At 54.5% G+C, this 57,671-nt stretch carries 52 protein-coding genes (1 of these 52 running past the window's edge); 22 read left to right on the forward strand and 30 right to left on the reverse strand.

Annotated features, from left to right (window positions below):
- The first annotated feature begins 107 nt into the window (after positions 1–107).
- From ACLL9E_RS01955 to ACLL9E_RS01975, 5 genes are all read left to right on the forward strand, one after another.
- Entirely contained in the window at positions 108–1,316 is a 1,209-nt protein-coding gene (locus ACLL9E_RS01955) for a saccharopine dehydrogenase family protein (protein ID WP_411290062.1), read from the forward strand.
- A 149-nt stretch (positions 1,317–1,465) separates the two neighbouring features.
- Positions 1,466–2,620 (forward strand): carboxynorspermidine decarboxylase, encoded by a 1,155-nt coding sequence (locus ACLL9E_RS01960; RefSeq protein ID WP_411290063.1) that lies wholly within the window; start codon positions 1,466–1,468, stop codon positions 2,618–2,620.
- 127 nt (positions 2,621–2,747) lie between these two features.
- Positions 2,748–3,965: a type III PLP-dependent enzyme gene (locus tag ACLL9E_RS01965; protein WP_411290064.1), complete on the forward strand. Its 1,218-nt coding sequence runs from the start codon at positions 2,748–2,750 to the stop codon at positions 3,963–3,965.
- Between the two features lie 68 nt (positions 3,966–4,033).
- Entirely contained in the window at positions 4,034–4,462 is a 429-nt protein-coding gene (locus tag ACLL9E_RS01970; RefSeq protein ID WP_411290065.1) for an MAPEG family protein, read from the forward strand.
- Positions 4,463–4,475: 13 nt separating this feature from the next.
- Positions 4,476–4,919 (forward strand): MAPEG family protein, encoded by a 444-nt coding sequence (locus ACLL9E_RS01975; protein ID WP_411290066.1) that lies wholly within the window; start codon positions 4,476–4,478, stop codon positions 4,917–4,919.
- On the opposite strand, the gene ACLL9E_RS01980 is transcribed toward ACLL9E_RS01975, so the two are convergent.
- From ACLL9E_RS01980 to ACLL9E_RS02005, 6 genes are read right to left on the reverse strand one after another with little or no spacing between them, the layout of a single operon-like run.
- Complete coding sequence (locus ACLL9E_RS01980) at positions 4,916–6,115, reverse strand: class I SAM-dependent RNA methyltransferase (protein WP_411290067.1); 1,200 nt, start codon at positions 6,113–6,115, stop codon at positions 4,916–4,918. The two genes, ACLL9E_RS01975 and ACLL9E_RS01980, sit on opposite strands and share 4 nt — an antisense overlap.
- Positions 6,116–6,145: 30 nt before the next feature.
- Positions 6,146–6,538 carry a hypothetical protein gene (locus tag ACLL9E_RS01985; protein WP_411290068.1) on the reverse strand — a complete coding sequence of 131 codons (393 nt, stop codon included), beginning with the start codon at positions 6,536–6,538 and terminating at the stop codon, positions 6,146–6,148.
- A 16-nt stretch (positions 6,539–6,554) separates the two neighbouring features.
- Entirely contained in the window at positions 6,555–8,276 is a 1,722-nt protein-coding gene (gene ilvD / locus ACLL9E_RS01990) for a dihydroxy-acid dehydratase (RefSeq protein WP_411290069.1), read from the reverse strand.
- A 35-nt stretch (positions 8,277–8,311) separates the two neighbouring features.
- Positions 8,312–9,049 (reverse strand): N-formylglutamate amidohydrolase, encoded by a 738-nt coding sequence (locus ACLL9E_RS01995; protein WP_411290070.1) that lies wholly within the window; start codon positions 9,047–9,049, stop codon positions 8,312–8,314.
- Positions 9,046–9,873 (reverse strand): 4-(cytidine 5'-diphospho)-2-C-methyl-D-erythritol kinase, encoded by an 828-nt coding sequence (locus ACLL9E_RS02000; protein ID WP_411290071.1) that lies wholly within the window; start codon positions 9,871–9,873, stop codon positions 9,046–9,048. Before ACLL9E_RS02000 ends, ACLL9E_RS01995 begins: the two co-directional genes overlap by 4 nt.
- 43 nt (positions 9,874–9,916) lie before the next feature.
- A complete protein-coding gene (locus ACLL9E_RS02005; protein WP_411290072.1) occupies positions 9,917–11,557 on the reverse strand; it encodes an electron transfer flavoprotein-ubiquinone oxidoreductase in 1,641 nt (546 codons plus the stop codon).
- 114 nt (positions 11,558–11,671) lie between these two features.
- Between ACLL9E_RS02005 and ACLL9E_RS02010 the strand changes: the two genes are divergently transcribed.
- Genes ACLL9E_RS02010 through ACLL9E_RS02025 form a run of 4 tightly spaced genes read left to right on the forward strand, consistent with a single transcriptional unit; the run spans position 11,672 to position 15,826 of the window.
- Positions 11,672–12,430, forward strand: a complete 759-nt coding sequence (locus ACLL9E_RS02010; protein WP_411290073.1) for a uracil-DNA glycosylase family protein — start codon at positions 11,672–11,674, stop codon at positions 12,428–12,430.
- Entirely contained in the window at positions 12,427–14,181 is a 1,755-nt protein-coding gene (locus ACLL9E_RS02015) for a lytic transglycosylase domain-containing protein (RefSeq protein ID WP_411290074.1), read from the forward strand. The genes ACLL9E_RS02010 and ACLL9E_RS02015 overlap by 4 nt, the downstream gene beginning before the upstream one ends.
- Positions 14,168–14,695, forward strand: coding sequence for a molybdenum cofactor biosynthesis protein B (moaB, locus tag ACLL9E_RS02020; protein WP_411290075.1), 528 nt, complete (start codon positions 14,168–14,170; stop codon positions 14,693–14,695). Before ACLL9E_RS02015 ends, moaB begins: the two co-directional genes overlap by 14 nt.
- Before the next feature lie 42 nt (positions 14,696–14,737).
- Positions 14,738–15,826 (forward strand): PA0069 family radical SAM protein, encoded by a 1,089-nt coding sequence (locus tag ACLL9E_RS02025; RefSeq protein WP_411290076.1) that lies wholly within the window; start codon positions 14,738–14,740, stop codon positions 15,824–15,826.
- On the opposite strand, the gene ACLL9E_RS02030 is transcribed toward ACLL9E_RS02025, so the two are convergent.
- From ACLL9E_RS02030 to ACLL9E_RS02055, 6 genes are all read right to left on the reverse strand, one after another.
- Positions 15,823–16,260, reverse strand: coding sequence for a DUF1330 domain-containing protein (locus tag ACLL9E_RS02030; protein WP_411290077.1), 438 nt, complete (start codon positions 16,258–16,260; stop codon positions 15,823–15,825). The two genes, ACLL9E_RS02025 and ACLL9E_RS02030, sit on opposite strands and share 4 nt — an antisense overlap.
- A 3-nt stretch (positions 16,261–16,263) precedes the next feature.
- Entirely contained in the window at positions 16,264–17,862 is a 1,599-nt protein-coding gene (locus ACLL9E_RS02035) for a long-chain fatty acid--CoA ligase (RefSeq protein ID WP_411290148.1), read from the reverse strand.
- 68 nt (positions 17,863–17,930) lie between these two features.
- The gene (dnaE, locus tag ACLL9E_RS02040; protein ID WP_411290078.1) at positions 17,931–21,407 is read right to left on the reverse strand and encodes a DNA polymerase III subunit alpha; all 3,477 of its coding nucleotides are present in this window, start codon (positions 21,405–21,407) and stop codon (positions 17,931–17,933) included.
- 62 nt (positions 21,408–21,469) lie between these two features.
- Positions 21,470–21,958, reverse strand: coding sequence for a glutathione peroxidase (locus ACLL9E_RS02045; RefSeq protein WP_411290079.1), 489 nt, complete (start codon positions 21,956–21,958; stop codon positions 21,470–21,472).
- 16 nt (positions 21,959–21,974) lie between these two features.
- On the reverse strand, positions 21,975–22,646 hold the full coding sequence (locus tag ACLL9E_RS02050; protein ID WP_411290080.1) for an ABC transporter ATP-binding protein: 672 nt from the start codon (positions 22,644–22,646) through the stop codon (positions 21,975–21,977).
- Positions 22,639–23,889, reverse strand: a complete 1,251-nt coding sequence (locus tag ACLL9E_RS02055) for a lipoprotein-releasing ABC transporter permease subunit (protein ID WP_411290081.1) — start codon at positions 23,887–23,889, stop codon at positions 22,639–22,641. Before ACLL9E_RS02055 ends, ACLL9E_RS02050 begins: the two co-directional genes overlap by 8 nt.
- A gap of 450 nt (positions 23,890–24,339) precedes the next feature.
- Here ACLL9E_RS02055 and ACLL9E_RS02060 point away from each other — a divergent pair, with 450 nt between their 5' ends.
- Positions 24,340–24,825, forward strand: a complete 486-nt coding sequence (locus tag ACLL9E_RS02060) for an Hsp20 family protein (RefSeq protein ID WP_411290082.1) — start codon at positions 24,340–24,342, stop codon at positions 24,823–24,825.
- A 78-nt stretch (positions 24,826–24,903) separates the two neighbouring features.
- Here the strand turns inward: ACLL9E_RS02060 and ACLL9E_RS02065 are convergent, their stop codons facing one another.
- The 3 genes from ACLL9E_RS02065 to tpiA form a co-directional block, all read right to left on the reverse strand.
- Entirely contained in the window at positions 24,904–26,538 is a 1,635-nt protein-coding gene (locus ACLL9E_RS02065) for a CTP synthase (RefSeq protein ID WP_411290083.1), read from the reverse strand.
- A 100-nt stretch (positions 26,539–26,638) separates the two neighbouring features.
- The gene (gene secG, locus ACLL9E_RS02070) at positions 26,639–27,004 is read right to left on the reverse strand and encodes a preprotein translocase subunit SecG (RefSeq protein WP_411290084.1); all 366 of its coding nucleotides are present in this window, start codon (positions 27,002–27,004) and stop codon (positions 26,639–26,641) included.
- Between the two features lie 78 nt (positions 27,005–27,082).
- The gene (tpiA, locus tag ACLL9E_RS02075) at positions 27,083–27,829 is read right to left on the reverse strand and encodes a triose-phosphate isomerase (protein ID WP_411290085.1); all 747 of its coding nucleotides are present in this window, start codon (positions 27,827–27,829) and stop codon (positions 27,083–27,085) included.
- Positions 27,830–27,976: 147 nt separating this feature from the next.
- Here tpiA and ACLL9E_RS02080 point away from each other — a divergent pair, with 147 nt between their 5' ends.
- The 10 genes from ACLL9E_RS02080 (at position 27,977) to lexA (ending at position 37,625) form a co-directional block, all read left to right on the forward strand.
- On the forward strand, positions 27,977–29,923 hold the full coding sequence (locus ACLL9E_RS02080; RefSeq protein WP_411290086.1) for a peptidyl-prolyl cis-trans isomerase: 1,947 nt from the start codon (positions 27,977–27,979) through the stop codon (positions 29,921–29,923).
- Positions 29,910–31,385 carry an anthranilate synthase component I gene (gene trpE / locus ACLL9E_RS02085; protein WP_411290087.1) on the forward strand — a complete coding sequence of 492 codons (1,476 nt, stop codon included), beginning with the start codon at positions 29,910–29,912 and terminating at the stop codon, positions 31,383–31,385. Before ACLL9E_RS02080 ends, trpE begins: the two co-directional genes overlap by 14 nt.
- 35 nt (positions 31,386–31,420) lie before the next feature.
- Positions 31,421–32,485, forward strand: coding sequence for an alpha/beta fold hydrolase (locus ACLL9E_RS02090; protein ID WP_411290088.1), 1,065 nt, complete (start codon positions 31,421–31,423; stop codon positions 32,483–32,485).
- Between the two features lie 40 nt (positions 32,486–32,525).
- Positions 32,526–33,110: an anthranilate synthase component II gene (locus tag ACLL9E_RS02095; protein ID WP_411290089.1), complete on the forward strand. Its 585-nt coding sequence runs from the start codon at positions 32,526–32,528 to the stop codon at positions 33,108–33,110.
- A 103-nt stretch (positions 33,111–33,213) separates the two neighbouring features.
- On the forward strand, positions 33,214–33,435 hold the full coding sequence (locus ACLL9E_RS02100; protein WP_411290090.1) for a hypothetical protein: 222 nt from the start codon (positions 33,214–33,216) through the stop codon (positions 33,433–33,435).
- Positions 33,432–34,427 carry an anthranilate phosphoribosyltransferase gene (gene trpD, locus ACLL9E_RS02105; RefSeq protein ID WP_411290091.1) on the forward strand — a complete coding sequence of 332 codons (996 nt, stop codon included), beginning with the start codon at positions 33,432–33,434 and terminating at the stop codon, positions 34,425–34,427. The genes ACLL9E_RS02100 and trpD overlap by 4 nt, the downstream gene beginning before the upstream one ends.
- Positions 34,427–35,209 carry an indole-3-glycerol phosphate synthase TrpC gene (trpC, locus tag ACLL9E_RS02110; protein WP_411290092.1) on the forward strand — a complete coding sequence of 261 codons (783 nt, stop codon included), beginning with the start codon at positions 34,427–34,429 and terminating at the stop codon, positions 35,207–35,209. The genes trpD and trpC overlap by 1 nt, the downstream gene beginning before the upstream one ends.
- Positions 35,202–35,669, forward strand: coding sequence for a cyclic pyranopterin monophosphate synthase MoaC (gene moaC, locus ACLL9E_RS02115; protein WP_411290093.1), 468 nt, complete (start codon positions 35,202–35,204; stop codon positions 35,667–35,669). The genes trpC and moaC overlap by 8 nt, the downstream gene beginning before the upstream one ends.
- Positions 35,666–36,847 (forward strand): gephyrin-like molybdotransferase Glp, encoded by a 1,182-nt coding sequence (gene glp / locus ACLL9E_RS02120; protein ID WP_411290094.1) that lies wholly within the window; start codon positions 35,666–35,668, stop codon positions 36,845–36,847. Before moaC ends, glp begins: the two co-directional genes overlap by 4 nt.
- 91 nt (positions 36,848–36,938) lie before the next feature.
- Positions 36,939–37,625, forward strand: coding sequence for a transcriptional repressor LexA (gene lexA, locus ACLL9E_RS02125; RefSeq protein ID WP_411290095.1), 687 nt, complete (start codon positions 36,939–36,941; stop codon positions 37,623–37,625).
- A gap of 1 nt (position 37,626) precedes the next feature.
- On the opposite strand, the gene ACLL9E_RS02130 is transcribed toward lexA, so the two are convergent.
- Positions 37,627–39,768: a ComEC/Rec2 family competence protein gene (locus tag ACLL9E_RS02130; protein ID WP_411290096.1), complete on the reverse strand. Its 2,142-nt coding sequence runs from the start codon at positions 39,766–39,768 to the stop codon at positions 37,627–37,629.
- Positions 39,769–40,020: 252 nt separating this feature from the next.
- On the opposite strand from ACLL9E_RS02130, the gene ACLL9E_RS02135 reads away from it, so the two are divergent.
- A complete protein-coding gene (locus tag ACLL9E_RS02135; RefSeq protein WP_411290097.1) occupies positions 40,021–41,307 on the forward strand; it encodes a citrate synthase in 1,287 nt (428 codons plus the stop codon).
- On the opposite strand, the gene ACLL9E_RS02140 is transcribed toward ACLL9E_RS02135, so the two are convergent.
- From ACLL9E_RS02140 to ACLL9E_RS02155, 4 genes are all read right to left on the reverse strand, one after another.
- Positions 41,308–42,651, reverse strand: a complete 1,344-nt coding sequence (locus ACLL9E_RS02140; protein WP_411290098.1) for a sensor histidine kinase — start codon at positions 42,649–42,651, stop codon at positions 41,308–41,310.
- Complete coding sequence (locus ACLL9E_RS02145) at positions 42,648–43,598, reverse strand: hypothetical protein (RefSeq protein ID WP_411290099.1); 951 nt, start codon at positions 43,596–43,598, stop codon at positions 42,648–42,650. The genes ACLL9E_RS02140 and ACLL9E_RS02145 overlap by 4 nt, the downstream gene beginning before the upstream one ends.
- A 56-nt stretch (positions 43,599–43,654) precedes the next feature.
- Positions 43,655–44,869: a hypothetical protein gene (locus ACLL9E_RS02150; protein WP_411290100.1), complete on the reverse strand. Its 1,215-nt coding sequence runs from the start codon at positions 44,867–44,869 to the stop codon at positions 43,655–43,657.
- 74 nt (positions 44,870–44,943) lie between these two features.
- Positions 44,944–45,252, reverse strand: a complete 309-nt coding sequence (locus ACLL9E_RS02155; RefSeq protein WP_411290101.1) for an Hpt domain-containing protein — start codon at positions 45,250–45,252, stop codon at positions 44,944–44,946.
- A gap of 70 nt (positions 45,253–45,322) precedes the next feature.
- Between ACLL9E_RS02155 and ACLL9E_RS02160 the strand changes: the two genes are divergently transcribed.
- Positions 45,323–47,620, forward strand: a complete 2,298-nt coding sequence (locus tag ACLL9E_RS02160; protein WP_411290102.1) for a hypothetical protein — start codon at positions 45,323–45,325, stop codon at positions 47,618–47,620.
- 3 nt (positions 47,621–47,623) lie between these two features.
- On the opposite strand, the gene ACLL9E_RS02165 is transcribed toward ACLL9E_RS02160, so the two are convergent.
- The 10 genes from ACLL9E_RS02165 to nuoI all read right to left on the reverse strand — a co-directional run.
- A complete protein-coding gene (locus ACLL9E_RS02165; protein WP_411290103.1) occupies positions 47,624–47,896 on the reverse strand; it encodes a DUF1467 family protein in 273 nt (90 codons plus the stop codon).
- Positions 47,893–49,536 carry a ribonuclease J gene (locus ACLL9E_RS02170; RefSeq protein WP_411290104.1) on the reverse strand — a complete coding sequence of 548 codons (1,644 nt, stop codon included), beginning with the start codon at positions 49,534–49,536 and terminating at the stop codon, positions 47,893–47,895. Before ACLL9E_RS02170 ends, ACLL9E_RS02165 begins: the two co-directional genes overlap by 4 nt.
- Positions 49,536–50,318: a type III pantothenate kinase gene (locus ACLL9E_RS02175; protein ID WP_411290105.1), complete on the reverse strand. Its 783-nt coding sequence runs from the start codon at positions 50,316–50,318 to the stop codon at positions 49,536–49,538. The genes ACLL9E_RS02170 and ACLL9E_RS02175 overlap by 1 nt, the downstream gene beginning before the upstream one ends.
- 13 nt (positions 50,319–50,331) lie before the next feature.
- The gene (locus ACLL9E_RS02180) at positions 50,332–51,078 is read right to left on the reverse strand and encodes a biotin--[acetyl-CoA-carboxylase] ligase (protein ID WP_411290106.1); all 747 of its coding nucleotides are present in this window, start codon (positions 51,076–51,078) and stop codon (positions 50,332–50,334) included.
- Entirely contained in the window at positions 51,045–52,487 is a 1,443-nt protein-coding gene (gene nuoN, locus ACLL9E_RS02185) for an NADH-quinone oxidoreductase subunit NuoN (protein WP_411290107.1), read from the reverse strand. The genes ACLL9E_RS02180 and nuoN overlap by 34 nt, the downstream gene beginning before the upstream one ends.
- 2 nt (positions 52,488–52,489) lie before the next feature.
- A complete protein-coding gene (locus tag ACLL9E_RS02190) occupies positions 52,490–54,049 on the reverse strand; it encodes an NADH-quinone oxidoreductase subunit M (protein WP_411290108.1) in 1,560 nt (519 codons plus the stop codon).
- The gene (gene nuoL / locus ACLL9E_RS02195; protein WP_411290109.1) at positions 54,049–56,109 is read right to left on the reverse strand and encodes an NADH-quinone oxidoreductase subunit L; all 2,061 of its coding nucleotides are present in this window, start codon (positions 56,107–56,109) and stop codon (positions 54,049–54,051) included. Before nuoL ends, ACLL9E_RS02190 begins: the two co-directional genes overlap by 1 nt.
- Before the next feature lie 6 nt (positions 56,110–56,115).
- Positions 56,116–56,421: an NADH-quinone oxidoreductase subunit NuoK gene (nuoK, locus tag ACLL9E_RS02200; protein ID WP_125230259.1), complete on the reverse strand. Its 306-nt coding sequence runs from the start codon at positions 56,419–56,421 to the stop codon at positions 56,116–56,118.
- 103 nt (positions 56,422–56,524) lie between these two features.
- Positions 56,525–57,145 carry an NADH-quinone oxidoreductase subunit J gene (locus tag ACLL9E_RS02205; protein ID WP_411290110.1) on the reverse strand — a complete coding sequence of 207 codons (621 nt, stop codon included), beginning with the start codon at positions 57,143–57,145 and terminating at the stop codon, positions 56,525–56,527.
- A 165-nt stretch (positions 57,146–57,310) separates the two neighbouring features.
- A protein-coding gene (gene nuoI / locus ACLL9E_RS02210; RefSeq protein ID WP_411290111.1) for an NADH-quinone oxidoreductase subunit NuoI crosses the window boundary here: on the reverse strand, positions 57,311–57,671 show its 3' portion. Its footprint extends 128 nt past the window's final position; only the last 361 of its 489 coding nucleotides appear in the window; its start codon lies off the right edge, out of view — the gene reads right to left on this strand; the stop codon is at positions 57,311–57,313.

A 57,671-nucleotide genomic window follows, 5' to 3' on the forward strand; every position in this document is an offset into this window, starting at 1 on the left:
ACGCCTTCATGTGTTGGCGTTCTGCTGGCTGCAGCCAATTCTTGTCCTGTCATAAAAGGCCCCTATATGCGTGCGCTGAACGAATCTCTGATAAGAGGAAACTACAGATGAGCAAGATATTGGTAATTGGCGCAGGCGGCGTCGGATCGGTTGCTGTCCACAAGATGGCCATGAACCCAGATATCTTCAGCCATATCAGTCTCGCCAGTCGGACCAAATCCAAATGTGACGCCATTGCTGTCTCCGTCAAGGAACGCACGGGCGTTGCTATAGACACCTACAGTCTTGATGCCGATGACGTTTCTGCCACGACGGCATTGCTGAACGAGATGAAGCCAAGCTTGGTCGTGAACCTCGCGCTCCCTTATCAGGATCTCAACATCATGGACGCCTGCCTTGCTGCTGGCGTGCATTATATGGACACCGCGAACTATGAGCCGCTGGATGTCGCAAAATTCGAATATCATTGGCAGTGGGCCTATCAGGATCGCTATAAGGACGCAGGCCTTACAGCCTTGCTGGGTTCGGGTTTCGATCCCGGCGTCACAAGCGTGTTCACGACGTATCTGAAAAAGCATTATTTCGACCGTATCGACACGCTCGACATATTGGATTGCAATGGCGGTGACCATGGCCAGGCTTTTGCCACCAACTTCAACCCCGAAATCAACATCCGCGAAGTTACCGCAGTCGCAAGGCACTGGGAAAATGATGCGTGGGTCGAAACGCCAGCCATGTCCGTCAAGCAAAGCTTCGACTTTGAAGCGGTCGGCCCGAAGAACATGTACCTGATGTACCATGAGGAAATCGAAAGCCTCAAGACCCATTTGCCCGAAATCAAGCGCATCCGTTTCTGGATGACCTTCGGCGATGCCTATATTACCCACCTCAACGTGCTTCAGGCGGTGGGTATGACCCGCATTGACCCGGTCATGTATGAAGGCAAGGAAATCGTTCCTTTGCAATTCCTCAAAGCGGTTTTGCCTGAGCCGGCCTCACTTGGCCCGACCACGAAGGGTAAGACCAACATCGGCTGCATCGCAACTGGTCTTGGCAAGGACGGCAAGGAAAAGACACTCTACATCTACAACATCTGCGACCATGAAGAAGCATATGCCGAGACTGGCAATCAGGCGGTGAGCTACACCACAGGCGTGCCAGCAATGATTGGCGCTGCGATGTTGGTGACGGGCACATGGTCCGGCGCTGGAGTATGGAATATCGAGCAGTTCGATCCCGACCCGTTCATGGACATGCTCAACAAATACGGGCTGCCTTGGCAGGTGAAAGAATTGGACGGGCCGCTGGCGTTTTAGTTTCGGATGGCAGTGCAATATTTAAGATCGTCACCCTGAACTGGTTTCAGGGTCCATTTATCCTCTCTCTCCTTCGGTCTCTTTGACACGATGGATGCTGAAACAAGTTCAGCATGACGTCGGTGGGGAAACAACATGGTGATGACAATATGGAAACCAGAGCAGGCGATCCTGGGGCATTTGCCCAATTTGACCTTCAGCGCGTCCCCTCGCCTGCATTCGTGGTCGACGAGGTCGCATTGCGGCGAAATTTGGCCATATTGGCGGATGTACGTGACAGGTCTGGCGCCAAGGTCCTGTGTGCAATGAAGGCGTTTTCCATGTGGAAAGTTGCGCCCATTATCGGCGAATATCTTGATGGCGTTTGCAGTTCCGGCTTGTGGGAATCCCGTCTTGCTCGCGATTATTACCAAGGAGAGATTGCGACCTATTGCGCTGGCTATAAAGAGGCCGATATGGCCGAAATTGTCGACATATCCGATCATATTATATTCAACAGCCCGCATCAGCACCGCCGTTTTGCGTCTTTCCTGAATGATAGTGTCGATGTCGGCCTTCGCCTCAATCCTGAACATGCCGAAGGCGAGGTGCCAAAATATGACCCCTGCTCGGCAGGGTCGCGGCTCGGCTTTCCTGTAAGCCAGCTGGAACCTGCACATCTCCACGGCGTATCCGGACTGCATTTCCACACCTTGTGCGAGCAGGACTTCGAACCGCTCAAGCGGACATGGGAAGCACTCATGCCCCAGATTGCGCCCTATTTCGGGCAACTGCGCTGGCTTAACTTCGGTGGTGGCCACCACATCACCCGTGCCGATTATCAACGCGATGAACTTGTGGCGTTCATTCAAGAGGTTCGTGCTGAAACTGGTCTGGACGTATATATCGAGCCGGGCGAAGCCATCGCTCTTGATGCCGGTATTTTGATTGGCGAATTACTCGACATATTCAAAAACGGAATACTCGTCGGTATTACGGACATCAGCGCAACCTGCCATATGCCCGACGTCATCGAAGCCCCGTACCGCCCTGCCATGCTTGGTGAGCGTCAAGACGGCCCTGTGGTGCGTCTGGGAGGGCCATCATGCCTTGCAGGAGACATTATCGGCGATTACCGACTTCCTGTCGCTGCAGAGCCGGGAGCGCGCTTTGCGTTTCTTGACCAGGCGCATTACTCGATGGTGAAAACCAATACCTTTAACGGCGTTCCGCTACCTTCATTGTGGCTATGGAACAGCGACACTGACGCGCTTGAATGTGTCCGTTCGTTCGATTGGACCGAGTTTCGCGACCGCCTCAGCTAAAATACCAACGAATCGCTTTACATTCCCCCCCTGTTCTCATAATGCGCACATCCGCTGCCCCAGGGGGACTTCCAATAACCGCAAGGCAGCCTTGTTGTTTCAATTTATCTTTTGGGGGTCCCTTGAATTGTACGAGAACACTGACGCACTTGCTGTAGTCCGCGCCCTCCGCCCGGACGAACCAATCACGCTCTTACGCCCGCATGCTGCTACGCGCGCCGCTCGTTTCTTCGTTGAGAAGTTTCAGGGTAAATCGCTGTATGCTGTCAAAGCAAACCCTTCACCTGCATTGCTCGAGACTTTGTGGGAAGCTGGCATTACGCATTATGACGTCGCCTCGTTAGGCGAAGTCCGGTTGGTGCATAAATTTTTGCCTGAAGCGAAAATGTGCTTCATGCATCCGGTAAAAAGTGAGCGCGCAATCGCTCAGGCTTATCACAACCACAATGTCCGCACCTTCAGCCTCGACAGCCATGAAGAGTTGGACAAGATCATGCGCGCTACTGCCACCGATGGCGTTGCGGCAACGGATCTTGAGTTGTGCGTGCGCATCCGTGTGTCGTCCGAACATGCAAAGTTGAGCCTTGCATCGAAGTTTGGTGCCGATCCTTCGGAAGTTGCCGACCTGCTCGTCGCAACGCGCCAGGTTGCTGACAGCCTGGGCATTTGCTTCCACGTAGGGAGCCAGGCAATGACACCTACCGCTTATGCCGAAGCCATGGAGCATGTCCGTGCCGCGATCGTCGAAGCATCGGTCACCGTCGACATTGTTGACGTTGGCGGCGGCTTCCCTTCGGTATATCCGGGCATGGAGCCTCCTGCGCTTGAGGGCTATTTCGACGTCATCCATAATTGTTTCGAAGATCTGCCGATCAGCTATTCTGCTGAGCTTTGGTGCGAGCCGGGCCGCGCATTGTGTGCCGAATATGCCTCTTTGCTTGTGAAGGTTGAGAAGCGTCGCGGGCAAGAATTGTTTATTAACGATGGGGCTTATGGTTCGTTGTTCGATGCCGCGCACATCGGCTGGCGCTTCCCTGTGGCGCTTCAAAGGTCGGACACGTCAATTGGGACCCAGATGGCTGAGTTTAGCTTCTACGGCCCTACCTGCGATGATATGGACCATATGGCGGGGCCCTTTGTCTTGCCGGACGATGTCCAGGCTGGAGATTATATCGAAGTGGGCATGCTCGGCGCGTATGGCTGCGCCATGCGGACTGAATTTAATGGCTTTGGCGAAACCGACAATTTGGTTGTTGAGGATGAACCGATGGCCACCCTCTATGGCTGGGCTCCGGCCAATGACGCCGGTGTTCGCGCACGCCGGTCGCTAAGTTCCAAAATATAAGTTGGAATTGACAATTTATCTGAGGTGCACCACCCTCCCCATCTCATAAGACGGGGAGGGTTTTTTACATGAATACGCCAATTTTGGCGCCAGCGGCCGCGCTGGTTGTCTGGTCACTAATCATGCTGTTCTGGATGGCGGGCACACGGCTTCCCGCCATGTCAAAAATCGGCATGGACCTGAAAAGCGCTGCACCGGGTGGACGCGGACAAGACATTGATCCCAATGTACCACCTTCTGTCGCTTGGAAATCCCACAATTACGCGCATCTCATGGAGCAGCCAACGATATTTTACGCCACGATCATGATCCTGGCAATCACTGGCGGCGCTTCGGACCTGTCGGTCTATCTGGCATGGGGCTACACCATCTTGCGCATTATCCACAGCATTTGGCAGGCAACGGTGAATACCGTCAGCATCCGATTTGTGTTCTTCCTGTTATCGACCACTTGCTTGACCATACTGGCGGTACAGGCGTTACTTGCAACTATCTGAGGGGGTAGAAATTATGGAAAGTGCTATTTTAGGGCCAGTCGTTGCACTGGGCGCTTGGACGATGGTTATCTGGATTTGGATGTACGCCACGCGTATACCCGCCATGGGCCGCGCGGGCATTGATGCCACCAACATTGTTGGCTCGAACGGCGGCAGCCTACGCGAGGTTCTCATTGCCAAGGGTGAGGAGAGAGCGTCTTGGGTTGCTGACAATTACAACCACTTACACGAAGCACCTACGGTTTTTTATGCAATATGCCTCGTGCTGGCTATGGTTGGCCAAGGTGACAATTTGAATGCAACGATCGCTTGGGTTTATGTCGTCTTACGGATCGCACACAGCTTGGTTCAGATTTTCTCGAATCGCGTTGTCGTGCGCTTCGGATTGTTCGCCTTGTCGTCGCTTGCGCTCATCATGCTAACGGTTCACGCCGTGATGTCGGTGCTTTTATACTAACGGCTGAAGTGTCCGACGAGCTCGATATGGGTTGACCAGCGGAACTGCCCCACGGGCCAGATCCGCTTCAACCGGTATCCCGCAGCGACCAGAGTTTTGGCGTCACGCGCAAAGCTGGCTGGATTGCAGCTGACATAGGCAATGCTTGGAACGTTGGACGCGGCGAGCTGGGCAACCTGTTCTTTTGCACCAGCGCGTGGTGGGTCAAGAACGACAGTCTGGAACTTGTTCAGCTCTTCGGGTGCAAGCGGTCGCCTGAACAAGTCGCGATGTTCGGCGAATATCGTCCGCCCACTTCGGCCCGCCGCGGCCTTTAACGCTAGATTGGCTTGAAGGTCCGCTTCACCTGCATAAATTTTGCGTCCTGCGCCCATTGATAACGCAAATGTGCCCGAACCAGCGAACAGATCCGCCACGATCGTATCGCTGCCCACAATCTCATTTACAGCGCGCACTAAGGCAGCTTCACCGTCCACGGTAGCTTGAAGAAAGCCATAAGGCTGATACCCCACCGCAACCCCACCAAGCGTTACTGTGACGGGTTCAGGCTCGTAAAAAGGCACAGGCCCATAGCCTTCATCGAGAGACAATCGCGCAAGCCCGTGTTTTTTGGCAAATTCCGACAGTGTCTCATGCGTGTCGAGATCGTTAGCGATCCAGTTTTCAATCAGGACGTCAATGCCTTGGTCAACAACGGCCAATTTGATCTGAACCTGACGGGCACGATTGAGCCGGGGCTCAAGCAAAGTGCGTAATGGAGCAAGCAAAGAAAAAAGTTCCGGCGCCATGACGTCACATTGTCGCAAGTCTATGATACGGTGACTTTTTTCAGTGCTGAAACCCAGTTGAAATTGTTTGCCCGCCCAAGCTGAGCGAACCGCAATACGGCGGCGTGTCTTTGGCGGCGACAGATGAACTGGCATGACCTCACCAATTTCCACCTGCTGCGTCGCCAGCGCGTGAGTCACGCGTTCGGCTATGAACAGGCGGAGGCTATCTTCGTCCAGATGCTGCAATTGGCAGCCCCCGCATAAAGGGAAATGCTGGCACGGCGGGATTGCGTGGTGGGGTCCATGTATGAGACCACCCGACGGTTCGACAATGTCGCCGGGTGCAGCGAGCGCGACATAGCGGCCGTTTGCAGTGACTCCATCGCCACGCGCGGCAACCCTGATGATCTCTTCTGACATTTCCATACCGCCCCATGCCCTTGAAGGGGCAAGCAATCAACTGGCGTCTTTGGGCTTGTCCGGGCTGTCGGCCGCATCACTGCCTTTGATCAAAGCTGGCAGGCGATATCTGTCGTCTCCTGACTCCACTGCGATCATGTCGTTATCCAGCAAACTTATGTGCGTTTCGTCAAAGCCGTCGGCAGGCGCGAGACCGCGTCCATCGGTTAAAATATTAAAGCGCCGAAATCCGCCATCGGGATGTCGAATAACCAACATGACATCACCGTTCGCGCTGATCTGTTCGGTTGAGCAGACCCGTTCAAAGCTGTCCGAACCGGCCAGCGCACATGCAACTTTGCCATTGCTTGCAGCCTGTGTCGGTTCGTCTTCGTCTGGCGCAGGAGAGCCGGCATCGCTGCCACATCCTGACAAGCCAGCAAAAAACATCGCCGATGCAATAAGTCTAAATGTCGGCGTACACATGAGTTTCGGCAGCGCCCCCGGGATGCGTGACAGCACCTTTATAGGCAGGTCCAACATTTTGCGCATAGCGCCATATTGCGCCAGACTGATAGTCAGTTTGTCGCGGTTTCCAATTTTTACGCCTATCTTCAAGTATTTGACGGTCAACATTCAAATCGATTACACCAATTTCAGCGTCAATCATGATTTCATCGCCGTCCTCGATTAAAGCAATCGGGCCGCCGTCGGCAGCCTCCGGGCCAACATGGCCAATGCAAAAGCCGCGCGTTGCGCCTGAGAAACGTCCATCCGTGATAAGCGCGACCTTCTCGCCCATGCCCTGCCCATAAAGTGCTGCAGTGGTCGAAAGCATTTCACGCATGCCGGGACCGCCCTTTGGCCCTTCGTAGCGGATAACGATGACCGACCCCTCGCGGATTTGACGTGCCTCAACCGCTGCAAAGCAATCTTCCTCGCAATCGAAAACTTGAGCTGGACCAGTGAATGTCAATCGGTCCATGCCAGCAACTTTAACAATCGCTCCATCGGGGGCGAGAGAACCGCGCAGGCCGACAACCCCGCCGGTGGGCGTGATGGGCGCGGTTGCGGGATAAATGACCTTTTGATCAGGGTTCCATGTTATTTGATCGATGTTCTCACCGAGTGTTTTACCGGTGACGGTCATGCACTCTCCATGGAGCAACCCTTCCCCAAGCAACGACTTCATCAGCATATACACGCCACCTGCGTCATACATGTCCCGCGCGACATATTGGCCGCCGGGCTGGAGGTCAGCCATATACGGCGTTGTCTTGAACGCTTCGGCAACGTCGAACAAATCAAAGCTGATTCCTGCCTCATGCGCCATCGCTGGCAAATGCAGCGCGCCATTGGTTGATCCCCCTGTCGCGGCAACAATTCTTGCAGCGTTAACAAAGGCTTCACGCGTACAGATGTCACGTGGCCTGATGTTTCGCGCAAGCAATTCCATGACCTGAACACCCGCCGCGTGCGCGATTTGATCGCGCGTCGAATATGGCGCAGGTGCCATATTGCTGTTGGGCATTGATAACCCGATGGCTTCACCCACACAGGCCATCGTATTGGCGGTGTATTGGCCGCCACAGGCGCCATGGCCCGGACACGCCACACGCTCAAGCTCTTCAAGTTCTGACAAGGGACATGCGCCCGCTGCGTATTTACCGACGATTTCAAAAACGTCTTTTACCGTTACGTCCTTATTATTGTACCTGCCCGGCAAGATAGACCCACCATATACGAATATGGATGGCACATTGAGACGCAGCATCGCCATCATCATCCCTGGCAACGATTTGTCACATCCCGCAAAACCGACGAGCGCGTCGTAACAATGGCCGCGCACCGAAAGCTCGACTGAGTCAGCAATGACCTCGCGGCTGACGAGAGAGGACTTCATGCCTTGATGTCCCATGGCAATGCCGTCGGTCACAGTGATCGTGTTGAAACGACGCGGCATCCCGCCACCTTGTTCGACGCCCAGTCGCGCGATATCGGCCTGGGCATCCAACGTAGTGTTGCAGGGTGCGCTGTCATTGCCTGCTGATACGACGCCAACAAATGGCCGCGCGATTTCTTCAGCCGTCAGCCCCATCGCATAATAATAGCTGCGATGCGGCGCGCGTTCAGGCCCGACAGACACGTGGCGGCTTGGCAATTTGGATTTGTCGAACTTGTTTGGCATATGGAACTCCGTTTAGAGCCGCGCTTTAAGCTACTTTATGTTATTAAGCCAAGATGTTCCGAAACAAAATTGCACATGTTAATCAACACACGCGCATATCTTGCTTGGCCCTCGAGTGAAGCAGACAAATCTTGGCGCATCTCAATGCCTATATAGGGAATTTTATTGGCCTCTGCATGGCGGTTCATCGTCGCATTCAGTACTTTCCCGGAATAAGGGAGTTGGTCGCCAACAAGATATCCAGCGTCCTCCAAAAACGGAATCGCTATTTTTGAGGGCGTTTCTTGCTCGTTGTACAACACCCCGACTTCCCAAGGTCGTGCTTCATTTGGTTTGCTGTCCAAGGCCGGTGTAAAGCTGTGGAGAGACAAAATCAGCGCCGGGCGGTGTGAGGCTAGCAGTTGCTGCAAATGCTCGTGATAGGGCTTGTGGAAGCGTTCCAGCCTAATTTCTTTTTCCATTGGGCTGAGGGCGTTGTCAGGGATAGGCATGCCATCACTCTCGACCGGGATTGCTGCAGGATCATGCGCGTCACGGTTCAGGTCGACAACCAATCGTGAATAGCCGCCCAGAAACGCTGCAAACTTGTCGTCCTTGGCAATTAAGCGCGCAACGGGAGCGACGCCAATGTCCCATGCAACATGCGCCTCGAGAGATGCTCGATCGATACCGAGGTTTATATCGTTTGGAACGCGGTTCGAGGCGTGGTCGCCAATGATAAGGAAGCCGCCTTTGCTCGGTGACCCCAATATTTCAAACGGAGCGTCGCTCATCGTAACATACTGGCCATCGACCACCATTGCGGGTCTAGTGTCGCCCTTGAAACCTCAAGGGCCGCCGCGTCATCAAACAAGGCAAAGCAGGTTGCGCCAGAGCCCGACATGCGCACAAGCGCAGGACTCGCCTGCGACAGCCGATCCAATATTTCGGTGATGGCGGGACATATCGCGGCAGCCAATGGCTCAAGGTCGTTTCGGCCATTCAGAGCAGCTTCCCAGATGTTTCCGGACGCTAAGGGACCGCCATCGACGCCATCCCACGCTTTGAAAATCGCAGCAGTGGAGACCGACTGAAGCGGGTTAACCAGCAAAAGATGCCGCGCAGTTATTGGGCTGTCGTCCAGCAATTCGAGCAAAGTGCCGGTGCCGGTACCGAAGCTTGGACGGCTGAAGATACAGGCGGGTATGTCGGCCCCCAATAAAGCGAGGATGTCCGACAGTTCTTGCTCGGTTGCGTTAAGACCCCAGAGCCGGCATAAAAGGCGCGCTGTAGCGGCTGCGTCTGCCGATCCGCCACCAATGCCAGAAGCAACAGGAAGACGTTTGTCTAGGCGCAGTTTCGCCCCTTGCTTTACCCCAAAACGTGACTTCAGCCGGAGTGCGGTTTGCATGACAAGATTATTGTCATCTGCCTCAAGTAAATGCCCAAATGGACCTTCAATTGCCAAACTCAATGTTTCCGACAGGCTTGCGTGCAGAATGTCTCCATCCTGCGCAAATGAAAACAGTGTCTCAATTTCGTGATAGCCATCATCTCGCCGCCGCCGGACATGCAGGGCAAGGTTGATCTTCGCGAAGGCGACCTCAGATTGATCCACGATTAGCCTTTCGTCCCCATCAGCAACGCCAATGCCGCCTCGCTCACATGTTGGGATAATTTGGTCCGCCGCCACCTTCTGGCGTCACCCAGTTGATATTCTGGTTCGGGTCCTTGATATCGCACGTTTTGCAATGGACGCAGTTTTGGGCGTTGATCTGGTAACGCGGGTCTTTGCCTTCTTCTTCAATCCACTCATAGACGCCGGCGGGGCAATAGCGCGTCGATGGCCCTGCAAAGTCCATGAACTCGCTGGTCTTTTGCAAGTCCATGTCCTTGACCTGCAAATGGATCGGCTGATCTTCGGCATGGTTGGTGTTTGACAAAAATACTGACGACAATCGGTCGAAGCTGAACACGCCGTCGGGTTTTGGATATTCGATGCGGTGCACCGCTTCTTTGCGCTTGAGCGCCTTGTGGTCGGGATGATGCTTCATCGTGAATGGCATCCGCAGGCCAAAGTTTTCAAGCCACATGTTTACGCCCGCAAGCATCGTTCCAAAAACATTGCCATATTTTTCGACCAGCGGAAGAACGTTGCGGACAAGCCGCAGCTCCTTGTAAATCCAGCTGTTTTCATAAGCGGTTTGATAAGCGGTGAGCGCATCATGTTCCCGACCAGCAGCCAGCGCTTCCACAACCGCGTCCGCGGCCAACATGCCTGACTTCATTGCAGTGTGCGTACCTTTAATGCGGGGCACGTTTACAAAGCCAGCAGAACAACCAATGAGCGCACCGCCCGGGAACGCCAGTTTGGGAACCGATTGCCAGCCACCGTCGCTTATGGCCCGCGCGCCATACGAAACACGGCGGCCACCTTGGAGGACCTTCTTGACCTCGGGATGGGTTTTCCAACGCTGGAATTCTTCAAATGGCGACAAATAAGGATTGGAATAATTAAGCCAGACGACAAAACCCAAGGCGACTTGATTATTCGCGTGATGATATAGAAACGCGCCGCCATTGGCATCCGTCAAGGGCCAGCCTTGGCTATGAATGACTCGGCCAGCAGAGTGCTGCTCAGGTGGAATATCCCACAATTCCTTGAGACCAATGCCATAAACTTGCGGCTCGCAATCCTTATCAAGTGCAAATTGCGGCTTCAGCAGCTTCGTAAGATGGCCCCGCACACCTTCGGCAAAAAAGGTGTATTTGGCATGCAATTCCATGCCTGGCATGTAATCCGCCTTATGGCTGCCGTCGCGGGCAATACCCATGTCGCCAGTTGCGACACCCCGCACCGAACCATCTTCATTGTAGAGTATCTCTGCCGCGGAAAAGCCCGGAAAGATTTCAACGCCGAGATTTTCTGCTTGCCCCGCCAACCAGCGGCACAGATTGCCAAGCGATCCGGTGTAGGTGCCCTTATTGTGCATGAAACCCGGGGTAATAAAATGCGGCATGTTGAATTTACCGGTCTTGGTCAGGATCCAGTGCTGGTTGTCCTTCACTGGAGTATCGGCAAGCGAACAGCCCATGTTGCGCCAATCGGGCAACAGTTCATCCAGAGCCTTTGGGTCAATGACCGCACCTGACAGGATATGCGCGCCAACCTCGGAGCCTTTTTCGAGAATGCATACGCTGGTATCGGGCGATTGTTGTTTTATGCGGATCGCCGCCGAAAGTCCTGCTGGCCCGGCGCCAACAATAACAACGTCATAGGGCATCGACTCGCGTTCACTCATTGCCTTTATCCTTTACCCGGCATCAAATTCCGGCCATCCCGATATATGAACAGCCTGTGGAAATTGCCATGCCAAGCAATTGACCCCGCCGTCAACAAGTGACTGAAGGGATTTATGGAGGAACGGGGAGAAACTGGTGCATTTGCCGTTGTGGAGTCGTTCACTGGCTGGTGGGAACTGGCGGGTGTAGACTCCGCCGTCGGTGAAAGTGCAATCAACTGGCTTTCAGACGACGTCACTGCCAACGCCTCTCGCCCACCTGTTGAGTCAGCGATTGCCAGCAAACAGCCCGAACAGGTAGAAACGCCCACAATTGCGTGGCCATCGGACATCACGACCTTGTGCGAAATGGTCGTCAATGGGGCTCCCCTGCCCGGCAATAATTTTGGGCCTGTGCGCACAGCACCCATTGGCCCGCTAAACCCTGAAGTGATGGTCATTTCGGATATTCCAGACATTTGGGTTGGAAATGAAGCCAACACGCCGACATCGGCAAATACAATTCTGTTACGCCGGATGATGGTCGCGATCGGGATCGATCTAACGCAATGCTATTGTTCCTGGCTTGCGAGCAGTATGCCATCAACTGGTGAAGTCCCCGACCAATCCTTACCAGAACTCGCAGATTTTATGCGCCACCAGATTAAACTGGTGCGTCCCAAATCTATTGTCATACTCGGCTCGGCTGCTTGCCAGGCACTGTTGGGCGAACAACTGATGAATGCGCGTACCCAGTTACGCAATGTTAACCATGATGGCCGCAATATGACCGCCTTGACGACATTCCATCCGCGAACTCTGATCGCGCGGCCCGCCATGAAGGCGCAAGCGTGGAGAGATTTGCAGATGTTTGCACAAAGGGTGGCCGAATGAACATCATTGCGAACAAGTTGAAATGGTTGGCTCTCGCTTTTGCAATGTCGCCTTGTTCGGCAGCTTTTGCAAATACCAGCGAAGCTTTCAGCGCGCTTATACCTGCGCAACCGGCGCCAACGGTATTAAATGCAAAAGAGAAAAGCGAATTTGCAGCGATTTACAGCGCAATTCAAACATCAAAATGGGACGAAGCAGCGCGTCTTATTGACGCAGCACCCCAAGGACCGATGTCGGCAATGGCGCGCGCTGAGCTGTACGTTGCGCCGAGCAGCCCCAAGGTTGAAGCAAGCCAGCTTCAAGCATTGTTAGAGTCGGCACCATATCTGCCCCAAGCCGAACAACTTGCAACCATGGCGCGCAAGCGTGGCGCCGAATTACTTCCCGAGCGGCCCGGAATTCGGCGCTTTTCGTGGCTGGGCGGCGCACCCAAAAGGGATCTGCCAAAAAATATGGCCAGCGAAGACATTCGCGCCGAACTGCAAATCTTCATCAAAAACGACCAACCGTCAGCCGCCGAACAATTATTGGAAAGCAAGGCGGCGGAACTTTCTCCCGAAGCATTGACTGAATTGCGTTACCGCGTGGCATGGTCCTATTACATCGAAAATGACGATGCATCCGCAAATCGTGTTGCAGCATCGGCTAGGGTACATGGCGGCGACTGGGGTACTCAAGCAGCCTGGGTAGTTGGCCTCGCGTCGTGGCGAACACAGCAATATGCTGCCGCCTATGAAGCATTTGATTATGTCTCGCGTATGGCGGCAAATGACGATTTGAAAGCTGCCGGTTTATTTTGGGGCGCGCGCGCAGCGACGGCTTCAAAGCAACCGCAACATGTGCAAGCCAAGCTGCAAACAGCTGCGCAACTGCCCGAAACCTTCTACGGCCTTCTCGCGAGTGAAACGCTTGGTGTAGAGTCAATTGACCGTAAGGCGGCGAAAGTGTCCAAACTAGATTGGGCAAGTTTGAAAGCCGAGCAGAATGCTACGCTTGCAGTTGCGCTGTCAGAAATTGGCCAGACCAAGCTTGCAGACGAGGCATTGCGTCATCAGGCACGCATCGGCGATGCCCGGCAGCATTCAAATCTGGCACAACTGGCCGGATCGTTGAATCTCGCATCTACTCAGTTCTGGCTTGGCCATTATGGTCCGTCAGGCGACTACAGTAATGCGATGGCGCGCTATCCCATGCCAAATTGGCAGCCAACCGGTGGCTGGCGGGTCACGCCTGCGCTGGTTTATGCCCACGCCTTGCAAGAATCCAACTTCCGCACGGACGTGGTTAGCCCCGCTGGCGCACGTGGCCTCATGCAGGTGCGGCCCGGAACGGCGCAGGATATGGCACGTGCACGTGGCGCTGCCTTCACGGCATCCGAACTCGATAGGCCAGCAGTAAATTTGGAATATGGGCAATCATATCTGGAAAAATTGCGTGACCTTCCGGCTACCGGTGGCTTGCTTCCAAAGGTCATTGCCGCTTACAACGCTGGCCCGACGCCGCTCACCCGCTGGAATAGCGAAGTCCGTGACAACGGTGACCCGTTGTTATTCATTGAATCGATCCCTTATTGGGAAACCCGCGGATACGTATCGATTATCCTGCGCAATTACTGGATCTACGAGATGCGGGAAAACAAGGCGTCGGGAAGCCTGAAAGGCCTGGCTCAATATCTATGGCCGAAATTTCCCGATGCCAATGGTGTCGTAACGGCACGCCGTGCCACAGGAGGCGCAATTGCCGCTCGATGAAACCATAAAATTCAAGGCTGTAAACATCGCTTTGCTGACAGTTTCGGATACCCGTGGCTTGGAGGATGACAGCAGCGGCAATATCTTGGCAGAGCGCATTGTATCTGCAGGGCATAAAATCTGCGAGCGTGCCATTCTACGCGATGATACAGCCATGATCACTGCCCGACTGCATAACTGGATTGATGACGATAAAATCGATGTTGTTATTTCTACGGGAGGTACAGGGCTGACTGGTCGTGACGTTACGCCCGAAGCGCTTGACCGCGTAAAGACAAAGGAAATTCCGGGTTTTGGCGAACTGTTTCGTTGGCTAAGCTACGCGAGCATCGGCACATCGACAATCCAGTCACGCGCGTGCGCGGTGCTGGCGCGTGGGACATATATCTTTGCGCTTCCCGGGTCTAATGGTGCGGTGAAGGACGGTTGGGACCAGATCTTGGTCCACCAGCTCGACAACCGCCATCGGCCATGTAATTTTGTCGAACTGATGCCGCGTTTGCGCGAGCTGTAGTTTGTTCTTTATTTGTTCCTGCGATTATGGCACTGATGTTGTGTGCAGAACAGCAATCATCATGATGTAACAAAGGGCCGAGGCGCGCCAGACAACATCGTGCCGACCCGCTTCAATTTGCATGAGCGTATAACGGATGTTGACTGGCTGGATTCACGCGACGAGTTGGATGGCGGTCGTCCGTTATTGAAAACAACGGTGACGGAGGAATTTGCCAAGTCCATTTTGTCTTTCAATAACTCGCCTGACATTCCTTTCGATCGTTCCGTTAATGCCTATCGCGGATGCGAGCATGGCTGTGTATATTGCTTTGCAAGACCAACACATGCGTATCATGACTTGTCACCCGGTCTAGATTTCGAAAGCCGCCTTTTTGCAAAACCAAACGCTGCCGACATCCTTCGCAAAACGCTGGCTAAGCCCGGCTATCGCCCGGCGACCATCGCGATTGGGACAAATACCGATCCTTATCAACCCATTGAACGTACCTACCGGATTACGCGATCCATATTAGCGCTCATGGTTGAAACGCTGCACCCAATAGTTGTGACGACAAAATCAGCACGGGTGATTGATGATATAGACCTGCTTTCGCAACTTGCGGCCAAGCAGCTGACTGGCGTTGCGATATCGGTGACGTCTTTGGACGCAAAGCTTGCGCGGACGCTTGAGCCAAGGGCTTCATCGCCGATGACGAGGCTGGCGGCCGTTCGCAGATTGGCGGATGCCGGCATATATGTTCACGTCAATATCTCGCCCATTATTCCTGCGGTCACGGACCATGAGATTGAAGCGATTGCCGCTGCCGCAGCCGAACATGGCGCATCAAGCATCAGCTGGATTCCAATCCGTCTGCCCCATGAGGTGGCACCTCTATTCCGCAACTGGCTCGACGTCCATTTCCCCGACCGCGCGACCAAGGTCATGAACCTCATTCGCGAAATGCGCGGCGGGAAAGACAATGATGCTGAGTTTTTTACGCGCATGAAAGGACAAGGTCCGTGGGCCGATCTCATTCGCGCTCGAATGAAAATTGCCAAAAAACGTCACGGATTGGACAGTTCCAAGTGGAATGTCCGAAGCGACCTGTTTGTGCCACCAAATCTAGATGGCCAGCTGAGCTTATTTTAAGCGAATTCGGAACCGTTGGTTTCCAGTGGATTGAATCGTATCAGGCGACTTGTCTGCACAGCAGCTTGGCGATTTATCACTGCCGATTGATATTCGGGATCAGTCACCATTTCCAAAAACGCAGCACTGTTGGGATAATAAGCAATGAATGCAGAATCCCAGTACCTTGCTTCCGGACCAATAACCATCGCCTCCATATGGCCGCGCCAGATTATGCCGCCACCGACGCGCGCAAAAATCGGGCCACTGGTCTTGCCATATTCCTGATAGGCGCGCTCGCCGCTCCATTGTTGGGAAGCGTTGGGATGACTGGCGGGGTAATTTGCGGCCAAATTAAACTTTAACAGGTTGAGCATGTTAATGGGCACATCGCGCGGCAGCGATTTAAACAGGTCAAATGCCGCGCGACTTGGATCAATATAGCCGTCGTCCATCGCTTAATCCTCCAGAACAAAGTCCTTAAACTGCTCGCGAAGCGCCACTTTCTGAATTTTGCCTGTTCCCGTATGCGGCAATTCGTCCACAAAAAGCACGCGGTCTGGCATCCACCATTTAACGATACGTTCGGCCAAATATGCCTTCACCATCGCTTCGTCTACATCGGCCCCCGGCTTTTTCACGGCAACCAAGACAGGCCGCTCATCCCATTTTGGATGTGCTATCCCGATGGCACCTGCCTCTGCGATGCCAGGGCATCCAACAGCAATATTCTCCAATTCAACCGAGCTAATCCATTCGCCGCCGGACTTGATGACATCCTTTACGCGATCCGTAATTTGCATGGTGCCGTCCGGATGGAGAACCGAAACGTCGCCGGTATCAAACCACTGATCGGTATCAACGGCATCTACCTCGGCCTTAAAATAACGCTTGATGACCCAAGGGCCGCGAATTTGTAAAGCACCCGATGTTACGCCATCGCGGGGTGCAACATTACCGTCCTTGTCGATGACGCGCAATTCAACGCCAAATGGCGTGCGACCTTGTTTGCAAACCACGTCGATCTGCTCGTCGAGCGTCAACTCGTCCCAATTCGGCGTTGGTGCCCCCATTGTGCCAATCGGCGACGTCTCGGTCATTCCCCAAGCGTGGGAAACGCGTACACCTGACTTCATAAGTCGATCAATCATCGCGCGCGGCGCAGCCGATCCGCCTATCGTTACGAGCCGCAACTTACCAAGCGACGCGTCCCGACCTGCGGCAGCCTCGGCGTCCAGATGTGCAAACATCGCTAACCAAACCGTCGGCACCCCTGCACTGTGCGTAACACCCTCTTGCAGCATCAGGCCATGCAAGGTTGCGGCATCATTGGTGGTGGAAAACACAAATTTGACACCTGCCGCAGCGCCGGCAAAGGGCAGGCCCCAGCTTGCGGCGTGGAACATAGGAACGATCGGCAACAAAGCTGCCTGCGGACTCAGGTCAAAAATGGCAGGAGCAATCTCGGCCATTGCATGCAACATTGTCGAACGGTGCTGGTACAACACGCCTTTAGGGTTGCCGGTCGTCCCGCTGGTATAGCACAGCATGCATGCGTCGCGCTCGTCGCCTGTCGCCCATTCATAGTTGCCATCTTGAGCCGCAACCAAGGCTCCGTAGCTATCGTCGCGATCAAAAACGACATAATGTTCGACAGTTGTAAGGTGCGGCTTCAGACGGTCGATGATTGGCTGGAACATTGCATCATACATCACCACCTTATCTTCGGCGTGGTTCATGATGTAGATCAGGTCCTCGTCGAACAGCCGCACGTTGACCGTGTGGATGACTCCGCCAAAGCCAATTGCGCCATACCAAGCCGCAAGATGACGGTGATGGTTCATTGCAAAGGTTGCGACCCGATCACCTTTTTGCAGGCCAAGCCCTGCAAATGCCTGCGATAATTTGCGCGCCTCAGTAGCAACCGCCGACCAGTTGGTTCTTTCGATGCTGCCGTCAGTCCAACGCGTGACGATTTCTCGCGTACCGTGTTCGCGCGCTGCGTAATCAATCAAATGCGAAACCCGAAGGTCCCAATCTTGCATCGTGCCCTGCATCAAAATCTCTCCCACAGATTGCGCCGCCATATTATCGACGCCTATATTTATCCACGCATGATCGCGGTTTAGTGCACTAATGCCAAAACCGGACCCAATGGCGCAAGCTCAACATTCTCGATGCCTTCAATTGCCCGAACCTGGTCAAGTAGAGACGCATCAATCCGGTAGCGCCGTCCAAGGACAATATGGACCCAACGCCCATCTGCCGCCCGTGTTTTGATTACCAGTTCGCTTTTGCCACCATTGAGCGGCTCAACCATTGCTGCAAGTCTGGCCAGAGCGGCTTCATGGGTAACATTCAACTGCATTTTCAGGCGAGAAACGCTCGTCAGACTGCTGAGCGGCTTTGCACTTTTCACCGTAAAGCTTGGCGCTTCGTCGCCCGGGCGCATATCCATTTCGCAATGCAGTAAAAGACACTCCGCATCCTTCGCCCATTCGGCAAGCTGACTGACGACAGCCTCATCAAAACATCGCACCGAAAACTGGCCACTATTGTCCGAAAAATCGGCAATCATGAAACGCTTTCCCTTGCGCGATTCACGCCAACGCACCCCTTCAATTAGCGCCGACATCGTTGCCGCGCGCCGAACGCCCTCGGGTATCGGACCGCTCTCAAGCCATATAGCATACGGTTTGGCACCATGGCTCGCAGCCAACGCATCATATTGCGAACATGGGTGGGCCGAGAAATAGAACCCAAAGGCGTCCTTTTCCTGACTCATCTGTTCGCCGGGCGCCCAGTGAAGATTTTTGTCGATGCGAAGCGCGGCCATGTCTGACGCGCCTTCGCCAAACAATCCGCCCTGCCCGCTTTCGCGTGAATCGCGGGCCGACTGCGCCGCAGACAGAAGCGTTTCGGCGGCGGCATGGACTGCGGCGCGGTTCAGCTCAAGCCCATCAAAGGAGCCTGCTGCCGCGAGATTTTCCAAGCTTCGCCGATTGATTTGTCCCGGGTCAACACGATTGGCAAAATCATCCAGGCTTTTAAATGGCCCTGCTGCCACGCGCTCGGCGACAAGTATCTCCATTGCCCGCTCACCGACATTTTTGATACCACCCAGCGCATAACGCACCGCGTGTTCGCCATGTACATTGGTCTCGACGGTAAATTCGGCTTCGCTGCGATTGATGTCAGGCGGAAGGCAATTGCAATCAAGCCGGCGCATATCATCAATGAACGTCGCAAGCTTGTCGGTCTGATGCATGTCGAAACACATGGATGCTGCATAAAATTCTTCAGGATGGTGCGTTTTCAACCACGCGGTCTGATAAGCCAAAACAGCATAAGCCGCCGCATGGCTCTTGTTGAAACCATAGCCTGCAAATTTGTCGATCAGGTCGAACAATTCGTTCGCGCGGTTCGGCGAAATGGCGTGCGCGGCGCAGCCACTGACAAACCGCTCGCGTTGCGCATCCATTTCAGACTGGATTTTTTTGCCCATCGCGCGGCGAAGCAAATCGGCTTCACCCAGACTATAGCCAGCAAGAATTTGCGCTGCTTGCATGACCTGTTCCTGGTAAACAAATATCCCATATGTCTCGTTAAGCACTGGCTCAAGTAACGGGTGGGGGTACTCGATGCTCTCCTCCCCATTTTTGCGGCGGCCGAACATTGGAATATTGTCCATCGGCCCGGGCCGATAGAGCGACACGAGCGCGATAATGTCTCCAAAATTGGTTGGCTTTACGGCGGCAAGTGTGCGGCGCATGCCTTCGGACTCCAGCTGAAACACGCCCACAGTGTCGCCGCGCTGAAGCAATTCATACACTGCGGGGTCATCATGTGGCAGCAGGTCGAGATTGATCTCCACCCCGCGTTTAGCGAGCATCTGGCTGCCTTTTTGCAGCACGGATAATGTCTTCAGCCCCAAAAAGTCGAACTTCACAAGGCCAGCGCTTTCGACATATTTCATGTCGAACTGAGTCACCGGCATATCTGAACGTGGATCGCGATACAGAGGCGCAAGTTCCGACAGTTCACGGTCACCAATGACCACTCCCGCGGCGTGTGTTGAACTGTGGCGCGGCAGGCCTTCCAGCTTCATCGCGAGATCGAACAGACGTTTGACCTGCGCATCGCGGCGATATTCTTCGCGCAACTCTGCGACGCCGGACAGCGCGCGTTTCAAATCCCAAGGGTCGGCAGGCAGATTTGGCACCTGCTTACAAAGCCTGTCGACTTGGCCGTAGCTCATTTGCAAGACCCGTCCCATGTCACGCAGGACCGCGCGCGCCTTCAGTTTTCCAAAGGTTATGATTTGCGCGACCTGACGAGACCCATATTTTTTCTGCACATAGCGAATGACTTCGCCGCGCCGTGTTTCACAAAAGTCGATATCGAAGTCAGGCATGGACACACGATCCGGGTTCAAAAACCGTTCGAACAGCAAACCCAATTTGATGGGATCGAGATCGGTAATCGTCAGAGACCAAGCGACGAGCGACCCTGCGCCAGAACCACGCCCCGGACCTACGGCGATATCCTGTTCCTTCGCCCATTTGATGAAATCAGCAACGATCAGGAAATAACCCGAAAATCCCATCGTGCAGATGACATCAGCTTCAAACTTCAGGCGGTCAAAATAGACCTGCTGCTCTGCAGGGTCAGTGATTCCGGCGATATTAAGCCGCTGTTCAAGCCCAAGCAGCGAATCATCTCGCAACTGCGCGTCTTCCGCGGTCCGGTCGCCAGCAAGGCTTGGCAATATCGGGTTTCGGTATGGCGCAAGAGCTGCGCAGCGTTGGGCGATGACAAGTGTGTTCGCGAGCGCTTCAGGCAGGTCTGCAAACAGTTCAGCCATCTGGCGCCCTGTCTTGATCCATGTATCCCGGCTGCTTCTTCGGCGATCCTCGCTTTCGATATAGGCCCCGTCGGAAATGCACAGCATGGCGTCATGGGCTTCAAAGAAATCGGGTTCCGCAAAGAACGCTGGATTTGTGGCAACCAATGGAATGTCGCGGGCATAAGCAAAGTCAATGAGCGCATCTTCTGCTGCTGCCTCGATAGCGTCCCCTCTTCGGCTCAATTCGACATATAATCGGTCCGGAAAAAGCGTTTGGAGTTGCGCGAGGTAGTCGGCCGCTGCGTCATATTGTTCTTCGTTCAGCAGCCTCGTCACCGCCCCTTCCGCCCCGCCAGTAAGTGCAAGCAATCCGTCTTTATGCGCCGCCAGCTGCTGCAAAGTGACATGCGCGTCCATATCTTCAGGACGGTCGAGATGCGCCATAGATACCAAACGGCACAGATTGACGTAACCGATGTCATCCTGCGCGAACAAGGGCAGCCAGTCGCGGACAAACTTGCCGTCGCGCGTTGGCCGCTTGATGCCTAGCAATGTGCCGATAATGGGTTGCACACCCTTGGCCTTTGCACCGTCCTGAAATGGCATTACGCCATACAGACCATTGCGGTCACAGATCGCGATAGCCGGAAATCCAAGCTTTTGTGCGGTTTCGCCGATAGCCTTCGGTTCAATTGCGCCCTCTAATATCGTGTAAGCTGAATACACGCGTAAAGGAACGAAAGGTACATAAGCCATTGGCCTATGTTAGTAGGCTGAGCCGATTCGACAAACGAAGTTTTCTGCTTCGCTGTGGACAATCATGCGTTTTCAGCGAGCAGCCGTTCGATATCTTTTGCAAGCGCTTCCGGTTTAACCTGTGGTCCGTGCCTCGCGACGACATTACCCATCCTGTCCACAAGAAATTTGGTGAAATTCCATTTAATTCCGCGTGACCCCATAAGGCCAGCCTGCTGTTGCTTCAGGTAATGCCACAGCGGGTCTTCACCCGTTCCATTGACATCAATTTTAGCCGCAAGCGGAAATGATACATCATATGTCAGCGAACAGAAGTTCTGAATTTCCTGTTCATCGCCAGGCTCTTGCGCGCCAAATTGATTGCAAGGGAATGCGAGTATTTCCAGACCTTGATCCTTATATTGCCGGTATAGAGCCTCAAGCCCCTTATATTGCGGCGTGAACCCACATTTGGAAGCAGTGTTGACGACAAGCAGCACTTTGCCCTTGTGCGTTGCCATTGCTTCGGCCTGGCCGCCCGGCATTTGCACCGAAAAGTCATAGAGTGACATCGACATTCTCCTCTTCTTAGCCCAACTTACCCTCATGCAAACGCACGACGCGATCCATTTTTGCCGCTAACCGTTCGTTATGCGTGGCCACAATGGCAGAAGATCCCTCTTCGCGGACCAACGCCATAAATTCACCCAGCACAATATCGGCGGTATGCTCGTCCAGGTTACCCGTGGGCTCATCCGCAAGCACCAATTTTGGCCGGTTTGCTAAGGCTCTTGCAACAGCAACGCGTTGCTGCTCGCCGCCCGATAGCTTTGACGGGCGATGATGAAGGCGCTCAGATAGGCCAAGCTGCGTCAATAAATAGGTCGCCCGATCAAGTGCAACTTCAGGCGAAGCGTCAGCAATCAATTGCGGCAATATGACGTTCTCTAGCGCGTCAAAGTCCGGCAACAAATGGTGAAACTGATAAACAAAGCCAAGCTTTTGGCGACGAATGTCGGTCTGGCGATCAACCCCTGCTTCACTGACTTCTTCGCCATCGAGTTTGATTGACCCCGAAAACCCGCCCTCCAACAGGCCGACTGCTTGAAGCAAGGTTGATTTGCCCGATCCCGAAGGTCCAAGCAACGCGACGAGTTCACCCTTGCCAATGGCCAGATTGACGCCGCGCAGGACTTCAATAGTCACGTCGCCTTGCTCAAACTGACGGCGGACATCAACCAGTTCCAAGATATCATTCATAGCGCAGCACCTGAACTGGGTCCGTACTGGCGGCTTTCAGCGCCGGATATAGAGTGGCAAGGAAGCTGAATAGCAACGCAAGTCCGCAGATCGCCAATACCTCAATTGGATCGGTACGCGACGGCAACTCGGTCAAAAACCTTATCGAGGGATCCCACAAATTTTGACCTGTGACAAACTGAATGAAGTTCACCACCGACTGTCTGAAATATAAGAAGATCGCTCCCAAAATCATCCCGAGCACGATGCCCGAAGAACCAATCAGCAACCCGACCGTCATAAAGATTTTCAGCAATGATTTGCGCGATGCGCCCATTGTGCGCAAGATTGCAATATCGCGCGTTTTGGCGCGCACCAGCATGATTAGTGATGACAAGATATTGAAAACCGCAACCAACACGATGATCGACAAAACCACGAACATCGCCACTCGCTCCACCGCCAACGCTTCGAATAAAGATGCATTCATGCTCTTCCAGTCTACAATCTGTCCCTTGTTTTCAAGCTTGGGGAGTAAAGGCGCGAGAATTTCATTCACCTTGTCCGGATTTTCGGTCTTAATCTCGATCATGCCGATTTCGTTACCCATCAGCATCAAAAGCTGCGCACGTTCGATGGGCATGATGACAAAGGCCTTGTCATAATCATACACCCCGACCTCGAAAATCGCCGCAACTTCGTAAGAAATCTCACGCGGAACCGTTCCAAATGGTGTTGTCCGACCGGCAGGATTGATGATCGTAACGCTTTGCCCGACCCGAACGCCTAAATTTTGCGCAAGCCGGGAGCCTATGGCGACCTTGTCCTCATCCGCGCTCAGCGCCTTGAGGTCACCGGCAACGGTCTTGCCCTTCAACGTCTCGTTTTTGAGAATGTCCTCCACTGACATTCCGCGGGCCAGAATGGCTTCAACTCTGCCGTTAAACGTGGTGAGCAGTGGCTGTTCAATAAGCGCAGTCGCGTCAGTAACGCCTTCTGTGTTCTTCACATCGCGCAGTATCGTCCGCCAATCCTCCAGACGACCGCCATAGCCCTGAACCACGGCATGACCATTTAAGCCCACGATCTTGTCGAATAATTCGGCCCGGAAACCGTTCATGACGCTCATCACAATGATAAGCGCGGCCACACCCAATGCGACGGCAACCAGACTGATGCTGGCCACGAGAAAAATAAAGCCCTCCCCCTTGCCCGGAAGCAAATAACGCCGCGCCACCATACGCTCATAACGCGACAATATCATGTGCGTGCACTCATCATTAAATTTGGCATTTTGGGGTCTTAAGTCCCCCCAATCGAACTGGCAAGTATTGTTGCAGCGGCGCAACAGCTTTTAAAAAAGCGGTAGGTAGAGTCGAGTTCTATTTGCATTGCAAAGGTCAAAGGATGACAAAGATGTCGAATTCGTCGAGTGCCCATTGTGGCCGATGGTTCAGGGGGAAAAGCAATCCCGCCGGTGGGGACCGGCAGTGGATTGAACTACGCGCTAGCAAAGCCGCAGAGCTAGGCCGTCCGGAATTTCCGGGCGGCCTTGTTTTTCGTTGTACGTCCATTGCATCTGCATTTTTTGGTCTTGCAATTTTTGGGCGGCATCCCAATCTCTCCTAGCGGAGGCCGCGAGGCTCCAAAACGAAGACGCCCTCCGCTGCATTTGCGGGGCGGGCAAACCAAATTGCTTTAAGGAGAATTTGACATGAACCGTTTTGATTTTACACCATATCGCCGCAATACCGTCGGCTTTGACCGCCTGTTCGAACTTCTCGAAACAACAGGTCGCTCGGCGCAGAATGAAAATTATCCACCTTTCAATATCGAGCGTACTGGCGAAAACGACTATAAAGTCACCGTCGCCGTGGCCGGTTTTAAGATGGATGAAATCGACATCATTGCGCAACAGAATTTGTTAATTGTTACCGGCAGCAAACAGGCCGAAGGTAATGACAATCGCGATTTCCTGCACATGGGCATAGCTAGCCGAAACTTTGAACGCCGGTTTCAACTGGCCGATCATATTCATGTTACGGACGCAGAAATGGCCGATGGACTGCTGATCATCAGCTTGGTGCGTGAAGTGCCTGAGGCATTGAAACCGCGCAAGATTGAGATTGGTGCCAAAACTGCGCCAACGGTAATAGAGCACGAGGACGCGCCCAAGAAAAAAGGCCCACGCGCCGCGTAAGTGTTGAAGTTCGGGGCGGGTGACACTTCGTCCGCCCCCTCCGCTTCTGCAATACACTCGGCTCGGAACGAGCCCTAACTACACCAGACGGCTTTGCTTCACCGCTGCCTTCACGAAGCTTGCAAAAAGGGGATGCGGCGCAAACGGCCTAGATTTTAATTCCGGGTGAAACTGTACACCAATAAACCAGGGATGATCGGGCCGTTCGACGATCTCCGGCAGTTCGCCGTCCGGCGACATACCACTGAAGACAAGCCCCCCCTGCTCCAGCGCGTCTTTGTAATGAACATTGACTTCATAACGATGTCGATGGCGTTCGGAAATATTTTGGCTTCCGTAGATGGACGCGACATGGCTATTGCCGTCCAACACGGCATCATAGGCACCCAGGCGCATCGTGCCGCCCATGTCTCCACCTGTTTCGCGTTTCTGAATACCCTCTTGGCTCATCCATTCGGTAATGATGCCGACCACAGGCTCGCTCGTTGCGCCGAACTCGGTACTTGAGGCTGCGGCAATCGCAGCGGTGTTGCGAGCGCCCTCAATACAAGCCATTTGCATTCCCAGACAAATACCGAAAAAGGGCACGTGCCGCTCACGTGCAAATTTTACTGCAGCAATTTTACCTTCCGATCCACGCTCACCAAATCCGCCGGGGACCAAGATTGCGTCCATTGGTTCGAGTGCCGCAGCGATGTCATGTTCGGATTGTTCAAAAAGCTCTGCATCAAGCCATTTCACATTGACCTTTACGCGGTTGGAAAGGCCGCCATGCGTCAAAGCCTCGTTGAGCGATTTATATGCGTCCGCGAGCCCAACATATTTGCCCACTACACCAATCGTAACTTCACCCTCGGGGTTAGATTGACGGTCAATAATATCGTCCCAGCGGCCAAGATCAGGCTCGCCGTCCGACTCTAGCCCAAACGCACGCAGCACTTCATTATCAAGTCCCTCAGCATGATATTGCAATGGTACGGAATAGATACTCTTCGCATCTAGCGCAGGAATGACTGCCTCTTTGCGCACATTGCAAAACGCGGCAATTTTGGCCCGCTCGGTTTCCGGGAGCGGGTGTTCGCAGCGGCACAGCAATACGTCTGGCTGAATACCAAGAGACGTCAACTCGCGGACGCTGTGCTGGGTTGGCTTAGTCTTCAACTCACCCGCAGCAGCGATATACGGCACCAGAGTAACATGCACGGACAACGTACGTTCGCGCCCGAGCTCGTTTCGTAGCTGCCGAATGGCTTCAATGAAAGGTAAAGATTCGATATCGCCCACCGTGCCACCGATTTCGCACAGGACGAAATCCATGTCCTGAGTCTCTGCCTTGGCAAATTCCTTGATGGCATCGGTGACATGCGGGATTACTTGAACCGTTGCGCCCAGATAGTCGCCACGTCGTTCCTTCTGAATGATATTCTGGTAAATCCGTCCGGACGTAATGTTATCGGACTGCCGCGCTGATACGCCCGTAAAGCGTTCATAATGACCAAGATCAAGGTCAGTTTCGGCGCCATCGTCCGTCACATATACTTCGCCATGCTGATATGGCGACATGGTGCCAGGATCAACATTGAGATAGGGGTCGAATTTCCGGATGCGTACGCGGTACCCGCGCGCCTGCAAAAGGGCAGCAAGCGATGCTGCCATAAGACCTTTGCCAAGCGAGGAGACCACGCCACCGGTGATAAAAATGAACCGTGTCATGGGAGAAAAGGCCTAGACTATTCTTCCCATAAAACACAAGCGAACGAATCCGCCTACGCAAAAATAAACTGTGTAAAGATCGTTTTGCTGTGGACGGCGATTATTTGTCGAGCGGCACTTCAGTTCCGGGTGCGGGCACGGCTGGCGCAGGATTTCCTGGTGCTGAAGTAGCCGGAAGTGTTTGTGTCGCAGGTACTTCGGTACGCTGCAGGCTATCATCGATTGGGCCAGTATTCCCCTTCTTGGCCGCCACGAACGCAAGCGAGATAGACAATAAGATAAACAGCGTTGCCAAGATCGTCGTTGTGCGTGTTAGAAAATCGGCGGCACCGCGCGCCGACATCAGACCGGATGGGCTCCCGCCCATACCCAGACCGCCGCCCTCGGACCGTTGCATTAAAATGATGCCGACAAGTGACGCGGCTATGATGGCCTGAACAACAATGAGAAAATGAAAAAGGCCCATGAAAAATCCCGAAAAATTAAAGAAAGCGTTCCGCCGGTGATTTCGCCCACATAGCGACCGGATCGCAATTCTTCAATGCTATTTGCTGAGCGCTTCGGCCGCAGCCAATATGGGCTCGAATTTCGCTGCACTTAAGCTAGCCCCGCCAATCAGCCCGCCGTCAACATTATCTAAGGCCAGAAGCTGCGCAGCGTTTTCACCGTTCATCGATCCACCATATAAAATGCGGATAGCGTTGCCCTCCTCACCAAATCGCTGCGCTAGCGCAGATCGGATGGCCCCGTGCATTTCTTCAACGTCATCTGGTCCAGCTACTCGGCCAGTGCCAATTGCCCAAACAGGCTCATAAGCTACGCAGAGCCAGTTGCCGGCCGCGGTGTCAGGTAGTGACGCACCAAGTTGCTTTAACACGACATCCAAGGCCTTGCCGGATTCGCGCTCGTTGAGCGTTTCCCCAACGCAGACGATTGCATGCAAGCCGGCGGCATGCGCTGCTTCGGCCTTTGCGCAGATATCGATATCGCATTCATGTTGCGCTGTTCGCCGCTCACTGTGGCCCACGATCGTCAGCACGGCACCGGCATCGCCTAACATTTCGGCGGAAACACAACCTGTAAACGCTCCTTCGGTAAGCATGTGGCAGTCTTGGCCGCCAATCGAAAAACTCCCGATTTGCCGGACAGCGCGATCAATCAACGTTGCCGGGACACATAAGGCCGAATCCACCGAAACATAATCCTGCGCCGCAGAAGCGATTGCCTCTATTTCCTTCAAATCACGCGATGTGCCGTTCATTTTCCAATTACCGACGATAAACTTGCGCATTAGGTACCTCTGCTTTTCATGACGCGAATCTTGAACGGGCTATTCCATGCTTTCCATCGCTTGGGCAAGTCTATCCCTTGATTGCCATCGTCTTGCCGACTAAAGCGGCCAGCAAAAGGCAGATTGTGCCGCATATTCAGGAAATCGATGCTTATGATTAGCTCCATTCGTTCACTCATAAACTCGAAATTTGGCGCACTTTTTGCGCTGGTGTTCATTGGCTTAATTGCAATTGCTTTTGCGCTGGGTGATGTGAGCGGATCTGGGAATTTTGGTGGCTTAAGTGGCGGGAACGTCGCGCGTGTTGGCGATAGAAATATCACCTTGGGTGAACTAAATGACTCGCTGGAAAACCGCATGCGGGCGGAACGACAGGATAATCCCACACTTGATATGGTGCGCTTCGTCGAAGGTGGTGGTCTTGATTCAACATTGGAGCAGTTGATTAACCGCTATGCTATTGCGGTGTTTGGCGACGAAATTGGCGTTGCTGTCAGCAAACGGCTTGTTGACTCCGAAATTCGCAAAATACCTGGAGCAATGGGGCTCGACGGCAAATTTAGCGCGGAGGCCTTTCGCGCGTTTGCGCAGCAAATCGGCGTAAGCGAAAAAGCAATCCGTGATGACCTTACGCAAAACTTGTTTGCGCAGCAAATCCTGCCAGCAGCAGCCAGTGGACCAACTGCGCCCGATGGAATGGTACTGCCTTATGCATCGTTAATGCTTGAACAGCGTGCCGGTCAGATTGCATCGGTCCCTGCGACAGCCTTTCTTCCCAAGAGCGCCCCAAGCGACTCAGTGTTGACCAAATTTTACAGCGACAATGCCGCAAAATTTACGATTCCCGAAAAACGTGCCGTTAGCTATGCCATTTTCGGCAGCGATATCATTGCCCAACGTGCCAAGCCAACCGAAGCCGATATAGCGGCATATTATAAATCAAACGCAGCCCAATTTGCCGCATCCCAAACCCGAAACATAAGCCAGGTCATCGTCCCAACCGAGGCAGCAGCGAAGTCAGTCGCCGGGCAGGTTGCGGCCGGTAAAACACTTGCGGCAGTGGCCAACGAGTTGGGACTTGCAGTTACCTCGACAGCCAATGTGACTAAAACGAGTCTCGCAAGTTCTGCATCGCAAGCGGTTGCAGACGCGGCATTTAGCGCAGCGCAGGGCACCGTCGCCACCCCAGCGCGCGGCAAGCTTGGATGGGCCGTTGTCCGCGTAGATGCTGTTAACAATGTGGCTGCAAAAACGCTGGCCGCAGCGCGGGGCGAGATTGAACAAGAGCTTTTGAAAACGCGCAGCGAGGAAATGCTGACTGAAATGACGGCGGAGATCGAAGATGCCTTTGCCGATGGCGCGACAATATCCGACGTTGCCAAGCAAAATGGGATAACCGTGAGCACATCGCCCAAGCTGCTCGCGACAGGGCAAGACATCAGCAATCCTGCCTATAAGCCAATCCCCGAAATGCAGGCCATTTTGCCCGCTGCCTTTCAAATGGAAACCGGCGGAGAAGCGCAGTTGATTGAACTGGTCCCCGGCGAGAAATTCGCGATGATTGCGGTTGCTGATTTCGACGAAGCAGCGCCGCCGCCATTGGCCGGAGTTCGCGCGCTTGTGCAACAACAATGGGCGCAATCTGAAGGTGCCAAAGGCGCTCGTTTGGCGGCAGACACGCTGCGCAAGGCGGTCGATGGTGGCCAAACGCTCGAGGCGGCGCTTGCTGCAGCCAAAATAAATGGCGCGCAGGTTGAGCGCTTGAGCGGTACCCGCGCCGACATTTCACGCGAGGGCCAGCAGGTGCCACCGCCCTTGTCGCTCATGTTTGCAATGAAAAAGGGAACGGCGAAGATCGTTCAAGCTGGCGGTGATCGCGGTTGGTACGTCGTATATCTCACCGATGTTGTCAAAGGTGACGCGCGCGGTAATACCGACATGCTCCGTGCGCGCAAACAGGAATTGTCCGGCGTGCTGCAACAGGAATATGCAGCGCAGATGATCGTGTCGGCCGCGAAACACGCAGGCGTCGAGAAGAATGAAGACGGCATCGCGGAACTCCGCACGCGCCTGACGAATCGTGACGGCAACTAAACCGCAGCTTATCTGGCGCAAACGCATAGCTGACACCGAAACGCCGGTGTCGGCTGCGTTAAAGCTGTTCGTGGCAGAACGCGGAGATTTTATACTTGAATCGGTTGAAGGCGGGGAAACCCGCGGCCGCCATAGCCTGATCGGCCTTGCGCCGGACCTCGTATTCCGCGCTGCGGGTAACAAAGCCGAGATCAACGCCCAATGGATGACCGACCGGGACGCGTTTGTGCCCTCCCCGCTTCCGGCGTTGGACGCTTTGCGCGCTTTGGCCGCAGAATGCCGGATGGATGTTCCTGATGAACTGCCCCCAGCGCTGGCCTGCCTCGTGGGCTATTTCGGTTATGAGACCATTGGCCTCGTAGAAAAGCTGCCCCGTGCGCCGCAATCTCCGTTGGAACTGCCGGATATGCTTTTCGTTCGGCCAACCGTTATTCTCCTGTTCGACCGGCTGAAGGACGAGATGTTTCTTGTCTCGCCTGTATGGACCGGCAGTCAAGATCCACAGGCCGTTGTACACGCCCATGACCGTTTGGACGAAGCCGAACGCTTGCTGGACGCAGGACGCGTCGACTCTGCGCCGCAAAACACCCAAACCGACGGTGTCAACTTACAGCTGCAACCCGTATTACCAGAAGGACGCTACGGCCAGATGGTGGCTAAGGCGAAGGACTATATCGAGGCTGGCGACATATTCCAGGTCGTACTGGCGCAGCGCTTTACCGCACCATTTGATTTACCCCCGATCCATTTATATCGTGCGCTGCGCAGGATTAACCCGTCTCCTTTCCTCTATTTCATCGACTTGCCCGGCTTTGCGCTCATTGGGTCAAGCCCCGAAATATTGGTCCGTGCCCGTGGCGGGGAGGTCACAATCAGGCCGATTGCAGGGACGCGGCCGCGCGGCAAGAGCAGCCTTGAGGACGCGGAAAACAAGGCATCCTTGCTCGCCGATCCTAAAGAACGCGCTGAACATCTCATGCTTCTGGATTTGGGCCGAAACGATGTTGGCCGAGTCACTAAAGGCGGAAGCGTGACCGTTACAGATAGCTACATGGTCGAATTTTACAGCCATGTCATGCACATCGTCTCCAACGTCGTAGGCGAACTTGCCGATGACAAGGATGCTATTGACGCGCTGTTTGCGGGCTTTCCTGCTGGCACTGTGTCGGGCGCGCCGAAAGTCCGCGCTTGCGAAATCATTGCCGAACTTGAACCAGAAACACGCGGCGCTTATGCTGGCGGCGTCGGATATTTCTCGCCAAATGGCGACATGGACAGCTGTATCGTCCTGCGTACCGCCGTTGTGAAAGACGGCGTCATGCATGTTCAGGCTGGCGCAGGCATAGTCGCGGATAGCAACCCCGAATATGAACAGCGCGAGTGTGAAGCAAAGGCAGGCGCGCTCATTGCCGCCGCACGCGAAGCCATTCGCGTCGCCGGTGAAGCAAAATTTGGTCAGTAGCTTGACGCACACGTAAAGACGGTTAGCATGCGACCATGCGTAATCTGTTTCTAGCTTCACTGGCCCTATTATCGGCCGTTCACGCCCCTGCTCTTGCCCAGACTGCCACTCCCAAAGAAGCGGATGCAGTGATCAAGGATTATGCCTTCGCGTCAGGTGAACGCCTGCCGGAGGTGAAGATCCACTACACCACCTTGGGCACGCCGAAGCGTGACGCGCGCGGGAATATCTCCAATGCGGTGATGATACTCCATGGCACTGGCGGGACCGGCCATCAATTTTTCCAACCGCAATTTGCCGATGCGCTTTTTGGCGCAGGCCAAGTTTTGGATACATCGAAATATTTTATCATTTTGCCGGACAATATTGGTCACGGAAAGTCATCAAAGCCAAGTGACGGGCTGCGGATGGCATTCCCAAAATATGACTATGCCGACATGATTGCCACGCAACATCAATTGGTGACGAAAACGCTTGGGATCAAAAAGCTGAAGCTCATTCTCGGCACATCGATGGGATGTATGCACGCGTTCATGTGGGGTGCGCGCTACCCTGAAGCTGTCGAAAAGCTGGCGCCGTTTGCGTGCTTGCCTGTCGAAATTGCAGGGCAGAACCGCATGTGGCGCAAGCTTTCGATGGATGCGATCAAGGCCGACCCGGCGTGGAATGAGGGCAACTATACTTCGCCGCCCTTGTCCGGTTTACGGACCGCCGCAACGCTTAGCCTTGTTGCTGGCGCAAATCCCTTGGCGCTGCAGGCGCAATATCCTACCCGCGCGGCAGCCGAAGCCTACACTGATCAGGCGTTCGCACGCATCGTGACGCGCAACGACGCCAATGACATTATTTATCAATTGGATTCTTCGCGGAATTATAATCCGTGGCCAACGCTTGAGGCGATAAAAGCACCGACCTTATGGATCAACTCTGCCGATGATTTCATTAATCCGTCCGGTTACGGCATCACCGAGCTGGCAATGAAAAGGATGCCAAGTGCCAAATTTATCCTCATTCCTGCGACACCTGAAACAAAGGGACATGGCACGCACACATGGGCGAAATTCTGGAAGGATGACCTCGCTGCCTTATTGGCGCAATAGTCCTCTTCCACCCGCGCGGCAAAGTCGCTAGGGACCGCGCATGATCCTAGTCATCGACAATTATGACAGCTTTACATGGAACCTCGTCCATTATCTGATGGAGCTTGGGGCGCAGGTCGACGTTGTCCGCAATGACGATATTTCGGCAGGTCAGGCACTATCATCCGGCGCACAGGCGTTTCTCATTTCGCCTGGTCCAAAAACGCCGAATGAAGCCGGGGTTAGCCTTGATCTCGTGGCTGCTTGTGCGGAAGCTGGCAAGCCGTTGCTCGGAGTTTGCCTCGGGCATCAAACGATCGGGCAGCATTTCGGCGGCACGGTCGCACGCGGTGGATTAATGCACGGCAAAACCTCGCCAGTGACACATGACGGCAGCGGCCTTTTTGCTGGCCTGCCTTCCCCCTTTCAGGCAACGCGCTATCACTCGCTCATTGTCGAAAATGTCCCGCCTGTGTTGGTTGTAAATGCAACGAGCGATGATGGTCACGTCATGGGTTTCCGCCACGCGACGCTGCCAATCCACAGCGTCCAGTTTCACCCCGAAAGCATTGCCACCGAACATGGCCATGCGATGCTTGCGAATTTTATGCGCATAGCCGGGATAGAAGTGAAGGAACGCGCGTGAAGGTTCGGAGGCCAAGTCATGCTGAACTTGTTTCAGCATCTTACTTTTCTGTGTCAGCGATTAAGACCCTGAAACAAGTTCAAGGTGACGGGTGGTTGGCATCATGAAACCCCTTGTCGCTTCCCGAATCCACCCAAGTTTCGTCATGCCGAACATGTTTCATCATGACACACGGCCCTACCCGAGCTTCGTCATGCTGAACTTGTTTCAGCATAACACGCAACCATCGCCTGCTATCCTGAAACAAGTTCAGGATGACGATATGGACGGGGATGTTTTTGAATGCCCGGTTCACGACAATGATGACGTGCGGTTGGCGGCATGAACCAATTCGGCGTCCTTCCCGATCCGCAGCACCTGTTCGACCATGACGAGGCGGCGCAGGCTTTTGCCGACATATTGGACGCGCGCGCGTCCGAAGCCGAGATTGAGGCGTTCCTGATCGCGCTTACTGCGCGTGGCGAAACGATGGTTGAAATCGCCGCCGCCGCGCAAGCGATGCGCGACCGCCTAATCCCCATTGATGCGCCTGAAGGCGCGATTGACGTCTGCGGCACTGGCGGCGATGGGCACCACACGCTGAACGTTTCGACCGCCGTTTCCATTGTCGTTGCGGCTTGTGAAGTACCGGTCGCCAAACACGGAAACCGTGCGGCGTCGTCCAAGGCGGGCGCGGCTGATACGTTGGAGGCGCTTGGCCTCGACATGGAGCGCGCCGGACGCATGGCTGAGGAAACGTTGCGCGATCTTGGCATTTGCTTCCTGTTTGCCGCCAATCATCACCCGGCGATGAAGCGTATTCAGCCAATCCGCCAACGCATCGGGCAACGGACGATTTTTAACCTGATGGGCCCGCTTGCCAACCCTGCGCGCGTAAAGCGGCAGCTGATTGGTATTGCACGCCCTGCATATGTGCCCGTTTATGCCGAAGCATTGCATCATCTTGGCACAGAGCATTCGCGTATCATTTCGGGCGATGAGGGTCTTGACGAATTAAGCCTTGCAGGCGGGAATGAAGTCGCAGTGGTCGAACCTGCGGGCGTTCGGTTTCAACGCACGAGCGCTGCCGACGCTGGCCTCCCCGTATATCCGGTTTCTGCCATTCGGGGCGGCGATGCACAGCATAATGCGTTGGAGTTGCGTAAGCTGTTACAGGGTGAACATGGTGCGTATCGCGATGCCGTGTTGTTCAATGCCGCTGAGGCTTTGTTGGTGGCAGGCGTCGTTGAGACAATGCCAGAAGGCGTTGAAGATGCAGCTGAAGCAATCGACAAAGGACTTGCCAATGCGTTGCTGAATTGCTGGGTACAATATTGATGACCGACAAGCTCGCCGAAATCTGCGCAACAAAGCGTGAAGAAGTTGCGGCACGCAAGCGGCACGGTATCGCGCATTGGCCGGTTCCGTCTGCGCCACGCGGCTTTGAAGCGGCGCTGCGATCCAAGGCCAAGGCCGGTATCGCGCTCATTGCGGAGATCAAGAAAGCCAGTCCGTCAAAAGGCCTCATTCGTGCTGACTTCAATCCGGCGGCACATGCTGCGGCTTATCAGGCGGGTGGTGCTGCTTGCTTGTCCGTGTTGACCGATGCCCCATATTTTCAGGGGCATGAAGATTATCTGGTCGCAGCGCGCGCCGCATGCGACCTGCCCGTCATCCGCAAGGATTTCATGGTCGACCCATGGCAATGTGCAGAGGCGCGGCAAATGGGCGGTGATGCCATCTTGATTATCGTCGCTGCGCTTGACGATGTGTCGATGGCCGAAATTGAAGACGCTGCCCGGATCGAAAATCTGGATATCCTCATCGAGGTCCATGACGAGGATGAAATGGAGCGCGCACTCAAGCATCTGAAGTCGAAACTTATTGGTGTGAACAACCGCAATTTGAAGACTTTTGAAGTTGATCTCGCCACGACCGAGCGTTTGGCGAAACTTGTGCCGGACGAGATACTGCTCGTCTGCGAAAGCGGCATCTCGACCCACGCCGATTGCGTGCGGATGGCGGATGCGGGGATTAATACGTTTCTCGTCGGGGAAAGCCTGATGCGGCAGGATAATATTCAGGCGGCAACGCAAAGGCTGCTCACCGGTCATGGCTGATCTGACGCATCTTGGTGCCGATGGCAGTGCATATATGGTCGACGTATCGGCCAAAGCGGACACTGCACGTGAGGCGGTTGCCGAGGGTCGGATAAGCATGTCGGCGGACGCGCTTGAGGCTGTGCGCGCGGGCAATTTGAAAAAGGGCGATGTTTTGGGAACCGCGCGCATCGCCGGAATCATGGCGGCGAAGAAAACCAGCGACCTTATCCCCTTATGTCACCCGTTGATGCTCTCGAAAATTACAGTCGATTTTGAATTTGAACAATCGGCAATCCGTGTGGAAGCACGCGTGCGGCTGAATGGCCCGACTGGCGTCGAAATGGAGGCCCTGACTGCAGTTACGGTCACGCTTCTCACCTTGTACGACATGGCCAAGGCGCTCGATAAGTCGATGGTCATGTCAGACATTCGATTGCTGTCCAAAACAGGTGGCAAATCCGGCGACTGGCACGCATGATTTCTGTCAACGAAGCTCAGGCCAGATTGTTGGCACTGGCTTCGCCCTTGCCGTCCATCGAACTCGATTTGGCCAAAGCCACACAACATTATTTATCGGAACCATTGGCCGCAATCCGCACGCAACCAGCGGCTGATCTGTCCGCAATGGATGGATACGCCATGTCCAGCGCCGATTTTCCGGGACCGTGGCGCGTGATCGGCGAAAGCGCGGCGGGACATCCGTTTTCGGGAGAAGTTGGTGCAGGTGAAGCTGTGCGTATCTTTACAGGAGCCCATCTTCCTCAGAACGCGGATTGCGTCCTTATTCAGGAAAACGCAGCGCGTGATGGCGAAATTCTGACCGCAGTGGATGTAACGGCCCCACCACCCGGTACCCATGTCCGGCGGGCGGGAGGGGATTTTATGGCAGGGGCCCCAATATTACCCGAGGGAATTTGTCTTAGCGCCGGACCCATCGCCCTTGCGGCCATGGCAGGCTTTGGCGCTGTACCGGTGGTCCAGTGGCCGCGCGTCGCTATCGTTGCCACCGGAGACGAACTGGTCGCTGCTGGCCGGCACTGTGGACAGGCACAAATACCCTCCTCAAACAGCCCAATGCTTCGCGCAATGCTGATGGACGCGCCGTGCGAAGTTCATGATGCCGGCATCGTGGCCGATAATCTCGTGGAACTTGAAGCCAGATTTAAAACTCTGGCCAGCCAAGCAGATATCATTGTCACCACTGGCGGAGCATCGGTGGGCGACCATGATTTGGTGCAACCCGCATTGCTGAACATTGGCGCGCGGATGGATTTCTGGAAAGTCGCCATTCGCCCGGGAAAACCGCTAATGGCGGGACAAATTGGCGATACAATTGTGTTGGGACTACCCGGCAACCCTTCGTCCGCATTTGTCACGGCTTTTTTGTTCCTGCTGCCACTTGTCCGGCATATGGCGGGGTGCAAAAACCCGTTTCCAGAAATGCACCTGGCAACAACCGGCACCGACCTTCCCGCAGGCGGCGAAAGAACAGAATATGTGCGTGCACGGGTCGAGAATGGCACGATCACTGTATTTGGAAGACAGGACAGTGGAATGACCGCGCCGCTTTCGCTGGCGAACGCTCTGCTTGTGCAACCCATTAATGTCCCAGCCCGGCCTGAGGGTTCTGAAGTGCAATATATGCGACTGTCGTGAAATCAGAACACAATATGTGCGATTGTCGTTGACTTAACCGCTTTTGTTCTCTAATCGTTCTGTTCATGTTCAACAGGATGGAACCCTGAATATGCTTACGGCGAAACAGCATGAATTGCTTGTGTTCATTAACCAGCGACTTGATGAAAGTGGCATTTCCCCCTCGTTCGAAGAAATGAAGGAAGCGCTCGATTTGAAAAGCAAGTCGGGGGTTCACCGTTTGATCGGCGCGTTGGAAGAACGCGGTTTCATCCGGCGTCTCGCCAACCGCGCACGCGCACTTGAAGTGGTGAAATTGCCCGAAGGCGGGAATGTGCGCGCTGGCAATGTGACACGGCTTGCGCCTGCCGCGAGTGAAAGCAGGCCGCAGATGCAGCTTCCTGTTGCGGCGAATGACGTGTTGGAAATTCCTTTTCACGGCAAGATCGCCGCGGGCGTGCCGATTGAGGCGCTTGAAGGCCAGAGTTCGTTGTCAGTCCCGATGGCATTGCTGGGGGCCGGCGAGCATTATGCGCTTGAAGTGTCTGGCGACTCCATGATCGAAGCGGGTATCTTGGACGGCGATTATGCCTTGATCCGCAAGGCAAATACCGCGCGCGATGGTGAAATTGTCGTCGCGCTGGTGCGCGGTGAGGAAGCAACGCTGAAGTATCTGCGGCACGAAGGGCAGCAGATCCGCCTTGATCCAGCAAATGGCAGCTACGAGCCTCAATATTATGCGCCGCATGAAGTTGAGGTTCAGGGTAAGCTAGCCGGTCTATTACGCAGATATCATTGAGTTAATCGACCTTAGCTCGCGCGCCCTCCGCGGCGTGCACCCAAGGCATATGTCGATTGCTATCATGCGCCGTGAGCACGCGCTGGCCTGGCAAGTAAATAGCCAGACCGCCGCTCCGTTCGAGAAAGTTGCGGTCTGCCTTTATCCATCTTGGGCGGCAGGATTGCGGCAACCATCGGTCGCTAACGACGATGTCGACGCGTTTACAAGCCGCCGCCATCTCCATGACGGGAATTGGGTTCGCCGTGCGCGTGGCAAGTACCGTCCATGACCGGCCATTGCGTGACAGGTTGATCACGCAATTGTCGGCTGTACATTTGGCTCCGGGCCATTGCTCGATTGGCGTCGCAATCTTGTTGCTTCCCGCCTGTTCAAAGATCATGTCACGCACGAAATCGCCAGCTTTGCCGCGCAATAATGCAACTTCGCCATTGGGCCGCACCAATGCCATGTGTTTGCCGTCGCCTGTAACCAATATGTCGGGGCGCGGTGCCGTGACCATTGCGATAGTCCCAATGAACCAAAGCGGGATACCGACAAAACGGACTCGGGTTCCCAGTAACCCGAAGATGAGCGCGCCACTGACAAATGCAACGAAAGCCCAATTGGGCATGGCTGGCATCATTGTTACCGCGCCGGGTAGGCCGCTGATATGATGTGCTATTGCAAGTATGGCTGCAATGCCTTGCCCCGCTAGCCACCAAAAGGGTGACCCCAGACCAAAAATGTCAAACAACAGCGCCAAGGCCTCCATCGGCATGATAAAAAATGTCGTCAGCGGGATAGCAACCACATTGGCAAAAGCACCATAAAGGCCGGCCTTGTGGAAATGGAATAATGCAATGGGCGCAAGGACAAGTTCAATGGCAAGGCCGGTTAGAACAAGCGATGCCACTGCGCGCAACGCTTTACTGGCCAACGGCTCATCCCGGATTTGCGCAAAGCGCTTCATGGCAGGCAATTCGTGGAGGATGACAATTGTTGCTACGGCGGCGAAACTGAGTTGAAAGCTGGGGCCTGCCATGGCTTCGGGCCAGAATAAGAGCACCACCAGCGCGCCAAAAGCCACCAGGCGCAGCGTCAGTGCATCCCGACCCATCGCCAGCGCCACCAATACCAACAAAGCGGCGATGCACGAACGAACGGTGGGTACTTCGGCGCCGGCGAGTAATGTATAGGCCACAGCGCCAAATGCAGCGGCCGCGGCGGCGTATACCGGGATGCGAATGCGCAAAGCTAGCCACGAAGATAAAGACAGCGTGCGGCTCACGATGATAAATATAAAACCAACAACTGCGGTTACATGTAGTCCGCTAATCGAAAGAAGATGTGCCAAGCCGCTGTCGCGCATGGCTTGCGCGTCCGCTTCTTCGATGTGCCCCTGATCCCCTGTCACCAATGCAGCGCCTATGGCTCCAGTCCCTTGCGGCATGGCACGCAGGATATGTTGAGTCAGCGCCTCGCGCTGTGTTGCAAACAGGGGGCGGCTCGATGCTGCTTGATGGAGGTAAACCTTTCCCAATGCAGATCCCGTGGCACCGATTTGTTGGAACCAGGCGCGGCGTCCAAAATCATACCCCCCCGGCAAGGCTGGTCCAGCAGGCGGTAGAAGGCGCGCACGTATGCGTACCACCGATCCAGGCTGGAATGTCTTTTTATATTGTTCAGGTGACAAATTGACGCGAACATAAGGTGGCAAGCCCGATTGGCCACCACTGGCAAGGCGCAATCGAAATATGTTACGCGCAGAGAGGTTTTCGACCGCGTCAATCCGCCCATAAAATTCACCAATCCATATCTTACCCAACACCGGTTGGGCGACATTTGCTGACCTTAAGGTGATCAGGGCGAAGCCAGCCAAGGTTGTAAGGGCAAGCATCTGCAAGATAAATCGCAACCTGCCACCTGATGGCGCCAATGCAGCAACCAGAATGATTGCGCTGCAAGCCAGTACGAGGCCAGGTAGCATCGACAAGGCACCGAATTGCCAAATCGCAACGCCGACTCCTATGCCTACGGGGATCCAGAGCGGCAATTGGTCGCGTTCGCGGTCTAGCCAATTCTCGATGATGCTGAACAATGTCAATTTCTTGCGAAACCGGGCTGCAACAGAATAGGTTAAATTACCGGTTTGTTCATTCACATCAATTGGTTAGCAGCATGCACGTAAAGTGCAATTCATAAGCCGATATGAACCTATTGTTTGCCTTGACGCCTGCAGAATTTGCTAGCATTGGGCTAGGCATAATACAGCCAACTTCTCCCCAAGAAAAATTGGCATTTGCAGGGCCTTATGTAAACCTATCGGGCGATTTGTGTGTCCGATACCGAAAACGAAAATATGCCTGTGCAACAGGCGGCCCGTTTATAGTTTAGCAAGATATGGAGTTTGAAAATGGCCGAGAATAACGCAACGCTCACCGTTGGCGATACCAGCTTTGACTTGCCTATCATGAAGGGTTCGGAAGGACCGGACGTGATCGATATCCGCAAACTATACGCCGCCTCAGATCATTTTACCTTTGACCCAGGCTTCACGTCTACCGCAAGCTGCGAGTCTGCGCTGACGTTCATCGATGGTGACAAGGGCATATTGTTGCATCGTGGTTATTCGATCGAAGAACTGTCGGAGCAATCCAGCTTTATGGAAGTGTCCTATTTGTTACTCAATGGCGAGCTACCATCCAAGGAACAGTTGGAACAGTTCAGCTACACGATCTCGCGGCACACGATGCTGCATGAGCAATTAGCGACTTTCTATCGGGGTTTCCGGCGCGATGCGCACCCCATGGCAATCATGTGCGGTGTCGTTGGCGCATTGTCTGCCTTTTATCACGATTCAACGGACATTAGCGACCCGACACATCGGATGATTTCGAGCCATCGCTTGATAGCCAAAATGCCTACAATTGCGGCCATGGCGTACAAATATTCGGTCGGTCAGCCATTTGTCTATCCTGACAATCGCTTGTCTTACACAGGCAATTTTCTGCGCATGACCTTCGGCGTGCCGGCGGAGGAATATGTGGTGAACCCGGTAATCGAGCGCGCAATGGACCGGATTTTTATCCTCCATGCCGACCATGAACAGAATGCGTCGACATCGACCGTCCGTCTCGCCGGTTCATCGGGGGCAAACCCATTTGCGTGTATCGCTGCCGGTATTGCATGCCTTTGGGGGCCAGCACATGGCGGCGCAAACGAGGCCGCGCTAAACATGTTGCGTGAAATCGGTACGCCTGACCGGATTCCGCACTATATCGAACGGGCAAAAGACAAAAACGACCCATTCCGTCTGATGGGCTTTGGCCATCGCGTGTACAAAAATTATGACCCACGCGCTTCAGTCATGCAGAAAACCGTGCGTGAGGTTCTGGCCGAGTTAAAAATCAATGATCCGATTTTCGACGTTGCGATGCAACTTGAGGAAATGGCGCTTAATGACCCATATTTCATCGAGAAGAAGCTGTTTCCCAATGTGGATTTCTATTCGGGTATCATCCTGTCGGCAATTGGCTTCCCGACCGAAATGTTCACCGTTTTATTCGCGCTATCGCGGACCGTTGGCTGGGTAGCCCAATGGAATGAAATGATTTCAGATCCTGCACAAAAGATTGGCCGTCCGCGCCAACTGTACACGGGTCCCAATCAACGGCCATATCCGGCGTTTGACGCGCGTTAATTACCGTGGAAGGCGGATCGTAAATATTGCGCCTCCGCCTTCTGCATCTCCGACCGTAAGGTCACCGCCCATGAACCGGGCAAGGCGGCGGGAGATATAAAGGCCAAGCCCGCTGCCGCCGTCACCCGTTCGGCCCAAGCGTTCGAATTTCAGGAATATGCGTTCGCGGTCAGCCACTTGCACACCGCTTCCTTGGTCAGAGACTGAAATCACCGACCAATTTTGCTCGGCGGAAATTTGCACGGTCACAACAGTCCCATCGGGCGCGTAACGAATGGCATTGGTTACAAGATTGAGCATGATCTGCAACACACGCCTGAACTCTGCTGTGGCGTTCACTTTCCGCGTGTCATCCGGCACTTTCAGGATGATGCTGTGGTCCGCAGCCTTCAACGCGAGAAGACCAGCGACGCGGCGCGCCATATCGCCAAGTTCAATCTTGTCCGGGGCTGTTGTGAAGCCGGGTCGCTCCACCGCCTCAAGATCACCCAGATCCTCGACCAGCGCAGTAAGATGTCGGGCCGCATTGGCGATATCGCGGGCATAGGTCGCGTAATTGTCGCGGACGGGTCCAAGCAACTCGCTCCCGATTGTATCGGCATTTGCGATAATCCGGCTCAACGGTTGGCGCAGTACGGGCGCTAGATTTTTTCCGAACAAAGCGCCCGGATTTAACTGGCTGGGCTTCTTGATGTCGACAGACGTACCCAATATTGGCTTCGAGAGGTATAAGGTGTAGCCTGTCATTCTGCCGTCTGCGCTTGCATCCGGCTCTCCCCACAACAGAACGTCGGTTGCGCTGCCCAGACGCGCACTCAAGCGGCCAATTGCAGCAAAATTCTGAATGTTACGGATATGTTTGGCTGCATCAGCACCGAGGAGGCGGGCGACAACATCTTGCGCGGTTGCGCCAAAATCCTGATGGCGGAGGACATCGCCGACGGGACCAGTGGCACGCACAAGCCGAAGTGACGCATCAAAGCTGAGTATTAGGGTCTCATCGGCTGCGTTCCACGCCGCTCCGGAGGGCGCGTTCAGCGCTCTTTCTGCTTTGTTCTGCCAACTCAAAATCGCAATACGGACATTATCAGCCGCGGGTTCCGCCTCCACCCAAAGTTCCAGATTGTCCGAGCCGTCAGAAACAGTAACGGCGCGCGCCAGGCGCATCTGGAGCCGCGATACGATTTGCACCAGACCGAATAAGGCAGGACAAGCGATAATACCGCCATCTATGCCGCCCGCACGCGCGTGAAGACGTGCCAATTCGTCATCGGCACGCAGCAAATGTCCGGTGCGGGATAATTCGCCCGTGATTGGACGCGCGAGAACATCAGCGCCAGTCATCGCAGTCCGAACGTCAACAGGGAAAGCCGTGATGCAGACCAGGATATCACAACGTCAAGTGCGTCCTTGGCGTCGATACCCGCATAGCTTTTTTCAAATATCGCGGCTTCCCGAGGCGTCAGCATCTGGCTGCGCAGGTCGACCAATATACGCAACGCATCGGATTTCGGGATGCCCATTGCGGCAAGCATGACCATGAAACCAAATGCGGACTCAAAGTCCATAATCCGTAGAATATGATCATGTTCGAGATTGAGCTCATTCCCCAACTGAGCCACGAAAAGATGACCGCCACATTTTTGCGGGTTTAAATGGTCAGCGCGCATCTGCGCACCGAGAAAGTGGACAATTTTGCGTGCGGCAGCAGGGGCGGTATGCGCTTCATCATATTGCCCGATAAGAGTCTGGGCTGCCTTAATGACGTCGTCAGACCTTTCGCCTTGCGAAACTTCCAGCGCAGCGACGACGCGCCAGCAGCTTTTGTGCAGCAATTCTGGTGGCAAATTTAGATAAGTGCGCCCTTGGGCACGCAGATGCAGGCTGTCTGCGGCGAGTAATATCTGCGCCGCGTAGGCCACATTTGCATTCGGGTGATCCAATAATCCGGTAACATAAGCGGGTTGCCCTACACCGATACGTGCATCAAGCCTGTCTTCCGCAACACGCGCCATCGCGAAATCCACCAGCGCGGTGTCACGCAAAAACCCGGAACGCACCAACAAAGGCCATGTTTTTGGCTCGCGCGTGTCACCTGCGAGTTTTATTTCAATATCCCGTACGATTTGAAGTAATTTGACCGAAACTGCGCTTATTGTTGCTTCGGAAGGCGTATGGGCGGCTGATGGGAAAATAACTGCGGCTACATCGAGACACAGCGCATCGGCATCGCGTGCATGTGCAGTCGCGACTGAAAGTAAATCATCATTATGGCCAAGCGGTAAATTCAACGCCGATCCTGTGCTGTTATCAGCCGAACCTATAGAGTTTTTCGGTTAACGTCGCTTTAAGCTTGCTTTGCCTTTTTATCGTCAGCTTCGCCCCGCACGGTTGCGATCAACAATATTCCGAGCTGCAGCACCATCAAGCATTGCAAGGCCAACGTAAATCCAACAACGGCTGTTCCAATTGTTACGATTATGGCCAACGCTGCGGGTGAATGTAGCAGCTGTTTGGCCCAAGCCGGCATCATGGTCCTTTGCGAGAGGAACGCTAGCGACGCCACGGCAAATGCAGCGAACAGGCCAGCATTATTATAGATGACGTCGCTGTAAGCCGAACCAAACATGGCCAGAATAACTAAAGTCCATGTGACGGCGGACAATGGTCGAATATCCTCTCCGCCTTGTCCCTCGCCGGACACTGCCAGACGCATTGAATTGCCTGCTATTGCTGCAAATGCGAAGATGCACGCGAGTGTGGGAAAGCCGCCGAGGCCCAACGCGACTGCACCTAAACCTGCTACGATACTGGCAAAATTGGTTGCCGTGACGGCGGTCGAACTGTGCCAGATAACCGGAACCACGCGCGTGAATATGGGTCCGAACACGCGCGCTTCGACAAATCCGGGCTGGCTCGCAACGCGCTGCTGAAGTATTTTCAGGTTGAGATCGGAAAAATCAACTGCTCCAGTCAGTACGGTGAGCGTCCCGTTGACAACATGTTGTTGAGGTAACGGGCGAAAGGGGATTTTTGCGAGAACGGACTGGCGCAGCAAGGACGATATGATGCTCCAATCTTCTGGCAAATCCTTGAGTAACGCTATTGTTTCTGTACCCACGATCGACACTCCTGCCCATCGCGTGTTCAGGTCAATGCGTTCAAAACCGGCATTTTCGTCGCGCCCATCGACGGTAGCAACGAAATTCTCGGTCGCCTTGAGCAAAGTCTCTATCAGAGATAACTGAATGTATAACTGGCCAGACTGGACCCATATCCGGTCATTTGCGTCGAGATAGCGTTGGATGTCGGCGCCATTGCGCACAAAATCCACGATGTGGCCTTTGCTCCGACAGCGGTCGGCAAGCGCAATCAACGCCCCGTCGATATTTTCAACTTCGATCAAAAATCTTTTGATGCCGGCACGCGCAAGCATCGTAATCTGATATTCGATCAATGATCCGCCCGCTACGTCGGAGCGCGCAGTAGCGCCGTTCACATCGGCACTGTTGCTAACGTCACATGCAACGGACATCAAGGCGACTGTCGGACTGTTTTGCATGCGCACGGTTACCATGGGCCCGATATGGATGTTACGTCAGTTTTGCCAATAGAAATCTGTCGGTGCTTACGACTTTACGGGGCGTAATCTTCGATCGCGGCGATTGCCTGGTTGAGTTTGCGCACCACAACCGGATCACCTGGCGCACCGTCGTTCGCCTCGTCAGCAAGTGCGATCAAATGAGTCGCGCCGAAACTCGCAGCTAACCCGCGCAATCTCCAGCTTGAATGGCGCCAATTGGCGTCGCAACGCGACCGCGAGAGCAAGCTAACCTGTCGCTTGGCGCTATTGATAAAACAGAGGCGCAGTTCCGCCATCAGCGCGGCATCTTCACCGACCGCCGCTTTCAACGCTGTGTCAAATGAGCCATAATCCATGGACATTACGAAAGCTTACCCCAAACATCGTTAAGTTTGCGTTTCTCTGTCCAAATATTGTGTTAAATAGTCTCTTATGACCATTCGCTCCAAAATCATCGGCCTGAACCGCAACCCTAATGAAGCGTCTGATCCAGATGCCTCTGCAGACGAATTCAGGGGCACAACCGAGGTAGAATCTGGCGCAGAATATATAGCCGACAGCACGGATTACGATTATTATCCCGAAGGCACGTCAAGTGGCACCGGATTTAAGCAATATGTAGTCCCGGCACTGCTTTCGATTGCCTTTGCCGCATGGTCAGCGTTTTTTGGGGTGACGTACTGGCCCGAAGCACAAGCCGGGGTAACCAGCGAACGCGCCACGGCGTTGATTGCAACATGGGCGATTCCAACATTGCTGATCGCGGTCTTATGGCTGCTTGCGATGAGAAATAGCAGCCGCGAAGCCACACGATTTGGCAAGGTTGCAACATTGTTGCGCACCGAAAGCGATGCACTTGCCACACGCATGCGCACGGTAAACGAAGAAATCTCGCTGGCTCGGGAATTTTTGTCGCAAAATGCCCGTGACCTTGAATCGGTCGGGCGGCAATCTTCGAATAAGCTCGTTGAGTCGGCCCAACTGCTTTCAGCTGCACTTGCAGATAGTGACGAGAAAGCGAAGACACTTGAAGCCGTCAGCAATGCAGCAAATACCAACCTTGAACAGCTGCGCAAGCATCTGCCCGTCGTGACCAGCGCCGCCAAGGACGTAACCAATCAGATTGGGAGCGCGGGAAATAGTGCGCAGGTCCAGATCAAAGCGTTAATCGCGACACTTGAGCGCGTAAGCGATGCCGGAAAATCGGTGCGTGAATATATCGACAATGTCGAAACGCGCGCTGACGATCTGTCGGTCAGGCTGGAACAATCGCTGAGTGGAAGCGCACAGCTCCTCGATGCGAAAAGTGCTGAAGCTCTTGACCGAAGCGCCGAAATGGCGACGCTTATGGAAAGCGCATCGCAAGCGATCTCAAACGGCATTTCCAAAGCATCAGGTGATATCGACACCTTGTTGGCGGGAAGCAACGCCCACATTCACTCAAGCCTAACCGATTTGCGTCGTGCTCTGGGCGAGGTCGGCACGCAATCGCAACAGGAAGAGGCACGGATCCGCGATATGATTGCCGCAATCAGCGCGCATATTGCAACCAGTGCAAAGCAGATCGCCGATGTTGACCACGCAGCAACAGACCAGACGTCGAAATTGGCCTTCGCCGTATCGGCGCTTGGTGAAAGCACACGTTTGGTTGGGTCGGCATTGTCTGATAACCGCGCAATAGCGCAGGACCTTATTGGGCAATCGGACAGGTTGGTTGAAACGCTCGGCGTTGCAAATCAGGAGATCGGCCAGACTATTCCCGCCGCGATGGATCATCTCAACATACGCATGTCGGAAGGTATCACTCAGATCAAATCAGCACTTTCGAGCGCGGAAACGCTTGAAGATATGAGCGATGCTGTACTCGAAAAGTTGAATGCACTTGAGCAGCTTGTTGCCACACAACGCGATACTGTCGGCGCGCTCATGGCCGAAAGCGACCTGCATTTTGCCGCGCGGCATGAGCAAGTCGACGCCTTGGGCGCATCGCTTAAGCAGACGCAAGCCTTGGTGGAAGACATGTCGGGCGATGCGAATGAAAGGCTGGTCACTTCACTCCTGCGCGTGCGCGAAACGACGCGTGCAGCCGCCGAGAGCAGCCGTAAAATCCTCGATGATGAACTCGCGCATATTGCCGACCAGCTCACCGAGCAGAACCGCATTGCCCTTGCCAACGCTTTGGACGCTCAGGTTGCGTCGATGAATGACGCTGTGCGTGACGCCATCGACCGCAATATCGCACTATCGGAAACTGCGTCTTCGCTGGTGGTCAAGCAGCTCAGCGAACTCGACGATATGACGACGAGCCTCGAAAGCCGTATCGCAGATACCAAGAACAGCTTTGAATCGGTTCATGAAGACAGCTTTGCACGCCGGATGGTGTTGCTGACGGAATCGCTGAACTCGACGGCAATTGATGTCGCCAAAATATTGTCGAACGACGTCACAGATACCGCTTGGGCGGCTTATCTAAAAGGCGACCGTGGTGTATTCACCCGCCGCGCGGTGCGCCTGCTGGACTCAGGCGAGGCCAAGATTATCGTCAAACATTATGGCGACGACGTCGAATTCCGCGAACATGTTAACCGCTATGTCCATGATTTCGAAGCGATCATGCGCCTGCTTTTAAGCATGCGCGATGGCAACGCCATTGGCGTAACGTTGCTCTCGTCTGATATCGGTAAGCTTTACGTTGCACTCGCGCAGGCTATTGAGCGTCTGCGCAAGTAAGGATCAGCTCGGCGGATTAAACAGCGAATCGAAACTGTCGCGATCAATCCAGCCATAGATATAATTGACATAATATAACGCGAACAACGCGGCCGAAAGCAGCGTCGTGCGCAGCAATATGGTGCCCGGTTGAAAATTACCCGGTGCACTGTCCGCCTGCCCCGGCGTTTTGGGTAGCCCCAACTCCTCATGCGTGCGCACGCCGATGGGCAGAATGACAAACGCGGTCATCACCCAAAATAGCGCGTATATGGCAACAATAGAGCTCCAGTTCATGCCGTCTCCACTATCAGAACATCCACAATCGGCTTTTTGCCCGTCCAACTCACCGCCACCCGGCGCACGGCCAAGCGCACGGTTTCGCGTAGCTTGTCATAGTCACCGCGATGGTCCTTGACTGCCTTTACCGCAGCAGCACTCGCTTCTTCCAGAAAATCTTCGAGGTCTTCCTCAATCGGAACGCCATGCAAGCGGATTTCAGGACTGCCCAACATCTTGTCGCGTCCGTCCAGCGCAAAGGCTACCGAAATCAGACCATACCATGACAAGCGGCGACGCTCGTTTAACGTCGCGCCGTCCGCCGCAATGATCGTGTCGCCATCAAGGATAAGGCGGCCAGTGCGTTCCTTACCGATAATCTTGGCTTCGCCAGGTGCGAGGCGCACAACATCGCCATTGGACTGGACAACCGCGTGCGGCACACCATGCGCCCGTGCAAAACGCGCTTGTTCGGCCATATGCCGACGCTCGCCATGCACGGGAATAAGCACTTCAGGCCGAACCCAATCATAAAGTGCGGCAAGCTCTGGCTGTCCGGGGTGTCCCGACACATGCACATGCGCTTGCTTTTCGGTAACGGTCAGTATGTTGCGCTCCGCCAATTTGTTCATAATCACGCCAATAGCGATTTCATTGCCCGGAATCTGCTTTGAAGAGAAAATGACTGTGTCGCCTTCTTCCAGTTTCACAGGATGATTGCCCTCAGCAATGCGGGCCAAAGCTGCGCGTGCCTCACCCTGCCCGCCAGTCGCCACGACAATAACGTCATGACGCGGCAAGCTGTCGACGCTTTCCATGTCGACGGTTTTGGGCATATCCTTCAAATAACCATTGGCTTGTGCCGCCTCGATAATGCGGTGCAGCGAACGGCCTGCAAAACATAACGTGCGACCGCTTTCGCGCGCCACTTCGCCCAAGGTCTGCAACCGGGCCGCATTGGAGGCAAAGGTCGTCACGACGACTCTGCCCTTGGCCGCCCTAACCGATTTCAGCAGGTCATCCTTGACGCTGCCTTCGCTTCCGCTGGTTTCAGGATTAAAGACATTCGTGGAATCGCAGACCATCGCCAATATCTTGCTATCACCAATTGCGGTAAGTGCGTCGGCAGTGGAAGGCGTACCCAACACAGGCTCCGGATCAAGCTTCCAATCACCGGTGTGGAATATCTTGCCATAAGGCGTGGTGATGACGCAGGCGCTCATCTCCAAGATCGAGTGGGCCAAAGTGACGAATTTGAAATCAAACGGCCCCATGGAGAACGCACCTTCCATCGGGATCACGTTCAGCTCGATTGAATCGGCAATGCCTTCTTCCTCGAGCTTGCCGCGGATCAGCGTCGCCGTGAACGGCGTCGCGTAAAGCGGCACGCCGAGATCGGCAGCAAAATAAGCTACTGCGCCGATATGGTCTTCATGCCCATGGGTGAGCACGATACCCAACAGGTCATCTTTCCGCTTTTCGATAAATTCAAGGTCAGGCAACACCAGGTCAACGCCGGGATATTCCGAATTGGCAAATGTGAGGCCGAGATCGACCATCACCCATTTGCCTTGGCAGCCATATAAATTAACATTCATCCCGATTTCGTTAGACCCGCCAAGGGCCAGGAAAAGCAGTTCATTTTTTGGGGTCGTCATCAGGTACGTTCTCTATTCCTATACAAAAGCGCCAGCCCCCGCAGCGTCAAATCGGGTTCAACCCGGTCAAATAAATGGCCATGTTGCTGAAACAGGATAGCCAAACCGCCGGTTGCAATGACCGATACCGGTTCGTCAATTTCAGCTTTCATCCGTGCGATAATCCCCTCGATCATCGCCACATAGCCCCAATAGATGCCAATCTGCATTTGTCCAACAGTCGTTGTGCCTATGACGCTTTCATTTGGTGGCGGTTCGATTGCAATTCGGGGCAACATGGCCGCAGCGGCGTACAAAGCATCAAGCGACAGGTTAACGCCCGGCGCGATGCTGCCCCCGCGATAGGAACCGTCTGGACCGATATAATCAAATGTAGTTGCGGTGCCAAAGCTGATGACAATCTTGTGGCCCTCGGCAAGCGACTGCGCGGCTATGGCATTGACCGCGCGATCAGCACCTACGGCGTGCGGTTCGGCGACGCGAAGCTGAATGCCCCAGCCAACCGCACCACGCCCCGCAACAAGAGCCTCGCAGCCAAAATAGCGTGTGGCGAGCAGTTGCAGATTATGGAGCGCGCGCGGCACGACTGTCGCAATGATGACCGCATTGATGTCCGCCCGGCGGTATCCCGCCATCTGGATCAATTGATCCAGCCAGACGGCATATTCATCACAGGTGCGCCGGGCGTCCGTCGCAATGCGCCAGCGTTGCAGTATCTCACCAGCATCGTCGACCAACGCAAATTTCACATTGGTGTTACCCGTATCAATCGCGAGCAGCATAGCCCACCCTTCGCTAAATTAGAAAAACATCGGCGGCGTGAATGGCACGAATTGAACCATCCGCCAAGCTTAGCTGCAACGCGCCGTCGCTATCGAGCCCTGCGTAAAGTCCATACAATTCTTGCCCATCGGGAAGCTTCGCCGACAAAGCCGTGCCACGCGGGTGGGCAACTGCTTCCCACCGCCGGATGATCGGCTCCAGACCTGACTGCCGCCAGATATCCACATAACGCCCAAACGCCTCCGCTACAATCTCAACGGCTGTTTGCGCGTCGGGTGGTGTGGCGCCAAGCGCCGATAGATCAGAGACCTTTCGGTCAAGATTTTGTGGATGCCATACCAGATTAAGGCCAATACCCGCGATGACAGCGTCGGACGTGCGTTCCAGCAATATCCCGCAGAGCTTCGCACCGTCGCGCGTGAGCAGGTCATTGGGCCATTTGAGACTGATGCCGACCTGCGGCGCGATTTGCCTGACAGCGTCGAAAACGGTGATTGCGGTTACAAAGGCAAGACCTGCTGCGGGCGGGTCATTGTCGCGCAACCGAACAATCGTGCTGGCGAACATATTGCCGCGCGGACTGTCCCATACGCGCCCAAGCCGCCCACGACCGCCATCCTGCGCGTCGGCGCGAAGCCATAATCCCTCAGGCGCGCCTTGAGCCGCGCGTGCCAGAAGATCCGCATTGGTGGATCCCGTTAGCGCGACTTCTTCGAAAATCGGCGTCAGAACAGGGCCCTTGCGGCATAAGCCGTCCAAATTCCGAGCGCAGGTATCGCAAAATAGCCCAAAGGCGAGTTCGCCGCGGCCAAGAGCCCGCCGGTCCAGACAAGGACCTTGTCGTCGCTTTCAGCAATGATATCAACAGCATCATCGAAGAACATCACTTTGACAACCTTCAAATAATAAAATGCACCAATGACCGAAGCGGTTATGCCAATCACGGCCAGCGGCAACAGGCCAGCGGCAACAGCGGCGTTGAACACCACCAACTTGCCCCAAAAACCGAACAATGGCGGGATACCGGCGAGGCTGAACATGAATATCGCAAGCGCATAGGCTAATGCCGGACGCGTTTTCGATAGGCCGGCAATATCGGCGAATTCCTCGCGATATCCGCCTTCCTTGTCCTTTAATTGCATGATGCAAACAAAACTGCCCAAGGTCATGGCGACGTAGATGACCAGATAAACCAGCATCGCGGCAATGCCCTGCTGTGTCCCAGTGGCAAGCCCGATAAGAATGAAGCCAACATTGTTGATTGAGCTGTACGCCATCAGACGTTTGAGGTTTTGCTGACCGATCGCGCCAACTGCGCCGATGATGATCGACATTAAAGCAACCGCGATAATGATCTGCTGCCACACCAAGATCTGCGAACCAAAAGCCTCAAGCACGATGCGGCTCGTCAGGGCAACCGCCGCAACCTTTGGCGCGCTGGCAAAAAAGGCGGTGACGGGCGTAGGCGCGCCTTCGTAGACGTCCGGCGTCCACATGTGGAATGGCGCAGCACTTATCTTAAATGCGAGACCCGACAGGATGAACACAATGCCAAAGATCAGCCCCAGCCCGACGTCAGCATCCATTGCGGTGCCAATGGCGGCAAAGCTTGTCGAGCCTGCAAAACCATAAACCAAGGACGCGCCGAACAGCAGCATCCCGCTCGCCAACGCTCCAAGGACGAAATATTTCAGTCCAGCCTCTGCAGAGCGGCCGTCGGAACGCACAAAACTGGCCAGAACATATGCCGAAAGGCTCTGGAGTTCGAGACCGATATACAGCGATATCAGGTCCGTTGCGGAAACCATGACGCCCATGCCGACGCAGGAAAGCAGGATGAGCACCGGATATTCTGCTCGCATTGCGCCAGCTTTTTCCAAGAAACGCGGCGCGATCATCAAGGAAATTGCGGCAGCGATGAAAATCAGGATTTTGGAAAAATTACCAAATGCGTCGTTGACCAACAGACCATCGAACACGGAGGTGTCCGTGCCGTTGGCCATAAATGCGACGACGAACGCAGCGGCCGCAACAAGTGCGGCAACCGCCAATATACTAATCAGTCGTCCGGCCTGTTCAAGCCATGCAGCCATCAACAGAAGGACCAACGCCGAAAAACTCAGGACGAGTTCGGGGCGCATCAACAGGAGAGAAGCGTTTAATTCCATTATCAATGGCTCCCCTCAGCCATATTTTTTTCCGGACCATGGACCACGCGGTATCGCGCAGTTGTTGGGTCAACCAATTTGAGTTTGCTGTCTCCAGCAGGTGCAGCGCGTGCGACGCGTTCGACAATAGTCGCAACATCGCGCCTTATGGGTGCCAAGAATGTTTCAGGATACACACCCATCCACAACACAACGACGGCGATTGGCGCAAGAAGCCACATTTCGCGGCCATTGATGTCGGACATAGCGGCGGCATCAGCATTGACCTGAGGACCAAAGGCAATGCGGCGGTAAAGATACAACATATAGCCAGCGCCAAGGATGATCCCTGTGGTGGCGATCAGCGTTGCCCAAGTAGACACCTTATACGCGCCGGCAAGGCTCAAAAACTCGCCGACAAATCCGCTCGTGCCAGGCAAGCCAACGCTCGCCATCGTGAACAACAGGAACAATAATGCATATTTGGGCATGTTGATGCTGAGGCCACCGTATCGGCCGATCTCGCGGGTATGCAGGCGGTCATAGATAACGCCAACGCATAAGAAGAGCGCGCCCGACACAAGGCCATGGCTTAGCATCACGATGATCGCGCCTTCGATGCCCTGTTGGTTGAACGTGAACAGCCCAATCGTCACGATGGCCATGTGCGCGACTGACGAATAGGCGATCAGCTTTTTCATGTCCTGCTGCACCAATGCAACGAGCGAGGTGTAGACAACGGCAACCATCGAGAGGCCGAACACCAAAGGAATGAAGTCAGCGCTCGCCTCCGGGAACATCGGCAAGGAGAAGCGCAGGAAGCCGTAACCACCCATCTTCAAGAGCACGCCTGCCAGTATGACGGAACCGGCGGTAGGTGCCTGAACATGGGCATCGGGAAGCCATGTGTGCACTGGCCACATCGGCATCTTCACTGCGAACGACGCAAAGAACGCGAACCATAACCACTTTTGCGCCTCGGCGGGGAAATCCGTGTTGAGCAAAGTCGGAATGTCGGCGGTGCCAGCAAACTGGATCATCCACAACATCGCAATCAGCATCACGAGCGAACCGAGCAACGTGTAGAGGAAAAATTTATACGAGGCGTAGATACGATCCTGCCCGCCCCAGATCCCAATGATGAGATACATCGGGATCAGGCCAGCTTCGAAGAAGACGTAGAATAAAAGCAAATCCTGCGCCGCAAAAACGCCGATCATGAGCGTTTCCATCAACAGGAACGCCGCCATATATTCTCCGACGCGTTTCTGGATTGATGTCCAGCTTGCACCAATACAGATCGGCATCAGGAACACAGACAGCATGATGAGCGTCAGCGAAATACCGTCAATGCCAAGCCGCCAGCCAATTGGTCCAAATAAGGTCGCGCTTTCGGTAAACTGCCACTGCGCACCGGCAAGATCGTAGCTGATCCACAGCGAAATACCGAGAAGAAGGTTGGCAAGTGTGGCGACGAGGGCAACCGTGCGCGCAAGCTCGGCGCGCACAAAAAGGCAAATTGCCGCCGCAACCACCGGAATGGCCAGCATGATGGAAAGTACAGGAATATCCGCGGCGTTCATTATACTCTCACCATCATCCAGCTAACCGCGATGACCAAGCCGAGAAGCATCACAAGCGCATATGTATACAGATAACCCGACTGCATCCGGACAGCCATCTTGCTGCCGAAGGAAACAACAGCCGCCGAACCGTTCGGACCGAAGCGGTCAATAATCCCAATGTCCCCCTGTTTCCAGAACAGACGCCCGAACCAGAATGCAGGACGGATGAAGAGCCAGTTATACAACTCGTCAAAATACCATTTGTTGAGGAAGAAACGGTAAATCGGCGCAAAGGTAGCGGCCAGACGCTGCGGCGCATCTGCGGACCGTTGGTACATCAGATAGGCCGTCGTCAGACCAACGAGCATTGCCACCGTCGACGACAATTTCACCCACAACGGAACTTCATGCATCGCATGCATAAGTTGTTCGTTGAAATATAATGTACTGTTCGCCCAAAATGCCGTTCCCATTTCCGCCTCAAGAAAGGCATTGTGGAAGACAAACCCGGCAAACACCGCGCCCACCGTGAGGACAGCCAAAGGCACCAGCATGGACCATGGGCTCTCATGCGGGTGATAGCCGCCGGTCCCATCTTCATGGCCGCCGTGAGCGTGCGCAGCGTGGTCATTCCCCGCATCTTCCTGTGCGGGTGGGTTGTGCTCGGCATGGTCGTGCATAGCGTGCTGAATATGCTCGGACTGCGCCCAGCGCGGCGTGCCGAAAAAGGTCAGGAACATCAAACGCCAGCTGTAGAAGCTTGTCAAAAGCGCGGCGATCACGCCGATTGCAAAGCCATACATGTGATAAGTGGATCCACTGGCGAATGCGGCCTCAATAATTGCGTCTTTTGAATAAAATCCGGCAAAACCGCCAACGCCCAAGATACCCACGCCGGTAATCGCTAATGTGCCGGCCATCATGGCCCAGAATGTCAGCGGGATATGTTTCCGAAGACCGCCATAATAACGCATATCCTGTTCATGGTGCATCGCGTGAATGACCGAGCCCGCGCCCAAAAACAGCAGAGCCTTAAAAAATGCGTGCGTGAACAAATGGAACATCGCAGCGCCATAAGCGCCGGTTCCTGCGGCAAAGAACATGTAGCCGAGTTGCGAGCAGGTGGAATATGCAATCACGCGTTTGATGTCGGTTTGAACGAGCCCGACGGTCGCCGCGAAAATCGCAGTGGTTGCCCCGACAATCGTTACAACATTCAACGCAAACTGGCTTGTCTCGAACAATGGCGACAAGCGGCAGACCATAAACACACCCGCAGTGACCATGGTTGCAGCATGAATCAGCGCCGAAACCGGCGTTGGGCCTTCCATTGCGTCGGGCAACCATGTGTGCAGTCCAAGCTGCGCCGACTTGCCCATCGCGCCTATGAACAACAACACGCACAACAGGCTCATTGTGTCGACCCGCAAGCCGAGGAAACCAATGCTCGAACCAACCTTGTCAGGCGCGGCGGCCAGAATGTCCGGAATGGAAACGGTGCCGAACAGCCAGAAAATACCAAAAATTCCAAGCATGAAGCCCAGGTCACCAACGCGGTTGACCACAAACGCCTTGATGGCCGCAGCATTCGCGCTTGGCTTTTTGTACCAGAACCCGATCAGCAAATACGACGCAAGACCGACGCCTTCCCAACCGAAGAACATCTGCACCAGATTGTTGGCCGTAACCAACATCAGCATCGCGAAGGTAAACAGCGACAGATAGGCAAAAAAGCGAGGCTGGTCGGGGTCCTCCTCCATATAGCCCCAGCTATATAGATGCACGAGTGCGGACACGGTTGTAATGACAACCAGCATGACCGCCGTGAGCGCGTCTACGCGCAATTCCCAATCGAATGACAAGCTGCCCGATTGAACCCATGTCATCACGGGTTGCACATAGGTGGTCTCGCTGCCGTTCAGAAAGCCGATGAAGATTGGCCAGCTAAGCAAGGCGGCGATGAACAGCCCGGCTGTTGTCAGGGTTTTCGCCGCCAATGCGCCGATAAAGCGCTGCCCCAGACCAGCGACGAGCGCAGCCAAAAGCGGCAAGAAAACGATGATATGGATTGCAGTCACTGGATGTTATCCCTTCATCCGGTTGACATCATCAACGGCGATGGTGCCGCGACCGCGGAAGTAAATGACCAAAATGGCAAGCCCGATCGCGGCTTCGCCCGCTGCGACGGTCAGAACGAACATAGCAAAAATCTGGCCGGTCAGGTCACCTAGAAACACGCTGAATGCGACCAGATTGATATTCACCGCAAGCAGGATAAGCTCAATCGCCATCAGGATGATGATCACATTCTTGCGGTTCAGGAAAATGCCAAGCACGCCCATCACGAACAGTATGCTGCTGACCACGAGATAATGTTCGATACCAATCACTGGCACGCTCCAATCCAAATTTCGTTATCCTGAACTTGGTTCAGGATAACGGGCGCCAGTGCGTTGTGCTGAAACAAGTTCAGCATGACGATAGGGACGACAATCATAACTCGATCCCCTGCCCGACGGGTTGATTAACGTTACGCGTCGCTTCTTGGGGACGGCGTTGCACCTGACGGCTAATATTTTGGCCACGCGTGCCATGGCTTCTTCGATGGGTGAGAACAATCGCGCCGACCATCGCAACCAGCAGGATCAAGCCCGCAGTTTCGAACAGGAACACATATTTGCTGTAAAGCAGTCCGCCAATGGCTTCGATGTTGGGCACTGTTGCCGATACCGTCGCAACGCCTGCATCGGGCGTCCCAAGCTTCACCGCGCCTGCTTGATATGCCCCAATGCCAAGCACGAGCTCAGCCACCAACACGACAGCAAGCAAAATCCCAAGCGGTACATTCTTGACGAAACCAGCGCGCAATTCTGCAAAATCAATGTCGAGCATCATCACGACAAACAGGAACAACACCGCGACCGCGCCGACATAAACGATGACGAGCAACATGGCGATGAATTCTGCGCCAATCAGGACCATGAGGCCGGCAGCGTTAAAGAATGCCACAATAAGCCACAGCACGCTGTGCACCGGATTGCGCGCAAAAATGACCATCGCAGCCGAGGCAATGACGATGCTTGCGAAGATATAAAATGAAACGACCTGGATCATGCCAAGGTACTTCCTGCCCTAAAAACCGCAGCCCTGAGCAGCAGACGCAAAGCGAATGCGACCGTCGAAGGGCGTTTAACAGCGTTAAGTTTCCCTTTGGTGCGTGCTTCGACAGGCTCAGCACTGCGGTTAAATTTCGAACGTTGTTCCGTCATTGCGCCGCCCTTAACGATAGGGTGCATCGGCAGCAAGGTTCGCGGCAATTGCCCGTTCCCATTTTGCGCCGTTGTCGAGAAGCTTGGTTTTATCATAGAGCAATTCCTCTCGCGTTTCGGTCGCGAATTCGAAATTTGGACCCTCGACAATTGCATCGACGGGGCATGCCTCCTGGCAAAAGCCGCAGTAAATGCACTTGGTCATGTCAATGTCGTACCGTGTCGTCCGGCGGCTACCGTCTTCACGTGGCTCAGATTCAATAGTGATTGCAAGAGCCGGACAAACCGCCTCGCAAAGCTTGCATGCAATACACCTTTCTTCGCCATTCGGATAGCGACGAAGCGCGTGCTCACCGCGAAAACGCGGGCTA

The sequence above is a fragment of the Sphingorhabdus sp. genome (assembly GCF_046596595.1).
Classification (GTDB): Bacteria; Pseudomonadota; Alphaproteobacteria; order Sphingomonadales; family Sphingomonadaceae; genus Sphingorhabdus_B.

Bases quoted from the DNA above. Each gene is read 5' to 3' on its own strand.
- ACLL9E_RS02050 (WP_411290080.1), bottom strand. From the start codon at position 22,646: ATGAATGATATCTTGGAACTGGTTGATGTCCGCCGTCAGTTTGAGCAA.
- ACLL9E_RS02060 (WP_411290082.1), top strand. From the start codon at position 24,340: ATGAACCGTTTTGATTTTACACCATATCGCCGCAATACCGTCGGCTTT.
- ACLL9E_RS02160 (WP_411290102.1), top strand. From the start codon at position 45,323: ATGACCATTCGCTCCAAAATCATCGGCCTGAACCGCAACCCTAATGAA.
- ACLL9E_RS02010 (WP_411290073.1), top strand. From the start codon at position 11,672: ATGGAGGAACGGGGAGAAACTGGTGCATTTGCCGTTGTGGAGTCGTTC.
- ACLL9E_RS02035 (WP_411290148.1), bottom strand. From the start codon at position 17,862: ATGCAGGGCACGATGCAAGATTGGGACCTTCGGGTTTCGCATTTGATT.
- ACLL9E_RS01980 (WP_411290067.1), bottom strand. From the start codon at position 6,115: ATGGAAATGTCAGAAGAGATCATCAGGGTTGCCGCGCGTGGCGATGGA.
- ACLL9E_RS02150 (WP_411290100.1), bottom strand. From the start codon at position 44,869: ATGCAAAACAGTCCGACAGTCGCCTTGATGTCCGTTGCATGTGACGTT.
- ACLL9E_RS02095 (WP_411290089.1), top strand. From the start codon at position 32,526: ATGATCCTAGTCATCGACAATTATGACAGCTTTACATGGAACCTCGTC.
- ACLL9E_RS02190 (WP_411290108.1), bottom strand. From the start codon at position 54,049: ATGAACGCCGCGGATATTCCTGTACTTTCCATCATGCTGGCCATTCCG.
- secG (WP_411290084.1), bottom strand. From the start codon at position 27,004: ATGGGCCTTTTTCATTTTCTCATTGTTGTTCAGGCCATCATAGCCGCG.
- ACLL9E_RS02165 (WP_411290103.1), bottom strand. From the start codon at position 47,896: ATGAACTGGAGCTCTATTGTTGCCATATACGCGCTATTTTGGGTGATG.
- ACLL9E_RS02170 (WP_411290104.1), bottom strand. From the start codon at position 49,536: ATGACGACCCCAAAAAATGAACTGCTTTTCCTGGCCCTTGGCGGGTCT.
- ACLL9E_RS02205 (WP_411290110.1), bottom strand. From the start codon at position 57,145: ATGATCCAGGTCGTTTCATTTTATATCTTCGCAAGCATCGTCATTGCC.
- ACLL9E_RS01970 (WP_411290065.1), top strand. From the start codon at position 4,034: ATGAATACGCCAATTTTGGCGCCAGCGGCCGCGCTGGTTGTCTGGTCA.
- lexA (WP_411290095.1), top strand. From the start codon at position 36,939: ATGCTTACGGCGAAACAGCATGAATTGCTTGTGTTCATTAACCAGCGA.
- ACLL9E_RS02055 (WP_411290081.1), bottom strand. From the start codon at position 23,889: ATGATATTGTCGCGTTATGAGCGTATGGTGGCGCGGCGTTATTTGCTT.
- glp (WP_411290094.1), top strand. From the start codon at position 35,666: ATGATTTCTGTCAACGAAGCTCAGGCCAGATTGTTGGCACTGGCTTCG.
- trpD (WP_411290091.1), top strand. From the start codon at position 33,432: ATGAACCAATTCGGCGTCCTTCCCGATCCGCAGCACCTGTTCGACCAT.
- ACLL9E_RS02030 (WP_411290077.1), bottom strand. From the start codon at position 16,260: ATGGACGACGGCTATATTGATCCAAGTCGCGCGGCATTTGACCTGTTT.
- ACLL9E_RS01985 (WP_411290068.1), bottom strand. From the start codon at position 6,538: ATGTTTTTTGCTGGCTTGTCAGGATGTGGCAGCGATGCCGGCTCTCCT.
- ACLL9E_RS01995 (WP_411290070.1), bottom strand. From the start codon at position 9,049: ATGAGCGACGCTCCGTTTGAAATATTGGGGTCACCGAGCAAAGGCGGC.
- ACLL9E_RS02090 (WP_411290088.1), top strand. From the start codon at position 31,421: ATGCGTAATCTGTTTCTAGCTTCACTGGCCCTATTATCGGCCGTTCAC.
- nuoN (WP_411290107.1), bottom strand. From the start codon at position 52,487: ATGGAATTAAACGCTTCTCTCCTGTTGATGCGCCCCGAACTCGTCCTG.
- ACLL9E_RS01955 (WP_411290062.1), top strand. From the start codon at position 108: ATGAGCAAGATATTGGTAATTGGCGCAGGCGGCGTCGGATCGGTTGCT.
- dnaE (WP_411290078.1), bottom strand. From the start codon at position 21,407: ATGGCTTATGTACCTTTCGTTCCTTTACGCGTGTATTCAGCTTACACG.
- ACLL9E_RS02140 (WP_411290098.1), bottom strand. From the start codon at position 42,651: ATGACTGGCGCTGATGTTCTCGCGCGTCCAATCACGGGCGAATTATCC.
- ACLL9E_RS02005 (WP_411290072.1), bottom strand. From the start codon at position 11,557: ATGAGTGAACGCGAGTCGATGCCCTATGACGTTGTTATTGTTGGCGCC.
- ACLL9E_RS02155 (WP_411290101.1), bottom strand. From the start codon at position 45,252: ATGTCCATGGATTATGGCTCATTTGACACAGCGTTGAAAGCGGCGGTC.
- ACLL9E_RS02100 (WP_411290090.1), top strand. From the start codon at position 33,214: ATGAAACCCCTTGTCGCTTCCCGAATCCACCCAAGTTTCGTCATGCCG.
- ilvD (WP_411290069.1), bottom strand. From the start codon at position 8,276: ATGCCAAACAAGTTCGACAAATCCAAATTGCCAAGCCGCCACGTGTCT.
- moaC (WP_411290093.1), top strand. From the start codon at position 35,202: ATGGCTGATCTGACGCATCTTGGTGCCGATGGCAGTGCATATATGGTC.
- ACLL9E_RS02080 (WP_411290086.1), top strand. From the start codon at position 27,977: ATGCTTATGATTAGCTCCATTCGTTCACTCATAAACTCGAAATTTGGC.
- tpiA (WP_411290085.1), bottom strand. From the start codon at position 27,829: ATGCGCAAGTTTATCGTCGGTAATTGGAAAATGAACGGCACATCGCGT.
- trpC (WP_411290092.1), top strand. From the start codon at position 34,427: ATGACCGACAAGCTCGCCGAAATCTGCGCAACAAAGCGTGAAGAAGTT.
- ACLL9E_RS01975 (WP_411290066.1), top strand. From the start codon at position 4,476: ATGGAAAGTGCTATTTTAGGGCCAGTCGTTGCACTGGGCGCTTGGACG.
- ACLL9E_RS02135 (WP_411290097.1), top strand. From the start codon at position 40,021: ATGGCCGAGAATAACGCAACGCTCACCGTTGGCGATACCAGCTTTGAC.
- ACLL9E_RS02175 (WP_411290105.1), bottom strand. From the start codon at position 50,318: ATGCTGCTCGCGATTGATACGGGTAACACCAATGTGAAATTTGCGTTG.
- ACLL9E_RS02065 (WP_411290083.1), bottom strand. From the start codon at position 26,538: ATGACACGGTTCATTTTTATCACCGGTGGCGTGGTCTCCTCGCTTGGC.
- ACLL9E_RS01960 (WP_411290063.1), top strand. From the start codon at position 1,466: ATGGAAACCAGAGCAGGCGATCCTGGGGCATTTGCCCAATTTGACCTT.
- ACLL9E_RS02045 (WP_411290079.1), bottom strand. From the start codon at position 21,958: ATGTCACTCTATGACTTTTCGGTGCAAATGCCGGGCGGCCAGGCCGAA.
- ACLL9E_RS02015 (WP_411290074.1), top strand. From the start codon at position 12,427: ATGAACATCATTGCGAACAAGTTGAAATGGTTGGCTCTCGCTTTTGCA.